The organism is Micromonospora sp. MW-13 (assembly GCF_003434305.1).
In the GTDB taxonomy this organism is placed as follows: Bacteria; Actinomycetota; Actinomycetes; order Mycobacteriales; family Micromonosporaceae; genus Micromonospora.
In genome coordinates, this window is sequence record NZ_QKKX01000062.1 from 56584 (window position 1) to 103249 (window position 46666).

Annotated in this window: 37 protein-coding genes and 1 pseudogene (1 of these 38 cut by a window edge); 8 read left to right on the forward strand and 30 right to left on the reverse strand. The window is 74.3% G+C overall.

Annotated elements, in window-relative coordinates:
* The 6 genes in view from C5N14_RS26635 to C5N14_RS26660 are tightly spaced (at most 45 nt apart) and all read right to left on the reverse strand, a layout consistent with a single transcriptional unit that may run on beyond the window.
* Nucleotides 1-993, reverse strand: partial view of a hypothetical protein gene (locus tag C5N14_RS26635; protein WP_117671867.1) — the 5' portion only. Its footprint begins 588 nt before the window's first position; the window shows 993 of its 1581 coding nt (coding positions 1-993); the start codon lies at nt 991-993; the stop codon falls past the left edge of the window.
* Nucleotides 993-1292, reverse strand: a complete 300-nt coding sequence (locus C5N14_RS26640) for a YciI family protein (protein ID WP_117671869.1) — start codon at nt 1290-1292, stop codon at nt 993-995. Before C5N14_RS26640 ends, C5N14_RS26635 begins: the two co-directional genes overlap by 1 nt.
* A gap of 43 nt (nt 1293-1335) precedes the next feature.
* Nucleotides 1336-2658 (reverse strand): hypothetical protein, encoded by a 1323-nt coding sequence (locus tag C5N14_RS26645; protein WP_117671871.1) that lies wholly within the window; start codon nt 2656-2658, stop codon nt 1336-1338.
* A gap of 45 nt (nt 2659-2703) precedes the next feature.
* Nucleotides 2704-3498, reverse strand: coding sequence for an SDR family NAD(P)-dependent oxidoreductase (locus C5N14_RS26650; protein WP_117671873.1), 795 nt, complete (start codon nt 3496-3498; stop codon nt 2704-2706).
* A complete protein-coding gene (locus tag C5N14_RS26655; RefSeq protein WP_117671875.1) occupies nt 3495-4475 on the reverse strand; it encodes an alpha-ketoacid dehydrogenase subunit beta in 981 nt (326 codons plus the stop codon). Before C5N14_RS26655 ends, C5N14_RS26650 begins: the two co-directional genes overlap by 4 nt.
* Complete coding sequence (locus C5N14_RS26660) at nt 4468-5403, reverse strand: thiamine pyrophosphate-dependent dehydrogenase E1 component subunit alpha (protein ID WP_117671877.1); 936 nt, start codon at nt 5401-5403, stop codon at nt 4468-4470. Before C5N14_RS26660 ends, C5N14_RS26655 begins: the two co-directional genes overlap by 8 nt.
* Before the next feature lie 130 nt (nt 5404-5533).
* On the opposite strand from C5N14_RS26660, the gene C5N14_RS26665 reads away from it, so the two are divergent.
* On the forward strand, nt 5534-6664 hold the full coding sequence (locus C5N14_RS26665) for a mandelate racemase/muconate lactonizing enzyme family protein (RefSeq protein WP_117671879.1): 1131 nt from the start codon (nt 5534-5536) through the stop codon (nt 6662-6664).
* 65 nt (nt 6665-6729) lie between these two features.
* On the opposite strand, the gene C5N14_RS26670 is transcribed toward C5N14_RS26665, so the two are convergent.
* From C5N14_RS26670 to C5N14_RS26695, 6 genes are all read right to left on the reverse strand, one after another.
* A complete protein-coding gene (locus C5N14_RS26670; protein ID WP_207892877.1) occupies nt 6730-7080 on the reverse strand; it encodes an L-rhamnose mutarotase in 351 nt (116 codons plus the stop codon).
* A 90-nt stretch (nt 7081-7170) separates the two neighbouring features.
* Nucleotides 7171-8004, reverse strand: coding sequence for a carbohydrate ABC transporter permease (locus tag C5N14_RS26675; protein WP_117671881.1), 834 nt, complete (start codon nt 8002-8004; stop codon nt 7171-7173).
* On the reverse strand, nt 8001-8960 hold the full coding sequence (locus C5N14_RS26680) for a carbohydrate ABC transporter permease (protein WP_117671883.1): 960 nt from the start codon (nt 8958-8960) through the stop codon (nt 8001-8003). Before C5N14_RS26680 ends, C5N14_RS26675 begins: the two co-directional genes overlap by 4 nt.
* Before the next feature lie 59 nt (nt 8961-9019).
* Entirely contained in the window at nt 9020-10315 is a 1296-nt protein-coding gene (locus C5N14_RS26685; protein ID WP_243640056.1) for an ABC transporter substrate-binding protein, read from the reverse strand.
* Between the two features lie 13 nt (nt 10316-10328).
* Complete coding sequence (locus tag C5N14_RS26690; protein WP_117671885.1) at nt 10329-11330, reverse strand: Gfo/Idh/MocA family protein; 1002 nt, start codon at nt 11328-11330, stop codon at nt 10329-10331.
* Nucleotides 11327-12541, reverse strand: a complete 1215-nt coding sequence (locus tag C5N14_RS26695) for a M20 family metallopeptidase (RefSeq protein ID WP_165878229.1) — start codon at nt 12539-12541, stop codon at nt 11327-11329. The genes C5N14_RS26690 and C5N14_RS26695 overlap by 4 nt, the downstream gene beginning before the upstream one ends.
* Before the next feature lie 110 nt (nt 12542-12651).
* On the opposite strand from C5N14_RS26695, the gene C5N14_RS26700 reads away from it, so the two are divergent.
* Both C5N14_RS26700 and C5N14_RS26705 read left to right on the forward strand, forming a co-directional pair.
* Entirely contained in the window at nt 12652-13479 is an 828-nt protein-coding gene (locus C5N14_RS26700; RefSeq protein ID WP_117671889.1) for an amidohydrolase, read from the forward strand.
* Nucleotides 13480-13519: 40 nt separating this feature from the next.
* Nucleotides 13520-14449 (forward strand): diacylglycerol kinase family protein, encoded by a 930-nt coding sequence (locus C5N14_RS26705; protein ID WP_117671891.1) that lies wholly within the window; start codon nt 13520-13522, stop codon nt 14447-14449.
* A 158-nt stretch (nt 14450-14607) separates the two neighbouring features.
* On the opposite strand, the gene C5N14_RS26710 is transcribed toward C5N14_RS26705, so the two are convergent.
* Nucleotides 14608-15174 carry a snapalysin family zinc-dependent metalloprotease gene (locus tag C5N14_RS26710; protein ID WP_117671893.1) on the reverse strand — a complete coding sequence of 189 codons (567 nt, stop codon included), beginning with the start codon at nt 15172-15174 and terminating at the stop codon, nt 14608-14610.
* A 135-nt stretch (nt 15175-15309) separates the two neighbouring features.
* On the opposite strand from C5N14_RS26710, the gene C5N14_RS26715 reads away from it, so the two are divergent.
* The gene (locus tag C5N14_RS26715; RefSeq protein WP_117671895.1) at nt 15310-16665 is read left to right on the forward strand and encodes a carbohydrate-binding protein; all 1356 of its coding nucleotides are present in this window, start codon (nt 15310-15312) and stop codon (nt 16663-16665) included.
* A 61-nt stretch (nt 16666-16726) separates the two neighbouring features.
* On the opposite strand, the gene C5N14_RS26720 is transcribed toward C5N14_RS26715, so the two are convergent.
* Nucleotides 16727-18370: an amidase gene (locus tag C5N14_RS26720; protein ID WP_243640058.1), complete on the reverse strand. Its 1644-nt coding sequence runs from the start codon at nt 18368-18370 to the stop codon at nt 16727-16729.
* Nucleotides 18370-18672, reverse strand: coding sequence for a hypothetical protein (locus tag C5N14_RS26725; RefSeq protein ID WP_117671899.1), 303 nt, complete (start codon nt 18670-18672; stop codon nt 18370-18372). Before C5N14_RS26725 ends, C5N14_RS26720 begins: the two co-directional genes overlap by 1 nt.
* Nucleotides 18673-19053: 381 nt before the next feature.
* Between C5N14_RS26725 and C5N14_RS26730 the strand changes: the two genes are divergently transcribed.
* Nucleotides 19054-20052 carry a DUF1996 domain-containing protein gene (locus C5N14_RS26730; RefSeq protein ID WP_117671901.1) on the forward strand — a complete coding sequence of 333 codons (999 nt, stop codon included), beginning with the start codon at nt 19054-19056 and terminating at the stop codon, nt 20050-20052.
* A gap of 262 nt (nt 20053-20314) precedes the next feature.
* Here the strand turns inward: C5N14_RS26730 and C5N14_RS26735 are convergent, their stop codons facing one another.
* The 4 genes from C5N14_RS26735 to araB form a co-directional block, all read right to left on the reverse strand.
* Entirely contained in the window at nt 20315-21070 is a 756-nt protein-coding gene (locus C5N14_RS26735) for a dienelactone hydrolase family protein (protein ID WP_117671954.1), read from the reverse strand.
* Between the two features lie 87 nt (nt 21071-21157).
* A complete protein-coding gene (locus C5N14_RS26740; RefSeq protein ID WP_117671903.1) occupies nt 21158-22093 on the reverse strand; it encodes an ion transporter in 936 nt (311 codons plus the stop codon).
* A 143-nt stretch (nt 22094-22236) separates the two neighbouring features.
* Complete coding sequence (locus C5N14_RS26745; protein ID WP_207892878.1) at nt 22237-22872, reverse strand: RICIN domain-containing protein; 636 nt, start codon at nt 22870-22872, stop codon at nt 22237-22239.
* A gap of 216 nt (nt 22873-23088) precedes the next feature.
* Nucleotides 23089-24756, reverse strand: coding sequence for a ribulokinase (araB, locus tag C5N14_RS26755; protein WP_117671907.1), 1668 nt, complete (start codon nt 24754-24756; stop codon nt 23089-23091).
* Between the two features lie 381 nt (nt 24757-25137).
* Between araB and C5N14_RS26760 the strand changes: the two genes are divergently transcribed.
* Nucleotides 25138-26151, forward strand: coding sequence for a LacI family DNA-binding transcriptional regulator (locus C5N14_RS26760; protein WP_117671909.1), 1014 nt, complete (start codon nt 25138-25140; stop codon nt 26149-26151).
* 232 nt (nt 26152-26383) lie between these two features.
* Here C5N14_RS26760 and C5N14_RS26765 read toward each other — a convergent pair whose 3' ends face one another.
* From C5N14_RS26765 to C5N14_RS26805, 9 genes and pseudogenes are all read right to left on the reverse strand, one after another.
* Nucleotides 26384-27523, reverse strand: coding sequence for a DUF3103 family protein (locus C5N14_RS26765; RefSeq protein ID WP_117671911.1), 1140 nt, complete (start codon nt 27521-27523; stop codon nt 26384-26386).
* A 150-nt stretch (nt 27524-27673) separates the two neighbouring features.
* The gene (locus tag C5N14_RS26770; RefSeq protein ID WP_117671913.1) at nt 27674-28708 is read right to left on the reverse strand and encodes an ABC transporter ATP-binding protein; all 1035 of its coding nucleotides are present in this window, start codon (nt 28706-28708) and stop codon (nt 27674-27676) included.
* Entirely contained in the window at nt 28705-29745 is a 1041-nt protein-coding gene (locus C5N14_RS26775; protein ID WP_243640060.1) for an ABC transporter ATP-binding protein, read from the reverse strand. Before C5N14_RS26775 ends, C5N14_RS26770 begins: the two co-directional genes overlap by 4 nt.
* Entirely contained in the window at nt 29742-30623 is an 882-nt protein-coding gene (locus tag C5N14_RS26780; RefSeq protein WP_117671915.1) for an ABC transporter permease, read from the reverse strand. Before C5N14_RS26780 ends, C5N14_RS26775 begins: the two co-directional genes overlap by 4 nt.
* Nucleotides 30620-31564, reverse strand: coding sequence for an ABC transporter permease (locus tag C5N14_RS26785; protein ID WP_117671917.1), 945 nt, complete (start codon nt 31562-31564; stop codon nt 30620-30622). Before C5N14_RS26785 ends, C5N14_RS26780 begins: the two co-directional genes overlap by 4 nt.
* Nucleotides 31565-31581: 17 nt before the next feature.
* A complete protein-coding gene (locus C5N14_RS26790; protein WP_117671919.1) occupies nt 31582-33123 on the reverse strand; it encodes an ABC transporter substrate-binding protein in 1542 nt (513 codons plus the stop codon).
* Between the two features lie 64 nt (nt 33124-33187).
* A pseudogene (locus C5N14_RS26795) lies at nt 33188-34117 on the reverse strand (sulfite exporter TauE/SafE family protein); the annotation flags it as partial.
* On the reverse strand, nt 34114-34713 hold the full coding sequence (locus tag C5N14_RS26800) for a rhodanese-like domain-containing protein (RefSeq protein WP_117671921.1): 600 nt from the start codon (nt 34711-34713) through the stop codon (nt 34114-34116). The pseudogene C5N14_RS26795 and the gene C5N14_RS26800, both read right to left, overlap by 4 nt.
* Nucleotides 34714-34877: 164 nt before the next feature.
* A complete protein-coding gene (locus C5N14_RS26805) occupies nt 34878-36278 on the reverse strand; it encodes an MBL fold metallo-hydrolase (protein ID WP_117671923.1) in 1401 nt (466 codons plus the stop codon).
* Between the two features lie 505 nt (nt 36279-36783).
* Here C5N14_RS26805 and C5N14_RS26810 point away from each other — a divergent pair.
* Nucleotides 36784-37350 carry an STAS domain-containing protein gene (locus tag C5N14_RS26810; RefSeq protein WP_117671925.1) on the forward strand — a complete coding sequence of 189 codons (567 nt, stop codon included), beginning with the start codon at nt 36784-36786 and terminating at the stop codon, nt 37348-37350.
* A 115-nt stretch (nt 37351-37465) separates the two neighbouring features.
* Here C5N14_RS26810 and nhaA read toward each other — a convergent pair whose 3' ends face one another.
* Nucleotides 37466-38821 carry a Na+/H+ antiporter NhaA gene (gene nhaA / locus C5N14_RS26815; protein WP_243640061.1) on the reverse strand — a complete coding sequence of 452 codons (1356 nt, stop codon included), beginning with the start codon at nt 38819-38821 and terminating at the stop codon, nt 37466-37468.
* Between the two features lie 873 nt (nt 38822-39694).
* Complete coding sequence (locus C5N14_RS26820) at nt 39695-40624, reverse strand: sulfite exporter TauE/SafE family protein (RefSeq protein ID WP_117671929.1); 930 nt, start codon at nt 40622-40624, stop codon at nt 39695-39697.
* Nucleotides 40625-41460: 836 nt separating this feature from the next.
* Between C5N14_RS26820 and C5N14_RS26825 the strand changes: the two genes are divergently transcribed.
* A partial coding sequence (locus C5N14_RS26825) for a type I polyketide synthase (RefSeq protein WP_117671960.1) occupies nt 41461-46666 on the forward strand: 5206 nt, incomplete at its 3' end.

Sequence of the window (46666 nt, forward strand, 5' to 3'; positions counted from 1 at the left end):
CACCTCGACGAGGTGGCGCAGCGGCACCCCGGCCGGGCCGGTGCGGCGGGCGGTCTCCAGCAGGGTCGGGTAGACCGACCGCATCGCCTCGTAGGACCAGGAGGTGCGCTCGCCGCCGGCCCGGGCGGCGCACCGGGCGCAGGCGCAGCTTCCGTAGTCGCCGGTCTCGAAGTTGATCCCGCCGACGGGCAGGGTGTCCAGCAGCCAGTCGATGGCGTCGCGGTGCCAGGCCAGGTTGTCCGGCTGGGACGGGCAGGCGGCCATCATGTACTCGCTGGCCGGGAAGTGCAGGTCGCCGAACTCGTCGATGTCGAAGCCGACCTTCTTCGGCAGCTCGGCGGCGAGGTCGGGACGCCGGCGCAGCCAGGTGGCCAGGTTGTACCGGTGCCGGCCGTCGAAGTAGATGCCGCCGTAGGCGTTGATACCGACCCCGGCGATGATCCGCACGCCGCGGGCGTTGGCGTACTCGCACAGGTCGCGGGCCGCCTCGACGCCGCCGTGGGCGTCGCGCAGCAGCCCGTACACGACGATCCCGCCGATCCGCTCGCGGCTGCAGAAGTCGACCAGCCGGCGGTAGTCGGCGCCGAACGCGTCGGCGGACTTCGCGTACGGGTTGAGCGCGCCGATCTCCTGCTGGCCGAGTTGCCGGGTGTCCCAGTTCGTGGAGTGGTCCCAGGTCCACAGGGTGCGCAGCGGCAGCCCGGGGGCGGCGGCGGACGCGCCGACGGGCAGGCCAGCCGGGGTGGCCGCGGCGACCAGGGCGCGGGCGGCGTACACCAGGCCGGCGAACGGGTCGCCGGTGAGCCGGATCTCGCCCCGCTCGGGCACGTCGGTCCGGTGGCCGCCCTCGGGCAGCGTCGGGTCGACGGCGAGGCGGACCGGCACGGCGTCCGGCCCGCCGTCGCCCCACGCCTCGCGCAGCAGCCCGGCGGCGAAGGGCGCGTGCTCGGCCCCGAGCACCCGCACGCCGGAGACCTGGCGGTACGACGACATCATGTCCTCCCGATGGGGTGGGCGGTGGCGGCGAGATAGTCGACCACGTCGATCGCGGTCCACACCCCGTGCCGCCAGTAGGGGTCCTGTTCGACGAGGGCGCGGGCGGCGGGCGCGTCGGCGGCCCGCAGCACCAGCACGGAGGCGCTCAGGTCGGCGCGCGCCCCGGCGATCAGGGCGGTGCCGTCGGCGAGCAGGGCGCGCACGTGCGCCAGGTGCGCGGCCCGGTGGGGTTCGCGCCGGACCACGACGTCGGCGGCGAAGGTGGCGGTGACCAGGTAGGTCGGTTCGAATCTCACGGGTGGACTCCCCCTGCGGTGGCGGCCCGCGCGGTCCCGGCCGTCACGCCTCGGCCCCGATGGCGCCGAGCAGTCGCCGCATGGCGACCCGGTAGACGGTCTGCGGGCGGCCCGCTCCGGTGCTGACGTGCAACCCGACCTCCTCGGCGAAGCCGGCCGCGCGCAGCGCCTTGAGCAGCCGGCGGGCCGAGCGCGCCTCCACCCCGTACGCGTCGGCCAGCCCCCGGGCGGTGACCTCGTCGGGGTCCATCTGGTGCAGTGCCTCCAGCAGCCGCCGGGTGGACAGCGGCCCGATCCGGAGCTGCTCGGAGACCCGCAGCACGCCCGGGGCGGTCTCCCGCAGCCGGGGCCGCACGGCGGTCTCCCGGCTGGAGTAGACCTCCCCGTCGGGGAACACCACGTGGGTGTCGCCGCTGTGCCGGCCCAGTGCGAGGGCCTTGCGGGCGTTGTCCTCGGCGGCGGCGATGGTGGTGCCGGCGCCGAAGCCGACGGCGTGCTCGACGTCGACCCCGCGCAGGGTGAGCAGGGAGGCGTGCCCGTCCCGGTGCCGGGCGATGGCGCTCTCCACGGTGCCCCGGGTGGTGGTGATCAGCAGCGTCCGGTCGTCGACGGTGGCCAGCCGGCCGCGCATCCGCTCGGCATGCTCCAGCAGCGCCTCGCGCACCCGCAGCCGCTGCCGTTCCGCCTGGTACGGGTCCTGCGCCCGGGTGGTCGGCACACCCAGGTCGACCATCATCACGGCGATCTGGGTGGCCCGGGACTGGCGCACCTCGGCGGCGAGCCAGGCCCGGCGCAGCGCGTCGCGCACCGAGGCGCGGGTGTGCTCGACGCGCCACACCGGGACCCCGCTGTCGGCGAGGTCCCGGTGCACCGCGCCGAGGCAGGTCAGGCACGCCTCGACCGCGCCGGAGGCGTACCGCTCCCGGTGGTACGCGGTGATCTCGTCGAGGCCGGTGAAGAGCAGCCCGGAGGAGTCGGCGATCGGCAGGATCTCCGTGGGCGGGGCGACCTCGATGTCGTGGTACGTCTCGCGGACGGTCTCCGCGTCGATGGTGTCCACGCTGACCCGGGGCAGCTTCCCGCCGGTGGCCAGCAGCATCCGCGACAGCGTCCGGTACAGGTCGATGCCGGCGTGCGGAACGTAGTCGATCTCCGCCCGCAGCTCGCCGGCCGCGCTGGCGAACGCGTACGGGATGCGCCCGGTGAACAGCAGCACCTGGCACACCTCGTCCAGCTCGCGGGCCAGCTCGGGGGCCTGCTCGGGGCGGGTGTACACGCGCGTGCTCACCGCCTCCGCGCGGCCCTCCCCGGCCGCCACCTCCTGCACGAGCCGGATCGAGTCCTCCGGGCCGATGATCCCGATCACGATGCTGCCTCCACGTGGTGTCCCGCTGGCCTAGAGGGTGGGTGCTCAGCCCGTGCAGACCGTGCCGGCCAGGCCGGCGCTGGCCGGCGACGCCAGCAGCACCAGCACCGAGGCGACGTCCTCGGGGCGGCCCAGCGCTGCCTCGATCGCGGCGACCCGCCCGCCGTCGGTGCCGTTGGCCCGCGCCTCGTCCAGCGACCGTCGCATCAGCGGCGTGTCGATGTCTCCCGGGCAGAGCGCGTGCACGCGGATCCCCTGTGGACCGAGCTGTCGGGCCAGCGTGAGCGCCAGACCGTGCAACCCTCCCTTACTCGCGCCGTAGGGTACCGAGCCGGAGCCGGTCTGGACGCCCGCCTTCGACCCGACCAGCACGAGCACCCCGTCGCCGGGGCTCAGGTGCCGGGCGGCGTGCTTGGCGACCAGGAACGGGCCGGTGAGGTTGACGGCGATGACCCGCGTCCACAGCTCGACCGGCACGTCCCGCACGTCCAGGCCCTGGCCGCCCATGATCCCGGCGACGTGCAGCACGGCGTCGACCCCTCCCAGTTCGGCGGCGACGGCGTCGAGCGCCCCGGCGACCTCGGCCTCGACGGTGACGTCGACGCCCCGGGCGCAGGCGTTCGCCCCGGCGGACCGGACCTCGGCGGCGGCCTCGGCCGCGCCGGCGACGTCGGCGTCCAGCACGGCGACGGCCGCGCCGGCCGCGGCGGCGGCCCGCACGGTGGCCCGGCCGATGCCGGACGCCCCGCCGACGACGACCACCCGCCGCCCGGCCAGCAGGCCGACCGGGCGGGTTCGGCCGCCCGCGGCCGGACCGGGCGGCAGGGTGCCGCCGCTCACGCGCGGACCGTCCGGCGCACCGCGTCGGCCACGGTCGCCGCCTCGGGCACCACGACCGCCTGGAGGGCGGGCGCGGCGGGCATCGGCACGTCCGGGGCGGCCACCCGGGCGACCGGGGCGCGCAGGTCGGCGAAGCACTCGGCGGCGGCCCGGGCGGCGATCTCCGCGCCGAAGCCGCCGGTCAGATTGGCCTCGTGGGCGACGACCAGCCGGCCGGTGCGGGCCACCGACGCGGCGACCGTGTCGAAGTCCAGCGGGTTGAGCCAGCGCAGGTCGACCACCTCGACGTCGACGCCCTCCTCGGCGAGGGTCGCGGCGGCGTCCAGGGCCGCCGACACCATCCGCGACCAGGCGACGACGGTGACGTCGGCGCCGGGCCGGACCACCCGGGCCCCGCCGATGTCCTCGACCGGGGCGTCGGTGCGCACCGGGCCCCGGGTCGGGTAGAGCATCCGGGCTTCGGCGACCACCACCGGGTCGTCGCTGACGACCGCGGTGCGCAGCATCTGGTACGCGTCGTCCGGGGTGGCCGGCAGCGCCACCCGCAGCCCGGGGGTGTGCGCGAAGTACGCCTCCGGCGAGTGCGAGTGCTGGGCGCATGCCCCGGGCGAGTAGCCCTGCTGCATCCGGATCACCAGCGGGGCCTTCCACCGGCCCGCGCTGGAGTAGTGGATGGTGGCGATCTGGTTGACGATCTGGTCCATCGCCACGAACGAGAAGTCGGCGTACATGATCTCGGCGATCGGCCGCAGCCCGGTCATCGCCGCGCCGAGGGCCATGCCGAGGAAGCCGGTCTCGGAGATCGGGGTGTCGAAGATGCGGTCGGAGCCGAACCGCTTGTGCAGCCCCTTGGTGGCGCCGAACGGCCCGCCGGGCAGCGCGACGTCCTCGCCGAAGTAGACGGTGTCGGTCCGGCTGTCCAGGGCCCAGGTGAGCGCCGCGTTGACGGCCTGGATGTAGCGCAGCGACTCAGACATAGACGTGCTCCTTGGCGGTCGCCGGGTCCGGGTACGACACGGCGCGGGCGGCGGTGACGGCGGCCTCGATCTCGTCGGCGACCTCGGCGTCGATGGCGTCGAGCCGGGCGGCCAGCCCGGCGTCGGCGGCCCGGCGGATGCGGGCCAGCGGTTCGCGCTCGCGGGCGGCGGCGATCTCGCCGGCCGGGCGGTAGTGCTGCGCGTCGCCGCTGTAGTGGCCGACGAGGCGCTCGGTCATCGCCTCCACGATGGACGGCCCGGAGCCCTCGCGGGCCCGGTCCACGGCCTCGGCCACCGCCTCGGCGACGGCGTCGGGGTCGTTGCCGTCGACCACCCGGCCGGGCAGGCCGTAACCGGCGGCCCGCTCGGCGAGCTGCCGGACCCGCACCATGTCCTCGATCCGGGACATCTCGGAGTAGACGTTGTTCTCCACCACCAGCACCAGCGGCAGGTCGAGCACGGCGGCGAGGTTGAGCGCCTCGTGCACGTTGCCCTGGTTCATCGCGCCGTCGCCGATGCTGACCACCGACACCGCCCCGCTGCCGGTGCGCTGGGCGGTGAGCGCCGCGCCGGTCGCGATCGGCACCCCGGCGCCCACGATGGAGTTCTCGCCGACGAACCAGCGGCCCGGATCCGACAGGTACGGCGAGGCAGCGCGTCCGCCGCACAGGGCCGAGTCGCGGCCCATCATCTCGGCGAACAGGCCGGTGAGGTCGACGCCCCGGGCGATCGCCCAGCCGTGCCCCCGGTAGGTCGCCGTGACGTGGTCCCCGTCGCGCAGCGCCCGGCAGGCGCCGACCGGGACGGCCTCCTGGCCGTTGCACAGGTGGATCGATCCCGGGATCTCGCCGGCGTCCTTGAGGGCGGCCAGCCGCTCCTCGAACCGGCGGATCCGGGCCATCAGCCGATAGTCCTCGGGCAGCCCCATCACACCCCCTGAGATAATTGAGCCTTATTCCGGCTCGTTGGTTGAGGAGCCTAGACCAGCAGTCCAAGGCTATGGAAGAGTGCACAAGCAAGTTTGTGGCCGTTATTGGTCTCTAATTTGGGGAGCGGGCATGGAGATCGCCGAGGTGGAGTCCGTCGTACGCGGCGACGCGCACTTCGTCCAGTTGCGCACGTCGGACGGGCTGACCGGGGCCGGCCAGTCCGCCTGCTGGGGGTACCCGACGGCGGTGCACGCCGTGGTGGAGACGTTCCGGCCGTACCTGCTCGGGGCGGACCCCAACCGGATCGAGCACCACTGGCACCACCTCTACCGGATGGGGCCGTTCCGCGGCTCGGTGCTCACCGCCGCCGTCTCCGCCGTCGACCTGGCCCTGTGGGACCTGCTGGGCAAGCGGCTCGGCGTGCCGGTGTGGCAGCTGCTCGGCGGCCGGGTGCGCGACCGGATCCGGCTGCACCTGCTGCTGGGCGGCACCGGGGCGCAGGCCCTCGCGGCCCAGGCCGCCACAGCCGTCGCCGACGGCTTCACCGCCGTGAAGTTCGACCCGCTGCCGGCCGACTACGGCGACGTGTCGCTGGCCCGCCTCGTCGCCGAGACCGAGGCCACCACGGCGGCGGTGCGCGACACCGTCGGCCCGGACGTCGACCTGCTCGTCGAGCTGCACCGCAAGCTCACCCCGTTGCAGGCCACGGCCGTCGTGCCGGCGCTGGCCCGGCACCACCCGCTGCTGGTGGAGGACCCGATCCAGATCGACAGCGTGAGCAGCCAGGCCGAGGTGGCCCGCCGGGCGCTCGGCGTGCCGATGGCCAACGGGGAACGGCTGCACACCATCTGGGAGTTCAAGGAGTTGCTCGCCCAGGGCGGCGCCCAGTACGTCCGGCCCGACGTCGGGCTGGCCGGCGGGCTCAGCCACGGCCGGAAGATCGCCGCGCTGGCCGAGGCGCACCACGCGGCCGTGGTCAGCCACAACTGCCTCGGCCCGCTGCTGACCATGGCCTCGGTGCAGCTCGACACGGTCATCCCGAACTTCGTCACCCAGGAGTACTCGCCGCTGGACGACCGGCTCGCCGACGGGCCGGCGCGGGCCTGCGTCCGCCGCGAGGGCGGGTTCCTGCCGGTGCCGCAGGACCCGGGGCTGGGCGTGACGCTCGACCTGACCGACGAGACCCCGCTGGACCTGACCGGCCGGCCGCTGACCCGGATCCCGCTGCGCGCGGACGGCTCGGTCGCGTACGCGGTCTGACGGCGGGCACCGCGACGGCCCGGCGGGAAGGTTCCCGCCGGGCCGTCGCGGTGCGTTCGCGCCCGTCACGGCGGCGGGTGCCCCGGGTGGTGGAACACCGGGTACGCCCACAGCGGCTCGCCGTCGGCGTCGGCGATCTCGGCGAACAGCCCGGCCAGCGACGCCGTCCACCGGGCCTGCACGTCGGAGGAGCCGGTGACCGCGCCGGCGTGGGCGTGGCCCCACCGGGTGCGCAGCACGCAGATCAGCAGCAGGTCGCGCCGGTAGATGTGGTAGTCGTAGATCCCCGCCTCGTCGAGCAACGCGGACAGCTCCGGCCACACCCGGGCGTGCCGGCGCTCGTACTCGGCCTCCGCGCCGGGGCGCAGCCGGTACAGGTGGCACACCTGCTCCCCCGGCCCGGCGCCCCCGCTCACCGGGCCCTCCGCCCGGCCGCGCAGATCGCGACGCCGCCGGGCCGAGGGTCGATCCCGGTCACCGGCCGACCCCGGTCACTGCCGGCCCGGTCACTTGCCGGAGCCGGCGAGCGCGCCCGAGACGAGCTGCCGCTGGAAGACGAGGTAGATGACCAGCACCGGCAGCAGGGCGACGATCAGGCCGGCGCTGACCAACGGCACCGACACGTCGTACTGGCCGCTGAGCAGGGAGACGCCGACCATCAGCGTCTTGCTGTCCGAGCCGCCCATGATGACCAGGGGCAGCAGCAGGTCGTTCCACATCCAGACGAAGTTGAAGATGGCCAGCGCCGCGAGGGCCGGGGTGGCGATCGGGGCGAGCAGCCGGAACAGGATGGTCAGGTGCCCCGCGCCGTCGACCCGGGCCGCCTCGATCAGCTCGTCGGGCACCTGCTGGAAGTAGCCGGCGAGCTGGTACGTGCCCAGCGGCAGCCCGAACGCGGCGTACGCCAGGATCAGGCCCTGGTACTGGCCGGACATGCCCAGGTCCAGCACCGTCTGGTAGAGCGGGTAGATGATCGCCTGGCTGGGGATGGTCAGCGTCACGATGATCAGCAGGAAGACGATCTTCCCGCCGCGGAACCGCAGTTTCGTCACCGCGTACGCGACCAGCAGCGCGGCGAGCACCGACAGCACCAGCCCGCCGAGCGTGGTGATCAGCGAGTTGAGCAGCAGCCGGGGCATGTTCATCCGGCGGAACGCCTCGAGGTAGTTCTCCAGGGTGATCCCGGCCGGCAGGCCCAGCGGGTCGTGGGCGAAGCCGGCCTGCGTCTTCAGCGAGCTGACCACGGTGAACAGCAGCGGGTAGACGGCCGCGACGGCGACGACGACCAGCGCGAAGGTCAACAGGTAGCGCCCGATCCGGGCGGAGTGGCGCGGGTTCATCGCGGCTTGCGGGTCCCCTCTGTGAACATGTGCCGCACGCTGAAGATCGACAGCACGGCGACGAAGACGAACAGGGCGATGCCGATGGCCGAGCCGTAGCCGCGGTCCAGGAACTGGAAGGTGGTGAGGAAGACCAGGTACTCGGGGAGCATGGTGGCGTCGCCCGGCCCGCCCTGGGTCAACGCGTAGATCAGTGGGAACAGCCAGATCAGCACGCCGGAGGCGCAGAGCACGCTCCAGTACGCGACGGTCGGGCGCAGCATCGGCACGACCACCGACCACAACCGCCGGAAGAACCCGGCGCCGTCGAGGTACGCCGCCTCCAGCGTCTCCTCGGGGATGGTGGCCAGGCCGGCGAGATAGGTCATCACGCCGAGCCCGAAGAAGCTCCACAGGGCGACCGCGACCAGCGAGAACAGCGCGCTGTACCGGCCGTTGAGCCACTCGATCGCCAGCGGCTGAAGGCCGACCGAGCGCAGCAGGGCGTTCAGCGGCCCGTCGGGGGCGAGGATCTGCCGGAACATGATGCCGACGACGATGGGCGCGATGGTGTACGGCACGAAGTAGACGGCCCGGAAGAACTTCCACCCCGGCGAGCGCTGGTGGATCAGCAGCGCCAGCACCAGCGGGAGCACGATCCACACCGGCAGGGTGGCCACCACCAGCAGGGCGTTGCGGAAGCTGGTGAGGACCATCGGGTCGTCGAACATCCGGGTGTAGTTGTCCGCCCCGGCGAACTCGCTGCCGCCGAACCCGCTGGACGACTCGGTGCTGGTGACCACCCCCCGCACCAGGGGCACCAGCTTGAACAGCACGGCCAGCACGAGGGCGGGCAGCACCAGCGCGGCACCGAGCCACCACTCCCGGGCCCGCCCGGGTCGTGGCGGGCGGCGGGCCGGCGCGGGCGGGGTGTCGGCTGCCACCGGCTCCGACACCGGCGCGGTGGAGATCGTCATCAGGGTCCTCCCCCGGTCGCGCCGGGCGGGGCGACACGCTGTCGCCCCGCCCGGGGTGGCTACTTGGTCTGCTTCTTCGTGGGGCTGCGCTCCAGTGCCTGCTGCATCGCCTCGGCCCACTTGTCGACGGTGAGCTGGCCGAGGGTGACCTGCTGCCAGCCGCGCGCCAGGGCGTCGGCCTCGGGGCCGGAGAGCATCACCCCGGCGTGCAGGGTCGGCTGGGCGACCAGTTCCTGGATCTTCTGGAAGGCCGGCGACGAGGGCAGCAGCGCCTTGTCGACGTTCTTGTTCAGCGGCTGGCCCTTGGCGTGCTTCACCCACAGCTCGCCGTTCTCCTTGCCGGCGAGCCAGGTGATGAACTCCAGGCCGGCCGCCTTCTTCTGGCTCCACTGGGTGACCCCGTAGACGGCGCCCTCGATGCCGGAGAACTTCTGCGCCAGCGGCGCGGCCGGGTCGACCGCCGGCCACCGGGTGACGCCGAGCTTGTCGTCGCCGAGTGCCTTGCCGAACGCGTCCCAGTTCACCGCGTCGGAGATGATGGTGCCGGCGAACGCGGCGTCGCCGCGCTGGAAGATGTCCGCCCCGTCGGGGAGCATGGTGATCGACGGGGCGTTCTTGTTGGCCCAGCCCTTGGTGGTGATCTCGGCGAGCTTCTCCAGCACCGCGACGAGCTTGGGGTCCTTCCAGGACAGCTTGCCGGCCAGCAGGGCGCGGACGTCGTCCTCGGTGAGGTAGTTGCGGGCGATCTCGGGGAAGTCCCAGTACGCCGGGAAGGTGCCGGACAGGCCGAGGGCCAGGCAGGTCTTGCCGGCCTTCTTCACCGCCTCGCAGGCGGCGCCGAACTCGTCCCAGGTCGCCGGCGGCTGCTCCGGGTCGAGCCCGGCGGCGGTCAGGACGGCCTTGTTGTAGTAGAGGACATTGCCCTGGTACGAGAACGGCACGCCGTAGCACGGCTTGGCGGTGTCGAAGCCCTCGCAGGCGCCGCTGTAGGTGACCAGGTCCTTGGTGATCTCGGCGGCCTTGTCGCCCAGCGGGACGTACGCGCCGCGCCGGTCGAACAGCTCCAGCCCGGCGTTGTTGGCCATCACGTCCGGCCCGGACTGCGAGGTGATGTACGGGCCCTGCACCTCGGGGTACTTGTCGAACGGGACGGACTGCATCTCCAGCTTGATGTCCGGGTGGCCCGCCTCGAAGCTGGTCTTGACCTGCTTCCAGTACTCGGTGCCGCCCGGTTCCCAGGTCAGCACCTTGAGGGTGACCGGGCCGTCGGCGGCGTCGCCGCCGCCGCATCCGGTCAGCAGCGCGGCGGCGGCCATGCCGGCGGCGAGGGCGCCGGCCAATCTCCGTCGAAACATCGGGTAGCTCCTGTCACAAGTGGGGGCTCGGGGGGATCCGGCGGACCGCGCCGCCGGCGGTGGCGCTGTCGGCCACGGCCTCGGCGACCCGCACGACGTGCAGGCCGTCGGCGAGCGGGACGACCGCCGTCGGTGCGGTGCCGTCGACCTGGCCGAGGAAGTGCCGCAGCTCGGCGGCGAGCGCTCCGCCGCCGTCGACCGGGGAGAGGAGCCAGTCCGGTGCCTCGGTCGGCTCGCCCTGGACGAGCAACGTGGGGTGGCCGAGGTCGACGTGCGCGACCCCGTCGGTGCCGTACACCTCGACCAGGTCCGAGGTGTGGTTCGGGGTGTGTTCGGGGAGCAGGTAACTGTTGCGGATCGACGACACGACGTCGTTGGCGTGCCGCAGCTCCGCCCACACCAGGACCGGGGTGGCCGATCCGGGGCGGGTCCGGGCCGCCGCGCGGACCTCGACCACGGGCGCCCCGGCGTACCAGAGGGCCAGGTCGATGTCGTGCACGGCGGTGAGCAGCGCGGGGTGTTCGCGGGGGAAGAGCCGGCTCAGTGTCCGGGGCCGGTCGCGGCGGGACGAGACGGCGAGCACCTGGCCGAGCCGGCCGGCGCGGACCGCGTCGTGCAGGGCGCGGTGCGGGGCGCTGTACCGCAGGATGTGCCCCGGCTGGCAGAGCACGCCGGTGCGCTCGGCGACGGCCACGATGGCGGCGGCGTCGGTGACGGTCGCAGCCAGCGGCTTCTCCACCAGCACCGGCACCCCGGCGGTGAGCAGGTCCACGGCCACCGGGCGGTGCGCCGGGCCGGGCACGCACACCGAGGCCGCGTCGGGCGGGGCGGCGGCGAGCAGGTCGGCCACGCAGGCGTACGTCTGCGGCACCCCGTACTCGACGGCGACCCGCTGCCGGGTCGCCGCGTCCGGCTCGACCAGGGCCCGCACCGGCACGCCGAGCGACCGGTACGCGGCCAGGTGCCGGACGCCGAACGCCCCCGCGCCGACCACGGCGACCGACGGACGGCTCATGCCCCGACCGCCTCGACGGCCGAGGCGCAGGGGGCCGCGTCGACAGTGGCCAGCCGGCCGTTGAGGACGGCCCGGGTGAGGCGTTCCAGGGCGGCCACGCCCACCCCGAGGCACCGTTCGTCGACGTCGAAGGCGCCGGAGTGCAGCGGCGCGCCGCCGCGCTCGCCGGTGACCCCGAGCTTGACGTACAGGCTGGGGCCGAGCGCGCCGAGCAGGGCGAAGTCGTCGGTGGTCAGCGGGGGCGCGGTCAGGTCGGCGACCTCGACCAGGCCGGCCAGCTCGGCGTGCGCGAGGGCCACCAGCGACGCGGCGTTGCGCACCGGGGGCATCTCGTTGGCCCAGGTGAAGCGCAGGCCCAGGTCGAGCGCGGCGGCCTGCTGACGGGCGATGCGCTCGATGACCTCCTTGAGCCGCCCGCGGGTGGCCTCGTCGTGGGTACGCAGCGTGCCGGTCGCCTCCGCGCGCTCGGCGACCTGGCTCTGGCTGGCCCCGCCGGAGATCGTGCCGATGTTGAAGGCGACCAGCTCGTGGGGGTTGCGGGAGCGGGCCACCCCGGCGTGCAGCAGGTTGACGATGCCGGCCAGGCCGAGGATGGCGTCGCGGCCCAGCGCCGGGGTGGCGGCGTGCGCGGCCCGGCCGAGCACCTCGACCCGGAAGGCGTCCTTGGCCGCCATCGCGGTCACCCGGTCCACGCCGACCGCCCCGACCGGCAGGTCGGGCCAGCAGTGCAGGCCGAGGACGGCGTCGAAGCGCCGGCCGCGCAGGGCCTCGTCGGCGAGCACCGCGGCGGCGCCGGAGTCCTCGCCGAACGGGATCTCCTCGGCCGGCTGGAACAGCACGGTCACCGAGCCCCGGGCGGGCGGGTCGGCCGCGAGCCGGGCCGCGACGCCGTGCACGACGGTCATGTGCACGTCGTGCCCGCAGGCGTGGCAGACCCCGGCGTTGCCCGACGCCCAGGGCACCTCCTTGGCATCCTGGACCGGATAGGCGTCCATATCGGCCCGAAGCAGAACCGAGGGTCCCGGTGCACGTCCTTCGATCTCGGCGACGAGGCCGGTGCCGGCGACTCCGGAGCAGACCCGGGCGATCGGCGCGAGCCGGCCGGCGAGAGTCGCCGCGGTCTGCCGCTCCGTGAACCGCAGCTCCGGGTACTGGTGAAGCTGCCGACGCAGCCGTACCAGATCGTCAACATCCTCGTGCGCCTGCACCACGCGGTCCACCCCTCGCCTGCGGCCGATAATCCGGACCTAATTGAGACAAGAACCTAAAGGAGGGGTCCTCCCACGTCAATGGGCCGGCCGGAATCGGTTAGGGTCCGGCCATGCCACGCGCCGACGCACACCTGCACCTGTTCGCCGACGGTTACCCGGGCCGCTACGGACGGTCCCCGGCCGGGGGCGACGAATTCGCCGTCTACCAGACGTTGCGCCGCGAACACGGCATCGACCGGGCGCTCGTGGTCGGCTACGAGGGAGAACCTGGGTTCGCCGGCAACAACGCCCACCTCGCGCGGCTCGCGGCCGAGCACGACTGGATCGCGCCGCTGGCGTACCTGCCGGCCACCGGCACGGACCGCAACGGCCTGGACCGGCTGCGGACGGCGGGCTTCGTGGGCGTCGCCGCGTACCTGCCGGACCCGGCCTCGGCCGACGCGTTCGCCGACTGGGCCGCCGGTGACGCCGGCCCGCTCAACGCCGCCGCGACGGTGGTCAGCCTCAACGCCGGGCCCGAGGCGATCGGCCGGCTCGGCCCGGCGCTGGCCGCCCTCGACGGGTGCGTGGTGCTGTTCAGCCACCTCGGCCTGCCCGGCCGGCAGCCGGCGGCGCCCACCCCGGCGGCGGCCGGGGCCCGGCTCGCCCCGCTGACCGAGCTGGCCGCGCTGCCCCACGTCGGGGTCAAGGTCTCCGGCCTGTACGCCGTCAGCGACCCCGCCCACGACCACCCGCACGCCGCCGCCCGGCCGTTCGTCGACCTGCTGCTCGACCGGTTCGGCACGCGGCGGCTGTACTGGGGCTCGGACTTCTCCCCCAGCCTGGACCACGTGTCCTTCGCGCAGACCCTGCACCCGGTCGGGCTCGACCAGCTCTCCGCCGCCGAGGCCGCCGACGTCTTCGGCGGCAACCTCCGCCGCGCCCTGGACCGCCGCTGACCGGACGGCTGCGGGGCCGACGGAGATAGGGTCGGCACCCATGCGGACGAAGCAGGAGCTGGGCGCGGCCATCCGGCGACAGCGACGGGCGGCGCTGGTGGTCAACGCCCGCTCGCGCCGGGGCCACCGGTTCTACGAACACGCCCGGACCCGGCTGACGGAGGCCGGTTTCACCCTGCTCGGCTGCTATCCGGCCGACCGGCCCGGCGAGCTGGAGCGCAGCCTGGACGACGCCCTCGCCCTCGGGCCGGACCTGCTCGTCGCGGGCGGGGGCGACGGCACGCAGAGCGCCGCCGCCCGCCTGCTCGCCCACCGCGACGTCGCGCTGGGCCTGCTGCCGCTGGGAACCACCAACAACTTCGCCCGCACCCTCGGCCTCCCGCTCGACCTCGACGCCGCCGTGGCCGTCCTGGCCGAGGGCAAGGTGATCGACGTCGACCTGGGGCTGGCCGGGGACGTGCCGTTCGCCAACCACGTCGGCGTGGGGCTGTCGGCCGACATCATGCTGCGCACGCCACCCGCGCTCAAGCGGGTCACCGGGCGGTTGGCGTACCCGGCCACCGCGCTGGCGCTGCTCGCCCGGCACCGGGCGCTGCGGGCCACCGTCCGCGCCGGGGGCGGCACCCACGAGTTCCACACCCACCAGCTCTACGTGGCCAACGGCGGCTTCCACGCCGGCCGGCCGATCACCGCCGACACCGACGCCGACGACCGGCTGCTGGTGGCGTACCCGGTCGGCGGGCCGACCCGGCGCGGGCTGCTGCGCGACACGGCCCGCAACGCCACCACCGGCCACCGGCGCACCCTCGCCGAGACGCCGTTCCTCGCCGTGGGCGAACTCTGGCTGGAGACCGACCGACCGGTGCGCGTCGAGGTCGACGGCGAGCTGTGCGGGCAGACCCCGATCCGGATCGGCCTGGCCGCCAACGCGCTACGGGTGATGGCCCCCACCGACACCAACGACCGGTAACCCACCCCACCCCAGCGCGGTGATCAAGAGGGTTGCGTCAGGTCTGCGCCCCGAGTCCGGCGTAAACCTCTCGATCACCGCGCAAGGTGCGGCCCGGCCGGGGTCGGCGGACACGCCGACCCCGGCCGGGCCGTGGGAGCGGGCAGGCCGCCCGGGCGTCAGCCCTGGGCGCCGACCGTCGCGGGGGCCGGCCAGCTACCGGTGAAGACCCCGGCGCCCGTGGCGGTGCGGGCGGCGAAGCCGAAGTACGAGTCGACCGCGGCGGCCTCGGCGGTGCTCGGGTACGGGTTGGTGCAGGAGGTGCCGGCGCTGCCGCCGGACATCAGGATGGCGCAGTTGCCGTTGTAGTTGTCCGGCAGGCCGAGGATGTGCCCGATCTCGTGGGTCATGATCCGCAGCGGGCTGTACTGCTGGGCCTGGTAGTAGTCGATAACCACGCGGCCGTTGCCGAGGCTCGTGCGCTGGGCGTACGAGCCGCCGCCGTAGGTGTAGTAGATCATCAGGTTCGAGCCGCACTGGGCCATGTTGATGTTGTTGGTGTAGTTGTTCCAGATCGTGGCGGCCTGGTTGGCGTAGCTGGCGAAGGGGCCGGCCTGACTGGTGTTGTAGCAGACGTTGCGGACGGCGGCGGATGCCGGCGCTGCCTGCACGGCGGTGAGGCCGAGCGCCGCCGTCGCGGCGGCGGCGAGGGTGGCGATGATCCGGGACACCTTGGACAGACGCATGGGTCACGCTCCACTGGGTGACGGGGTGAGCGGGGACCGGGCCAGCCTATTCATCGACATAGATCGATTGCAACGCCTCTTTTTATTTAACAATCTTTACTGATACGCTCCCGGCCATCGACGGGAGGAGATGCCATGAAACTTCGACGCGGGGCCACTGCCCTGCTGGCGGGGACGGCGCTGGTCGTCGCCACCGGGGGCCTCACCGCCACGGGCGGTCTCGCGGCGGTGGCCACCGGCCCGGCGACGGCCGCCGCCGTGGCCTGCTCCGCCCCGGGGTGGGCCGAGGGCACCAGCTATCCGGCCGGCACCCAGGTCAGCTACGCCGGCCGGCTCTACCAGGCCCTCGTGACGCACACCCCGCCGGCCGGCGCGGGTTGGAACCCCGCGGCCACGCCCTCACTGTGGAAGGACCTCGGGGCCTGCGACGGCACCCCCTCCCCCACGCCCACCGCGACCTCGTCGCCCTCCCCCACCGCCTCGCCGACCGTGCCGCCGACGCCGACGCCGACCACGACGCCCCCGCCGGGCACCGAGACCTGCGCGCTCAAGCCGAGGCCGGCCGGCAAGGTGCTCCAGGGCTACTGGGAGAACTGGGACGGCGCGGCCAACGGCGTGCACCCGCCGCTGGGCTGGATCCCGATCACCGACTCCCGGATCACCGCCCACGGGTACAACGTGGTCACCGCCGCGTTCCCGGTGATCCGCTCCGACGGCACCGTGCTGTGGGAGGACGGCATGGACGCCACCGTGAAGGTGCCCACCCCGGCGGAGATGTGCCGGGCCAAGGCGGCCGGCCTCACCGTCCTGCTGTCCATCGGAGGCGCCACCGCCGGCATCGACCTCAACTCGGCGACCGTCGCCGACCGGTTCGTCGCCACCGTCGTGCCGATCCTCAAGCGGTACAACTTCGACGGCATCGACATCGACATCGAGACCGGCCTGACCGGCAGCGGCGACATCAACCGGCTCTCGGCGTCGCAGGCCAACCTGGTCCGCATCATCGACGGCGTGCTCGCCCAGATGCCCGCCGGCTTCGGCCTCACCATGGCGCCGGAGACCGCGTACGTCACCGGCGGCAGCGTCACCTACGGCTCGATCTGGGGCGCGTACCTGCCGATCGTCAAGAAGTACGCCGACAACGGCCGGCTGTGGTGGCTGAACATGCAGTACTACAACGGCAGCATGTACGGCTGCCACGGCGACTCGTACGCCGCCGGCACCGTGCAGGGCTTCACGGTCCAGACCGACTGCCTCAACACCGGCCTGGTCGTGCAGGGCACCACGATCCGGGTCCCGTACGACAAGCAGGTCCCCGGCCTGCCCGCCCAGCCCGGCGCCGGCGGCGGCCACCTCGCGCCGGCGGCGGTGGCGCAGGCGTGGAACACCTACGGCGGTGGCCTCAAGGGACTGATGACCTGGTCCCTGAACTGGGACGGGTCGAAGGGCTGGACGTTCGGCGACAACGTCCGGGCCCTCCAGTCCCGCTGACGCGCCCCCTAGGTGTCCGGCCCGGCGCGGGCCAGGCCGGACACCTAGGACGGGGTGCGCGTCACTGGGCCAGCTCGGCGACCTCCTCGGCGGTGAGCCGCAGGCCGGCGGGCGCCGCGCCGCGCGCCGCCGCCGGGGCGGGCACCGGGTCCGGTGGCCGGCGCCAGTGCCAGTCGGTGACCGCCTGGTACGCGGCCACGACCGACAGCAGCCGGTCCTCGCCGTACGGCAGGCCGCCGAGGACGGTGCCGATCGGCACACCCCTGGTGGTGAACCCGATCGGGAAGGCGATCTCCGGCAGGCCGAGGATGTCGAACGGCACCGGACTGGTCTGCACCACCACGTCGCAGGCCTCAAAGAGCTGGTCCAGGACGCGTTCGAGCAGCAGCAGCTTGGCCCGCTGGCCGGTGATGAACTCGTTGCCGCCCAGCAGCGCCCCCTGCAACCAGCCGGTCACCGACACCCCGAAGCCGCGCAGGTCGGTGCGCAGGTACGGCATGAACGGCTCGCTGCGCTCCGGCAGCCGGACGTTGTTGAACGCGCCGCCGGTGAGCAGCTCCCAGTCGTCGGGCAGCGGCACGTCGACCACCGTGGCGCCGGGGATCGCGGCGAGCTTCGCCAGGTACGCCTGCCGGGCCGCCGTGGTCTCCGAGGTGCCGGCGGTGAAGCCGGGCAGCACGCCGATGCGGGTCTTCCAGCGCAGCTTCAGCCGGCCGCCCTGGTACGCCGGGGTGGCCGCGTCGATCAGGTTCGGCACCTCGGGCAGGCCCTGCGTGCGCGGGTCGGCCGGGTCCTCGCCGGCCATCGCGGTGAGCATGATGGCCGCGTCCTTGGCGTCGCGGGCCAGCGGGCCGGGGTGGTCGCGGGTGTAGCTGAGCGGGATGATGCCGTGCAGCGAGACCCGGCCCATCGTCGGCTTGAGGCCGGTGAGGTTCTGCGCGTTGGACGGCGCGGTGATCGAGCCGCCGGTCTGGGTGCCGGTGCCGGCGACGGCGAGTCGCCCGGCGACGGCCGTGGCGGTGCCGGTGGACGAGCCGCCCGGATCGGTGCGGATGTCGGCCGGGGTCCACGCGTTGACCGTGGTGACCACCCCGTTCGGGGTGGTCGCCCGGGTGGTGGCCAGCGGCCCCATCTGGGTCTTGCCGAGCACGATCGCCCCGCCGGCCAGCAGCTTCGCCACCGCCGTGGCGTCGAACGGCGGCCGGAAGTCGGCGAACAGGTAGGAGTTGGCGGTGGTGGGCACCCCGGCGGTGTAGTAGTTGTCCTTCACGGCCAGCGGGATGCCGTGCAGCGCGCCCCGCCGCGGCTTCTTCGCCAGGGCGGTGGCCGCCTCGACCGCCGCCTCGGCGAGCACCAGGTTGAACGCCTGGTACGTGCCCTCATGGGTCGAGACGCGGGCCAGGTACGCCTCGACCAGCTTGGCCGGGGTCAGCTTGCCGGCGCGGATCAGCCAGGCCGCCTCGGCGACGGTGAGCTCGGTCGGGTCGGCCACCGCCTCCGGGCGGGGCTCGACGTAGGCGCGGGGCACGTCCAGCGCCGGGTTCCACCTCGCCGCCGGCAGGCGGGGTGTTCGGGCCGGGCCGGCCGCCGACGCCACGGCGGGCAGCGCGACCGCGCCGCCGACGGCCGAGGCGGCGGCCAGGGCGGCGGTGCGGGCCAGGAAGGCGCGGCGGTCGACGCCGCGGTCGACGGGGGCTGCGCTCATCACTTCCGCCATTCCGTGCTGACCGAGGGGTAGAGCATCGGCGCGGGCTGCTGGGACAGGGCCTGCGCGACGGCGGGGTCGGCGGTGCCGGCCGGCGCGGGCAGCTGGTACGCGGCGAGGGCGCCCACCGTACCGCGCACGAAGGAGCGCAGGGAGGCCAGCACGGAGTCGCGGCCCGGCGAGCCGGTCTCCGGGTCGGCGGTGGTGCCGGGTGGAAGCTGGTCGAGGTCGATGCCGAGGGACGCGAGCCGGGCGCGGATGAAGACGTTCAGCTCGGCGTCGGTCGGTGGGGTGGGTGCCAAGGGGTGCTCCTCCTGGGTCGGAGACGATGCGCCCACTGTCGGGCTGCCACGTATCACTGGCGTAACGAGTTGATCTCGGCGCGGTGAAGCAACGCAGGTCAATGCCCTCCTGACCGGTGAAGGTACGGCCCCGACCACCCCCTTCGGACACCCTTGAGGACCGACGGGGCGGCGGGGCCGGCCGTCGGGGCGGGGTCGGGCGGCCGGCCGGCGTCCGGGCTCACCTGTCCGCAGTGGAGCGGGATCCCACCGTCACACAGATTGACAATTGTCGTTCACTTCGGTTCTCCTGAGAGGTGAGAGCGCTCTCACCCCCCATCCGTCCCGTTGACGGCCCGGCGATCCCGGGCCGGTGCCCGGTGCGCCGGGCGAGGAGGAAGCATGCGGTTCACCCGAGGGCGCGGCGGCGCCGATCCGACCGGACACCCGTACCTGCGCCGGGCCGGCGCGCTGACCGTCGCCCTGCTGACCCTGGTGGCCAGCGGGGTGCTGGCCGGCCGCGACGCCGTCGACGCGCAGGCGGCGCCCGGCGGCCACGCCGACCACGCGTACGTGCTCAGCCCGGAGCAGGAGCGGGCCGCCCTGGAGCTCCAGCTCGCCCCGGTGCGCGGCTCGGAGTTCCGGGCCGACTGCCCGAGCAAGGGACGCGCCAACGACGACCCGATCGTCCGGCCGGGCCAGCCGGGCGCCTCGCACATGCACGAGTTCTTCGGCAACACCTCGACGAACGCGTACTCCACCCTCACCTCGCTGCGGGCCGGCGGAACGACCTGCAACCCGGTGGCCGACAGGTCCGCGTACTGGGTGCCGACGCTCTACCAGAACGGCACGGCGGTCGCGCCGCAGAGCGTCCGGATCTACTACCAGGGGATCACCGACCGGGCGAACGTCCGGCCGTACCCCCAGGGCCTGCGGATCGTGGTCGGCAACGCCCTCGCGACCAGCCCCGACCAGAACCCGGCGGCCCGGTGGAACTGCGTCGGTATCCCCCAGGCCAGCCGCGACCTACCGGTCTGCCCGGCCGGCTCCAAGCTGGAGACGTACCTCGACTTCCCGACCTGCTGGGACGGGAGGAACCTGGACAGCGCCGACCACAAGAGCCACATGGCGTTCGGCCTGGGCGGCGTCGGCGGCACCTGCCCGGCCAGCCACCCGGTGCCCGTGCCCCGGCTGGAGTTCCTCATCACGTACGACGTGCGCGGGACCGGGCTCACCCTGGGCGGCACCCGCGACGGGGCCAACGTCACCACGGCCCCCGGCTACACCTTCCACGGCGACTTCTTCAACGCCTGGGACGAGCAGGCCCTGGCCGACCGGGTGCAGCAGTGCGTCGTCGACGGCTACATCTGCGGCAACGACGGCAAGCCCATCCAGCAGTGACCCGGCACGGCGGCGCGCGCCGACCGCGAGGCCGACGCGCACCGCCGTGTCATCCGTCAAGCGGGGACTCCCCACCGGGTCCCGCCGCCGTCGGTGTCGGCGCCCCGGGCCCCGCCCCATGATCGGCACCGGATCGACGACAACGGGGCATCCCGATCGACCCGGACCGCGATGTCACTGACCTGAAGTCGATCAAGGCGGACGGGGCGGGCAGCCGGACGGGGGCGGGGAAGCGGGCGGGGCGACTGAGCCCCGGTCGCGCTCAGCCGCGGAAGGTGCGGTCCAGCAGGTCGAACAGGGCGACCCAGTGCCGCTCGGCGGCCCGCTCGTCGTAGGCGGCGGTGTCGGCCATGGTGAACCCGTGGGTGGCGCCGGTGTACCGCTCGGACCGGTACCGGACCCCCGCCGCGTCGAGCGCCGCCTCCAGCGTCGCGATCTGCTCGGGCGTCATGGACTGGTCCTGGTCGGCGTGGGCGAAGTACAGCTCGCCGGTCACGGAGCCGACGCCCCGGTGGGGGCTGTCCGGCGCGTCGGTGACGACCCGGCCGGCGTGGAAGCTGGCCATCGCCGCGATCCGGCCGGGATGCGCCTCGATGGCGCGCAGGGCGTTCGTACCGCCCATGCAGTAGCCGGTGACGACCACCGGGCCGGGCGCGACGTCGTCCCGGGCGGCCAGGAAGTCCAGGTACGCCGCCGCGTCCCCGGCCACCACCTCCGGGGTCAGCGCGGCGATGAGCGGCATGATCCGCGCGAAGGCCCGGCCGCGCTCCTGCGGGTCGGCCAGGCGGGAGAGGTCGAACAGCGGGGCCCGGCCGGCCCGGTGGAACAGGTTGGGCACCAGCACGACATGCCCCCGGGAGGCGATCCGCTCGGCCATCTCGACGAGCCGGGGCCGCAGGCCGAACGCGTCCATGAAGAACAGCACGGCCGGGAACGGGCCGTCGTCGTCCGGCCGGACCAGGATCGCGTCGGCGACCCCGCCGCCCACCGGCACGTCCACCGTCGTCGTGCGCGCCACGTCATCCTCCGTCGGGTCGCCGTCAGCCCGCACCCTATCCGTCCGGGCGTCGGCCCCCGCGCCGGCCCATCGCCTCCGGCGGCCCGGTCACCCCGGGTCGCGGCGCGGGCGCGGCGGCCGGTCGTCCCGGTCGATGCGCAGCTCCCGCTCCAACTCGGCGATGACGGCCCACAGGTCGTCCAGCCGTTGGGTGAGCGCGATCCGGTCCACCTCGTCGGGCACCCCGTCGCCGTCCTCGTCGTGGCCGGGTGCGAGCCGCTCGGTCATCTCCAGCCGGCGGGCCTCCTCCATCGAGTTGACGATGACCGCGATCAGGATGTTGAGCAGCAGGTTCACGGTGATGATCACGTAGCTGACGTAGTAGACCAGGGTCCACGGGGACAGGGCCATGCCCTGCTCGACGAGGTCCGGCAGCGTCTCCAGGGACAGCAGCACGAACAGGGTCAGCAGCGACCGCCCGATGTCGCCGTACTGCTCCGGCTGGGCCCTGCCGAAGATGAGCCAGCCGGCCATCCCGTACACGTAGAGGGTCACCCCGGCCAGCGCGAGGAAGCCGGCAACGCCTGGCAGGCTGCGCAACAGCGCCGCGACGATGGTGCGCAGCCCGGGCGAGAACCGCACCAGCCGCAGCATCCGGGCGACCCGCACGACGCGCAGCAGCGCGGAGTCGCCGTGCAGGCCGGGCAGGAAGATCGCGGCCGTCACGACGAAGTCGAAGACGTTCCAGCCGTGCCGGAAGAAGTCCTGCGGCCGGCGACCGTAGGCCAGCACCCGGACGGCGATCTCGGCGACGAAGGCGGCCCGGAAGACCCACTCCAACCATTGCAGCACCGGCCCCGCCGGCCCCAGGTCGCGGTACGTCTCGACGCCGAGCACCACCCCGTTGGCCATGATGAGCACGACGATGGCGACCTCGAAGAGCCGCGACCGGACGACCCGTAGGCACCACCCGGCCAGCCCTGGCGGCCCGGCCCGGCGCCCCGGTCGATCCTCGGTCGACGCCGGCCAGGGTACGTCGAGCATGGCCCCACCCTACCGAGGGCACCGACCGGCGACGCCGCGCCGGGACGGGCGTACGCAGGCCGCGTCGAACGATGACCGCCACCGACGGGGTCAGGCCCCGCCACGAGCGCGGAGCCTGACCCACCACAGGAGCACCGTCGGGATCAGCCCCAGGTTCCGGCGTACGCGAGCCGCCAGTGCTGGTTGGTCCCACCCCAACAGTCGCCCTGCACGACCCGGGCGCCGTGGGCGGTGCTGGCGTTCGCCACGTCCAGGCACTTGTCACTGTGCTGCGCCCGGATCTCGTAGAAGCCGTTGGAGAGCAGGACGAGACGCCAGTGCTGGTTCGTCCCGCCCCAGCAGTTGCCCTGCACGACCGGCGTGCCGTGGGCGGTGCTGGCGTTCGCCACGTCCAGGCACTTGTCGCTGTGCTGCGCCCGGATCTCGTAGTAGCCGTTCCCGACCGCGATCCACCGCCAGTGCTGGTTCGTCCCGCCCCAGCAGTTGCCCTGCACGATCGGCGTGCCGTGGGCGATGCTGGCGTTCGCCACGTCCAGGCACTTGTCACTGTGCCGCGCCCGGAACTCGTAGAAGTCGATCGCCTGGGTTCCCGGTGTCGCACTCCCCCGAGCCTGCGGCGTGCCGGCACCGGCCTGGGCTGCTCCGGCGCCGAGCAGCAGCAGGCCGCTGGCCAGGAACACACCGAGCAGCGACTCCAGCGCGACACGCAGGATCCCCCGGCGATCGCGTGACCTGCCGGGCAGGCTTTCCGACTGTGTCTTCCCGCTTGCTTCGATCACTACAGCTCCTCACCTGTTGTGGTAATCGGACGGTGACCAGGTCGATCCAGCATCGCGGGGGCCCGTGCTGTCCGGTGGTTTCCCGGACAGCACCGGGCAGGGTCGACTCGTCGCAGCGCCCCGGCCGGGACCGTCGGCCGCGCGATCCGCGCGGTGGGCCGCGTCGCCTCGGCGCGCAGCTCCGGGCTCATGCCATCCCCCCGAGGGGACCGCCGCCTACCCGGCCGGGTCGTGGTCGGCCGCCCGCCGGGCGGCGTTGCGGATGGCGCGCAGGCGCAACAACACGTCGTCGCCGCCCCGGCCGAAGTGGTCGTGCAGCCGCCGGTACTCGGCGTACAGCGCGTCGTAGGCGCGGGCCCGCTCCGGGTCTGGCCGGTACACGTCGCGGTCGACCCGGCCCATCGCCGCCGAGGCGGCCGGCACGTCCGGGTACGCGCCCGCGGCGACCGCCGCGTGGATCGCCGAGCCCAGCGCCGGGCCCTGCGCGGAGCCGATGACGCCCAGCGGGCGCTTCGTGACGTCGGCGTAGATCTGCATCAGCAGGGTGTTGGCGGTGAGCCCTCCGGCCACGATCAGCTCGTCGACCGGCACGCCCGCCTCGGCGTACGCCTCGATGATCATGCGGGTGCCGTACGCGGTGGACTCCAGCAGGGCACGGTAGACGTCCGGCGGCCGGGTGGCCAGGGTGAGCCCGACGATCAGCCCGCTGAGGTCGTGGTTGACCAACGGGGAGCGGTTGCCGTTCCACCAGTCCAGCGCCACCAGGCCGTGCGCGCCGACGGGCTGGGCGGCGGCGGCAGCGGTCAGCGCCTCGTGCGAGGCGTAGCCGGCGGGGGCGGCGTGCGCCACGTACCAGCCGAAGATGTCGCCGACGGCGCTCTGGCCGGCCTCGTAGCCCCAGGAGCCGGCGCTGATCCCGCCGTCCACGACGCCGCACATGCCGGGCACCTCGGCCAGCTCGGTGGCGTTGACCATGTGGCAGGTGGAGGTTCCCATGATGACGACCAGCCGGCCCGGGTCGAGGGCCCGCGCGGCGGCGGCGGTGACATGGGCGTCGACGTTGCCCACCGCCACGGCGACGCCCTCGGGCAGGCCGGTCCACGCCGCGGCCCGCGCGGTCAGCCCGCCGGCCCGGGTCCCCAGCGGGGCGAGCGGACCATCGATCTTGGCGACGAAATCGGCGAAGCCGGGGTGCAGGGCGGCCAGGTAGTCCCGGGACGGGTACCGGCCGTCCTGGTGGATGCCCTTGTAGCCGGCGGTGCACACGTTGCGGGTCTCGACGCCGCAGAGCTGCCAGACGATCCAGTCGGCGGCCTCGATCCACCGCTCGGCCCGGTGGTAGACCTCCGGGTCCTCCTCCAGCAGTTGCAGGCCCTTGGCGAACTGCCACTCGGCGGAGACCTTCCCGCCGTAGCGGCCGATCCACGGCTCGCCACGGGCGTGGGCCAGGGCGTTGATCCGGTCGGCCTGGGGCTGGGCGGCGTGGTGCTTCCACAGCTTGACCCAGGCGTGTGGGCGGGTGCGCAGCTCGGGCAGCTCGCACAGCGGGGTGCCGTCGGCGAGGGTGGGCAGCACCGTGCAGGCCGTGAAGTCGATGCCGACGCCGACGACGCGCCGCGGGTCGACGCCGCTGGCGGCCAGGGCGGCCGGGACGGCGTGCCGCAGCACGTCGCGGTAGTCCTGCGGGTCCTGCAGGGCCCAGTCCGCCGGCAGCGCCCGCCCGTCGGCGGCGAGCGCCGAGTCCATCACGCCGTGCCGGTACTCGTGCACCGCCGTGCCCAGCTCGGCGCCGTCGCCGACGCGCACCACCAACGCCCGACCAGACAGCGTGCCGTAGTCGACACCGACGACGTACCGGTCCCCCGGCCCTGGGGAAACGCTCATGACATCCTCCGCCCACCCGCCCGCAGAAGCGTTAGCGCTCACATGCACCGCCGTCAAGATGCTGTCCGGCGGGATCTGCGGGCGGCGCCGTTCCGTCGCTTCACTCCTCGGCGCCCATCCCGGACGAAGGCGGGCCGCGCCGGGCGGAGCGACGCCGCCGGTCGATGTGCGCACTCACAAGGCGGCTCGTCGGGCACCCCACGCGCGGCGCGACCTGGCCGGCGGGCCAGGTGCGGGCGGCCGAGGTTTTCGGAGATGTTTCGGCGGCCGGGCTGCGCTGGTGGCGGCTGCCGGGTGACCGGGGCGGCGCGGGTCCACCCGGGCCGGCCGTCGAAAGTTTCGGGATATGCTGCGGCCGGGCCGACCTCGTGAGGGAGATGCATGGAGCAGCAGCGGGCGACGCTGGCGGAGATTGCGCGCGCCGCCGGCGTGTCGATCCCCACCGTCTCGAAGGTGCTCAACGGCCGCCCCGACGTCGCGCCGGGCACCCGCCGGCGGGTGCAGACGCTGCTCGACGAGCGGGGCTACACCGCCCGCGGGACCAGCCGGCCGGCGGCCCGGGCCGGGCTGATCGACCTGGTGCTGCGGGACCTGGGCAGCCCGTGGGCGATGCAGATCATCGACGGGGTGGAGGAGTTCGCCTACCGCGCCGGGTTCGGCGTGGTCGTCTCCGCGGTGCACGGCCGGCACCGCAACCGCCCCGACCGCCGGTGGACCGAGCAGCTCGCCACCCGGCGCTGCGACGGCGTGCTGCTCGTGCTGTCCGACATCTCGACCAGTCAGCGCGGGCAACTCGACGAGCTGGGCATCCCGGTGGTGGTCATCGACCCGGCCGGGCAGCCCCAGGCGGACATCCCCTCCGTCGGCGCCACCAACTGGGCGGGCGGGCGCGCCGCCACCGAGCACCTGCTCGGCCTCGGACACCAGCGGATCGCCGTGATCGGCGGGCCGGCCGCCGTGCCGTGCAGCCGGGCCCGGGTCGACGGGTACCGCGCCGCCATGGACGCCGCCGGGCAACGGATCCCCGCCGGCTACGTCCGCGGCGCGGACTTCACCGCCCCGTCGGGCTATCGGGAGACGAACGCCCTGCTCGACCTGACCCGGCCGCCCACAGCGATCTTCACGTGCTCCGACGAGATGGCCTGGGGGGCGTACGAGGCCCTCTACGAGCGCGGGCTGCGGGTGCCCGACGACATGAGCGTCGTGGGCTTCGACGACCTGGACGCCGCGCGGTGGGCGGTGCCGCCGCTGACCACCGTCCGCCAGCCGCTGACCGAGATGGCGGGGATGGCGGCCCGGATGCTGCTCAACCTGATGGACGGCGAGGAGCTGGGCAGCAACCGCATCGAGCTGGCCACCCCGCTGATCGTCCGGCAGAGCACGCGCGCCCGCTGACCGCACGGCACGGCACCCTCCGGTCGCCGGTCGGGCAGCGGGCTTGCCCGACTTCGATGTATCGACCTGTTGCATGAAGGTTACGAACCCCGTACCACACCCCACCGCCGGGGCGCGCCCCGTCCACCCCGGACGGGGCGCCGCACGCGTTCGGGTCGCCCGCCGACGGCACTCCGGCACCGCCCACACCGGTGGGGTCGCCCGCCACCGGGCGGCCCCACCGGGCGAGCCGTCAGAGCGGCTGCACGAAGTACGGGGAGACGTCGAGCCAACCGTTGCCGGCCGCGCCGCCCAACCGGCCGCTGCTGGCGGTGGACAGGGTGTACCAGGAGTCCACGTAGTCCGGGTCGTCGGTGTACCAGGAGGTCGGGATGGCGTCGAGGATGGCGCTCACCAGCGGCTGGTACGCCCCGCCGTCCACGATCACCAGCAGCGCGCCGACGATCGCCTGGACCAGGGCCTGGTAGTTGGTGTCACCGTCGTCCTCCATCATGACCACGTCGGCCAGGTTGTACTTGTACGCCGAGAAGTGCACCAGGAGCTGGTTCGGGTAGTAGGTCGTGCCGTCGTGGTCGAGGTAGGGCATCTGGACCAGGTCGACCTTGGGCTTGCCGTCGAGGCCGAACCCGGCCACCACGCTGTAGATCTCGGCAGCGCCCTTGATCCAGGGCTCCTTGTCGTCGTTGAGCCGTACCGCGTCGACCCGGGTGGCCCAGTAGCCGGACGCCGCCGTGGTCCGCGCGGTGGTCGCCGCCCGGGCGGCGGCGGTGTCGGTGACGCCCCGGCGGGCCAGTTCCCCGCGCATCAGCGCCAGGCCGGCGGACAGCGCCCGGCCGGTGTCGACCTCCACCAGCAGCACCGGGCGGGCGGGGACCCGGGCGGCGTCCAGCAGCACCGGCCGGGCCCCCCGGTCGTAGGCGGTGACGGTGGTCAGGGCATCGTCGGTGGGGGTCGCCGCCACCAGCGGAACCGCGCCCCGGACCGCCGCGGCGCGCATGTCCGGGGTGGCCCAGCGCAGCCGCAGCAGCGACCCGACCGTTGCCGGCAGGCCCTTGGCCGCGAGCACCCGCCGGTTCGCGGCCCGCGCCTCGCCGGACAGCCCCGACGCGGCGAGCGGGACGGCGAGCAGGTCGGCCTGGCCGTCGGCGGTGGCGGCGAGGACCGCCCGGGTCGCCGCCGGGTCGGCGAGCGCCCCGGCGAGCCGGCGGGCCAGCCCGTCGGTGACCGAGAGGACGGCCCCGGCCGGGGCGGCGGTGGCCGCGGGGGCCCGGTGCTCGGGGCGGGCGTACGCGGGGCTGGCCACCGGGGCGGCCAGGACGGCCGCCGCGAGGCCGGCCGCAAGCGCGGTTCGGCGGAGGGTAGGAGTGTGCACGCGGGCTCCTCTGCTTGGTCCGACCGCCGGCTCGTGGCGACGGTGCAGAGAAGATATACATCCAGACTGTTGCACTTATCAATGAGCTGGATCGAGGTGCGGATCCGGGCCGGGCGGATGGCCCCGGGCGGATGGCCCCGGGCGCGGGCGTCAGCGGCCGGGACCCTCGCCCGCCGTCGGGGCCCGCATCGCCCGGACGGCCTCCCCCGCGTACCGGCAGGCGGCCCGCTGGCCGGCGGCGACCTCGACCAGCGCCGGGTCGACCTCGGCGCAGTCGGGACGGGCCTGCGGGCACCGGGTCCGGAACCGGCAGCCGCTGGGCGGGTCCGCCGGGCTCGGGACGTCACCGCTGAGGATGATCCGCCGGCGGTGCCGCTCCACCCGCGGATCGGCCACCGGGATGGCCGACAGCAGCGCGGCGGTGTACGGGTGGGCGGGCTCGCCGTACAACTGCTCGGGCGTGCCGGTCTCCACGATCCGGCCCAGGTACATCACGGCGACCCGGTCGCTGAGGTGCTCGACGGCGGCCAGGTCGTGCGCGATGAACAGGTAGGTGAGGCCGAGGTCCCGCTGGAGCCCGCGGAGCAGGTTCATGATCTGCGCCTGCACGCTCAGGTCGAGCGAGGCGATCGGCTCGTCGAGGACGATCAGGTCGGGCTCGCCGGCCAGCGCGCGGGCGATGCCGACCCGCTGGCGTTGCCCGCCGGAGAGCTCGTGCGGGTGCCGGTCGGCGAGGTCGGCGCGCAGGCCGACCATCTCCAGCAGCTCGGCGACCCGACGGCGCCGGGCGGCGGCGGTGTCGGCGAGCCGGTGCACCACCAGCGGCTCGGCCACGCTGGCCCCGATGGTACGGCGGGGGTCCAGCGACGCCTGCGGGTCCTGGAACACCATGGCCACCCGCCGGCGCAGGCCGCGCAGCCGGCGGCGGGACCACCGCGTCACGTCCTGGCCGTCGACCCGGACCACGCCGGCCGTCGGATCGACCAGGCGCAGCAGCGCCAGCCCCGTGGTCGACTTGCCGCTGCCCGACTCGCCGACCAGCCCGAGCGTCTCGCCCCGGCGGACGCGCAGCGACACCCCGTCGACGGCCCGGACGGGGGCGCCGCCGGGCACGGGGAACCACACCTTCAGGTCGGCCAGCTCGGCGACGGTCTCCCCCGGCCCGATGGCGGCGTCGGCGGTCATGCGTCCTCCCTGCCCGGGTAGAAGGTGCGCACCCGATGACCGGGGGCCACCGGGACCAGGGGCGGCAGCTCGTGCTCGCAGCGGGCGTCGCCGCGCACCGGGCAGCGGGGCCAGAACGCGCAGCCGGCGGGCAGGTCCAGCGGGCTCGGCGGCGCGCCCTGGATCGCCGGCAGCTCCCGGCCCCGGTGGGCCGGGTCGGGCCGGGCGGCCAGCAACGCCCGGGTGTACGGGTGCGACGGCGCGGCGAACACGGCGTCGACCGGGCCCTGCTCGACGATCCGTCCGCCGTACATCACGGCGACGGTGTCGGCGACCCCGGCGACCACCCCCAGGTCGTGGGTGATCCAGACGACGGCGGTGCCGAGCCGGCGGCGTAGGTCGGCGACCAGCTCGACGATCTGCGCCTGGGTGGTGACGTCGAGCGCGGTGGTCGGCTCGTCGGCGATCAGCAGGTCCGGCTCGCAGGACAGCGCCATCGCGATGACGACCCGCTGGCGCATCCCGCCGGAGAACTGGTGCGGGTACGCGTCCGCGCGCCGCCGCGGCGACGGGATGCCGACCAGGTCGAGCAGCTCCACCGCCCGCTCCCGGGCCTGGCGGCGGGTCATGCCCAGGTGTTCCTCGCACCCCTCGGACACCTGCCGGCCCACGGTCAGCACCGGGTTGAGCGAGGTCATCGGGTCCTGGAAGACGAAGCCGACGTGCCGGCCGCGCAGCCGGCGGCGGCGCGGCTCGGGCAGCACGGTCAGCTCCTCGCCGAGCAGCCGGACCCGGCCGGTGACCCGGGCCGCGCGGGGGGCCAGGCCGGTCGCGGCGAGCACGGTCATGCTCTTGCCGCTGCCGGACTCGCCGACCAGGGCGAGGGTCTGGCCGGCCCGCACCGACCAGTCGACGCCCGCGACCGCCCGGGCCGGGCCCCGGCGGGTGCCGATCGTCACCGTCAGGTCCTCGATAGCCAACACCGGTTCGGCGGGGTCGCGGCGGGCCGGCGCGCCGGCGTGGCCTGGGCGGGTCGGCCGCCCGCTCCGTTCCCTCATGCCCTGCTCCTCCTCGCCTCGCCGACGGTGAGCTGACGCGGGTCCAGCACGTCGCGCAGCGCGTCGCCGACCAGGTTGAAGGCGAGCACGGTGAGGAAGATGGCGGCGCCGGGGAAGACACCGAGCCACCACGCCTCGGTGACGAACCCGCGCCCGTCGTAGAGCATCCGGCCCCACGCCGGATCCGGCGGCTGGATGCCGAGGCCGAGGAAGGACAGGGCCGCCTCGGACAGGATGGCGAAGGCCAGGGAGAGCGACGTCTGCACGATCAGCGGCGCGGCGATGTTGGGCAGCACGTGGCGGCGGACGATCCGCGCGTCGGACGCCCCGATCGACACCGCCGCCCGGACGAAGACCTGCTCCCGCACCGAGAGCACGCCCGCCCGGGTGACCCGGGCGAAGATCGGGGTGTAGACCACCCCGATCGCGACCATCGCGGTGAGCAGGCCCGGCCCCAGCACCGCGACGATCGCGACGGCGAGCAGCAGCACCGGGAACGCGAACAGCACGTCCATGCCGCGCATCAGGACGTTGTCCACCCAGCCCCGGTACCAGCCGGCCAGCAGCCCGACGGTGACCCCGACCAGCAGCGCGATACCGACGCTGACCAGGCCCACCTCCAGCGACACCCGGGCGGCGACGAGCACCCGGCTGAGCACGTCGCGGCCCAGCTCGTCGGTGCCGAACGGATGGTCGGGGCTGGGCGGGCGGAGCATCCCGTCGACGTCGACGTCGTTGACCCCGGCCGGCGCCAGCCACCGGCCGGCCACCCCGACCACGAGCAGCAGGAGCAGCACGACCGTGCCGGCGACGGCCGGCGGATCGTGGCGCAGCGCGGACAGGGCACGGCGCGGCGTGCCGTCCGGATGGCCGCTCACCGGACGCCGATCCGCGGGTCGAGGCGGGCGTAGAGGACGTCCACCAGCAGGTTCATCAGCAGGAACAGGGCGGCCACGAAGAGCACCGCGCCCTGGAGCACCGGGTAGTCGCGGGCCTGGACGGCGTCGTAGGTGAGCCTTCCGACGCCCGGCCAGGCGAACAGCACCTCGATCACGATCACCCCGCCGATCAGGCTGGCGAGCTGCACCGCCACCACGGTGACCACGGGGATCAGCGCGTTGCGCAGCACGTGCCGGACGACCACGATCCGGGAGCGCAGCCCCTTGGCCTCGGCGGTGCGCACGTAGTCCTCGGAGAGCACCTCCAGCACCGAGGAACGGATGAACCGGGTGAGGATCGAGGCGGTGACCAGCCCGACCGCCGCGGCCGGGAGCAGCACGTGCGACGCCCATCCCGCCGGATCCTCGGTCAGCGCCACGTATCCCGACGGCGGCAGCCAGCCGAGCACCCCGGCGAAGAGCAGGATGCCCATAATGCCCATCCAGAAGTCGGGCACCGACACCCCGAACTGGCTGAACACCCGGGCGGCGTGGTCGAGGACCGAGCCGCTGCGCACGGCGGAGAGCACGCCCAGCGGGAAGGCGACCAGCAGGGCGAGCAGCACGGCGGTCACCGCCAGGGACAGCGTGGCCGGCAGCCGCTCCAGCACGATGGTGGTGACGGGCTGGCCGCTGCGGAAGCTGACCCCGAGGTCGCCGGTCAACGCGTGGCCGACGTAGCCGACGTACTGCGCGACGAGCGGCCGGTCGAGGCCGGACCGCTCCCGCAGCGCGTCGTAGGTCTGCTGGTCGAAGCGGGTGCCGAGGGCGACCCGGACGGGGTCGCCCGGCACCAGTTGGAGCAGGAGGAAGACGACGAGCGTCACCCCCAGCAGGACGACGACCGACTGGAGCAGCCGGCGAAGGACGAAGCGCGCCATCCGAGGCTCCCGTCAGCTCACCGGACGAGGCCGACGTCGCGGAACCGGACGGCCCGGTCGGAGCGGACCTGGTACCCGGTCACCTGCTTCGACCAGCCCTGCACCACCTCGGGGTTGTACAGGTACAGGTAGCTGGCGTCGTCGACGATCTGCTTCGCGGCCTGGTCGTACGTGCGCTTGCGGGCCGCCGGGTCGGTCTCGGTCCGGCCGGCGTCGAGGAGCTTGTCGACGGCGGGGTTGCTGTACCCGTGGAAGTTGAACGTCGCGCCGGTGCGGTGCTGGGCGTAGTAGAACTCGTCCGGGTCGATGTTGCCGAGCCAGCCCAGCAGGAACGCGTCGAAGTTGCTCTTGCCCTGCTCGTCGAGCCACTGGGCGAAGTCGAGGGTACGGATCTTGACGGTGATCCCGACGTCCTTGAGCTGGGCGGCGATCACCTGGGCGGCGGCGACCGTCTCCGGGTACTCGTTGGTCACCATCAGGTCCATGGTCAGCCCGCGCACGCCGGCCTGCCCGAGCAGTTGCCGGGCCTGCGCCGGGTCGTGCCGGTACGGCGCGTACTCGTAGTACCAGGAGCTGCCCTCGGGGATCGCGGTCTGGTTGGGTTTCGCCAGGCCGAACTTGGCCGCCTTGGTGATCGCCTCACGATCCAGGGCGAAGGCGATCGCCCGGCGCACGTTCAGGTCGTCGTACGGCTTGCGGCCCTGGTTGAGCGCCAGGTACCAGTAGTCGGTCGAGGACCGCGACTCGACGGTGACGCCGTCGCCCTGCTTCTTCAGCCCGGCGACCTGCTGGGGCGGGAGGTTGTCGGTCCACTGGACCTCGCCCCCACGCAGGTTCTGCAGGGCCACCGTGGGGTCCTTGACGAAGGTGAAGGTGACCCCGTCCAGCTTGGGCCGGCCACCCCAGTACGCGTCGTTGCGGACCAGCTTGACGCTGTCGCCGGAGGTGTAGCCGGCCACCGCGAAGGGCCCGCTGCCGACCGGCTTGGTCTTCACCGCCCCGGACTCGACATTGGACTTCTCGACGATCGCGACGCCCTTGAACCCGCCGAGGTTGGCCAGCAGGTTCGGGGTGGGCTTGCGCAGCGCGACGACCACGGTGGTCGGGTCCGGCGCGGTCACCGACCTCACGGTCTCGAACTTGTACGCCTGGTTCAGCTTCTCGGAGATGATCCGGTTGTACGAGTAGACGACGTCCTGCGAGGTCAGCGGCGAGCCGTCGGAGAACCGCACCCCCTCGCGGAGGGTGAAGGTCCAGGTGAGCTGGTCGTCGCTGGTGGTCCAGCTCGTCGCCAGCGACGGGCCCATGCGCAGGTCCGCCCCCGGCTCGACCAGGGTGTCGTAGACGTTCTCCAGCACCTGGAAGCTGTAATAGGCCGAGGTCCTGTGCGGGTCGAGCTGGTCCGGCTCCCCGCCGATGGCCGCGGCGAGCGTCCCCCCGGCTCCCCCGCCGCCCGGGTCACCGGTACCGCCGACGTCGACGCTCTCGCCGGAGCTGCACCCGGCTGCCGCGGTGAGCCCGAGCGCGAGCACCGCGCCGGCCAACCTGGATCTGGTCATGGACCGGTCCCCCTCCCGTGGTGGACCGGACGGGTTCGGGGGCCCTCGGGGCGCCGCGATCCGTCCCGTCCACCCTCGACGGCTTCCCACCACCATGCCCGTTTCGGACCGACTGCGAAACCTGGGGCGACGAAACCAGGGGGCGACGGAGCCGACGGCGCCCGGCGGTCAGGGCCACGGCGACGGCGACGGCGGCCACCGCCACGGCGGTCCACGGCCGCGGGTCGGTCCACAGCGGCCGAGGAACCTGCTGGGCGAGGACGAGCACGCCCATCACCACCACGAACCAGCCGAACGCCCGGCGCAGCAGGTCGGCGGGGAGCCGGCCGGCGAGCCGGCCACCGAGGACGCTGCCGGCGACGGCGGCGGCGGTCACTGCGGCGGCCAGGCCCCAGTCGACGGTGACGCTGGAGAGGTAGCCGGCCAGGCCGGCGAGGGACTTCATCGCGATGACGACCAGCGAGGTGCCGACGGCGACCGGCATCGGCAGGCCGCCGAGCAGCGTCAGGGCCGGCACCACCAGGAACCCGCCGCCCGCGCCGACGAGCCCGGTGACCAGGCCGACAACCGCCCCGTCGGCGAGCACCCGGGGCAGGGGCAGCGCGGGCGGCGCCGGCCGGTCCCCGGCGGTGCGCCGACCTCGGATCATCGCGACCGCGGTGGCGAGCATCATGCCGGCGAACCCGGTGAGCAGGACGCCGGCCGGGACGTACCCGGCGAGGCGGCCACCGGCGTACGCGCCGGCCATGCCGGCCAGACCGAAGACCAGGCCGGTGCGCCAGCGGACCCGGTGGGCGCGGGCGTGCGGCAGGACGCCCACGACGCTGGTCGCGCCGACGACGAGCAGCGAGGTGGCGATCGCCTCCCTCGCCGGCAGACCGGCGACGTAGACCAGCAGCGGCACGGCGAGGATCGACCCGCCCCCGCCCAGCAGCCCGAGGCTGACGCCGACGAGGACGGCCAGCCCGACGGTCAGCGCGAGGGTCGCCGTCACGGCCGCCGCCCGCCGGCCGCGCGCAGTCCCCGGGCGCCGCCGTCGGCGTCGCAGCGCGCGCCCCGGTTGTAGGGCAACCTGCCGAGCAGCAGGCCCATGGCGCAGGTGTTCGTCACGGCGGCGACGGTCAGCCCGGCGCCGACGAGGCCCGCGACCCACTTGAGCCCGGGCACGAACACCGAGGCGAGGACGCTGACCAGGACGATGGTGCCGGCGACGAGGCGGACCTGCCGCTCCAGGTCCCAGCGCGGACGGCCCTGCGCGACGGGGGCGTGCGCGGCCTGCCAGGCCAGCATGCCGCCGGCCAGGACCCTGAGGTTCCGCAGCCCTACCCCGGCCAGGGCCCGCTCGGCCTGGGCGGCGCGGGCGCCCGAACGACAGATCAGGACGACGTCCCCGTCGAGGTGGGCGCGCAGTTCCGCGCGGTGCTCGCGGAGCCGGTCGAGCGGCACGTTCTCCGCGCCGGGGATGTGCAGGCTCTCGAACTCGCCGGGGGTCCGGACGTCCAGCAGGCGGGGCGACCGGCCGGACTCGATCAGCTCGCGCAGGGTGGCGGCGTCGACGGTGGCGGCGCCATTGTGCTCGGAAACGGTCATCTCTCCTCGTTCGGGCTGGGCCGCCGGACGGCGGCGGGCACGGGACACCCGGCCCGCGCCGGATCGGCGCGGGCCGGGTTGCCGGGTGGTTCACTGCGGACGGGTCCACACCGGGCGGATCGATGCCGGGCGCATCGATCCCGGGCGGATCGATGCCGGGCGGGTCAGTCGGCCGGGGCCAGGACGACGCCCGCCGCCTCGGCCCGGTCGAACCGGTCGTCGACGACGACCACCTCGCGGCCGGCGTTGGCCAACAGCGACGCGGCGACCGTGGCCCGGTAGCCGGAGCCGCAGTGCACCCAGACCGCGCCGCCGGGCACGTCGGCGAGCCGCCCCGGCAGCTCGGGCAGCGGGACGTGCACCGCGCCGTCGACGTGTCCGGCGCGCCACTCGTTGGTCATCCGGACGTCGAGGACCACGTCGGGGTCGGGCAGCCCGGCCGGGGTGCGGCCGGCACGGGCGGCGGCCAGCGCCGGAAAGTCGGCGGTACGCAGCTCGCGGAGCTGGCCCGGGCCGGCGGCCCACTGCTCGGGCTGCCCGGTGGCCTGGGCGGCGGGCCGGTCGATGCCGATGCGCACCAGTTCCCGCTGGGCGTCGGCGACCTGTTCGGGGGTCTCGGCGAGCAGGGTGATCGGGACGCCCCAGTCGATCAGCCAGCCGAGCCAGGTGGACATCGGCCCGTCGAGGCCGAGGCCGACGGTGCCGGCCAGGTGCGAGGCCGCGTACGCCCTGCGGTGGCGCAGGTCGACCACCCACTCGCCGGCGGCGATCCGGTCCCGCAGCCCGGCGGCGTCGGCGCGGGCCACCGGGGTGAGGTCGACCGGCGCGGGCCCGGCGGCGTTGGTGACGCCCATGTGGGCGTAGTAGGCCGGGTACGCGTCGAGGCCGGCGAGGGTCTCGGTGACGAAGTCGTCGGCGGCGAGCCGGAGCACCGGATTGGCCGTCCTCTCCCGGCCGATGGTGGACTCGGGCGCGTCGGCCTGGCTGGCCGAACAGAAGCTGCCGAAGCCGTGGGTGGGCCACACCTGCGCGCCGTCGGGCAACAGGTCGGCCAGCCGCCGGGCCGAGGCGTGCTGGCGGTGGGCCAACTCGTGGGCGTGCCGCTGCCCGAGCAGGTCGGTGCGGCCGGTGGTGCCGAACAGCAGCGAGCCGCCGGTGAAGACGCCGACCGGCCGCCAGTCGCCGCCGGCCGCCTCGTCGAGGACGTACGACAGGTGGTGGAAGGTGTGCCCGGGGGTGGCGACCACGCGCAGCCGCAGGGCGCCGGAGACCGCGACCTCGTCACCGTCGGCCACCGGCGTCCGGTCGAAGCGGACGTCGTCGGCCGCGGCGACCAGGTGGCGCGCGCCGGTGAGCCGGGCCAGCTCCAGGCCGCCGGAGACGTAGTCGTTGTGCAGGTGCGTCTCCACCACGTGCGTGATCCGCACCCCCCGCTCCCCGGCCAGGTACAGGACCCGGTCGATGTCGCGCTGTGGGTCGACCACGATCCCGACCCGCCCGTCGGAGGCCAGGTAGCTGCGGTCGCCGAGCGAGGAGGTGGCGAGCACGGACACCTCAACGGTCACTGCGTTCTCCCTTCTCGAACCGCTATACCCCGGGGGGTATAGCGACGACACACCTCTGCGTCGGTTTCCCGAGGTGCGGTTACCCGCCAGCGCCGCCACTACGCGGCAGCGCCAACCACCCCACCCCGCACCCCACCATACCCCCTGGGGTATCCCCCCGCCACCCCCGCCCACCCCGCCCCACCCCGGCCCCGCCTCGCCCTGGCGATCAAGAGGTTTGCGTCGGAACCGGGGCGCGGCCTGACGCAAACCTCTTGATCACCGTCGCCAGGCGCCGGGGTGGGGACGGCGTGGAGTCCGGCGGCCGGTGGTTTTGTCACACAACTGTCATGCAACTGGGAGATCCCCTCCAAAACCACGTAGCAGGGTTGCGGTTGCCCAGACGCCGCGGCGGCCCCGCACCCTCCGCCAGACGGTGACCGGCGGGTCGGGCCGGCGCCACCCCGAGGCCCGGTCGACGTCCGCCGGGCCCGACCATGGCAGCGGACAACGAGAGGAATCCGGGATGACCGTCGTACCGGACGATCACCTGATGACGCTGATCTGCGACGACTGCGGCGACAGCACCACCGGTCACGCCTGCGTGCTGCCCGACGCCGAGGTGGTCTGGACGCTGGTGTCCGAACACGGCTGGAGCGGCTCGCCCTTCGCCGTCGGCCCGCACCGCTGCCCGCCGTGCAGCATCGCCGGTTCGGAGGGCAGCCCCCAGCATGCCGGGGCACTCGGGACCGGCCAGGCCCTCGGGCTGGACCACGTCGACGACTGCGACCAGGTCACGGGCCGGGACGAGAACGCCCTACGCGCCGCGCTCGACGACACGGTCGAGTTCGACGGGCGGGCCGTCGTGGACCTGCACGGCGTGGAGCAGATCGACTCGACCGGTCTGGGCCTGCTGGTGCGGGCGCACCAGCAGGCCAGGAACCGGGGCGTCGTGCTGTGCCTCGCCGCCCCGTCCCGGTTCGTCCGCACCGTGCTGCACACGATGCGGCTCGACGGAGTGTTCCCGGTCTTCGACACCCAGCACGAGGCCCTGCTGGACCGCCCCCGACCCGCCCGCACCCCGGGGCGCTGAAGCACCTAGCCCCGGGGCGGTGAACGCCGGCCCGCCGCCCCGGCGCCGGGTGGACCGCCCGGTCCGCCGGGCGCCGGGGACCACCAGGCCGGGCGGGCTACGGATCCGGTCCGGCTCAGCGGCCCTCGGGCCGTCCGGACTCCCGCTGGTAGACGTCCGGCACCCCGTCGCGGTCGAGGTCGACGGTCTCGGCCTCGTGCACCCGCCGGTACAACCGGCTGCGGCCCCGCAGGATCACCGTGGCCAGTACGGCGGCGACCAGGGAACCGGTGAGCACCGCCACCTTGACGTGGCCGTCGCGCTCGCTGCCCAGGCCGAAGGCCAGTTCCCCGATCAGCAGCGAGACGGTGAACCCGATCCCGCCCAGCAGCGCCAGGCCGAGAACGTCGAGCCAGTTCAGCCCCTCGTCGAGGTCGGCCCGGGTGAACCGGGACACGAGCCAGGTCGCCAGCATGATGCCGATCGGCTTGCCGAGCACCAGGCCGACGACGATGCCGAGCGCCGCCCGGTCGGTCAGGGCGGTGGCCAGCCCGGCAAGGCCGCCGACGGTGACGCCGGCGGACAGGAACGCGAAGACCGGCACCGCGACGCCGGCCGAGAGTGGACGGAACCGGTGCTCGAAGTGCTCGGCCAGCCCCGGGCCGCCCTCCGGACCGCCGCCGGCCTCGCTGCGCAGCACCGGCACGGTGAAGGCCAGCAGCACGCCGGCGACGGTGGCGTGCACCCCGGACTCGTGCACCAGCGCCCAGGTCACCGCCGCCAATGGCAGCAGCAGCCACCAGGAACGCACCCGGCGCCGCACCAGCAGGCCGAAGACCGCCAGCGGGACCAACGCGCCCAGCAGTGGCCCGACCGCCAGGTCGGAGGTGTAGAACACGGCGATGATGACGATGGCCAGCAGGTCGTCGACCACGGCCAGGGTGAGCAGGAACGTGCGCAGCGCCGAGGGCAGGAACCGGCCGACCACGGCGAGCACGGCCAGGGCGAAGGCGATGTCGGTCGCGGTCGGGATCGCCCAGCCCTTCGCGGCCCCATCGCCGGCGATCATCCAGTAGAGGGCTGCCGGCACGAGCACCCCGCCCACTGCGGCGGCCACCGGCACCGCCGCGCGGCGCGGGTCGCGCAGGTCCCCGGCGACGAACTCGCGCTTGAGCTCCAACCCGGCGACGAAGAAGAAGATCGCCAGCAGGCCGTCGGCGGCCCAGGTGGCGAGGCTGAGGTCCAGGTGCACCGCCGCCGGGCCGAACCGGAGGTCCCGCAGCGCCTGGTACCCGTCGGACCAGGGCGAATTCGACCAGATCAGGGCCAGCAGGGCCCCGGCGAGCAGCAGCGCCCCGCCAACCGTCTCCTTGCGCAGGATCGCCGAGATGCGACTGGTCTCACCCCACGAGCGGCGGGCGAACAGGCTGGTACGGCGCCGGGGGGCGTCGGGCACGGGGGGCTCCTCGTCGGCAGGGGTCGCGTCATCCATCGCCGACCAGACTTCCCGGCACACCAGGAGTCCAACGCTATCCTGCCAGGCCCGGGGACGCGACGGCGGAGGCGGTCACCCCGCCGCCGGCTGCCCGCCGGCACCACGTCGCAGGCTGCCAGACGGGCACGACCTATCCATGCTGATGGATGTACCTGAGCCGGACATGATCGGGCGCCGGGCAGCCTCGATCGGCACCCCCGCCAGTCACGTCCTCCGGAGGAACATGTCCATGAGAACGAAGATCGGACTGCTGTGCGCCGCGCTGGTGGTCGCCGTGGCCCTGCGGGCGCGGCGAAGGCCCACCCGCCACCCGCGTCGCCCGTCCCGGGACCGAGGGCGGTGCGGGACGGCGTGCCCGTGGCTCGCCGGCGGGCGGGCCGTCCCGGCGCCTCGGACGGTCGTCCCGCCCCCGGCCGATCTTGTCGATCCGGACGGCCGACGCCGCCCGGCCCGGCGATCCGCCCCGGCAGCCGAGTGGCATTCGTCTTTCGCCGGTCGGGGCGGGGCCCACCGACGCTTGCGCCGGCACGGCCGGCCGATCGATGTGCCCCGCCGCCCACTACGGCAGCCTTCCTGGCGGGAACACGACTCCCCCTTCCGCGGCGCCCGCCGCCGACCCATCGTGAATGCAGCGACGGGAACGCGGGCCCAGCGGGTGTCCACAGTGGGGTCCGGGTCCCCCGTCCCGACCCCCTCCCCGGGGCCCGGGTTCCCGTCGCGCGGTCCCATCGCGACGGGAACCCGGGCACCGGCCGGAGAGAAACGCGGTGGCCGGAGAGAAACGCGGTGGCCGGCCGCTCCGGACGGGAAGGGCCCGGCGGAGGCCCGGTCCGGGTCTCCGCCGGGTCGCGGTCCGACGGGCGACGCCCGTCAGCTCGACGCGGTGGCGGGCTCCCCGGAGCCGCCCTCGCTGCCGGCGCCGACCGGCTCGACGTGCCGGTCGGCCAGATGCCGGCGCAGCGACCAGGCCACTGCCGCCACCCAGGCCAGCGCGATCGCCAGGTAGCTGGTGTACCGGACGCCGGCCGGGGCGTCGATCCAATCGCTGACCAGCAGGGTACGGACGTTGGTCAGGACGATGACTCCGCCGACGGCGGACCCGAGGACCCGGGGCGGGACCATCCGCACCAGCCAGGCGGCGATCGGCGCGGCGACCATGCCGCCGAGCAGCAGCGTGGCCACCCAGCCGAAGTTGATGTTCTCGGAACCGATCCCGACCAGGAAGCCCAGGCTGGCGGCCACCGCCACCAGGAACTCGCTGGTGTCGATCGAGCCGATCACCCGACGGGGCTCCAGCCGGCCGCTGGCCAGGATCGCGGGGGTACCGACCGGCCCCCAGCCGCCACCGCCGGTGGCGTCGACGAAGCCGGCGACCAGCCCCAGCGGCCCGAGGAAGCGCTTGCGCAGCGGCAGTCCGACGCGTCCCCGGGGCAGCCCGGAGACGGTGAACCGGACCAGCACGTACAGCCCGAGGGAGAGCAGGATCAACGACATGATCGGGGCCGCGGTCGCGGTGGAGAGGCTGGACAGGAAGGTCGCGCCGGCGAAGGCGCCGAGGGCGCCCGGCACGCCGACCCTGCGGACCACCGTCCAGTCGACGTTGCCGAACCTCCAGTGGGCTGCGCCCGAGACGAGGGTGGTGCCGATCTCGGCCAGGTGAACAGTTGCCGAGGCGCTCGCGGCGCCGGTGTTGATGGCCAGCAGCAGCGTCGTGGACGTCACGCCATACGCCATCCCGAGGCTGCCGTCGACCAGTTGCGCACCAAGGCCGACGAGGGCGAGGAGCAGGAGTTTACGCACAATAACCGCCGATCCGAAAGATGAATGGGGAAGGCAGTGCCGACGGGACGGGCCGCCGTAGGCGGTCCCGGGTCCCGGCCGGCCGGGGTCTGTGCAGGGGTGCGGAGCCCGCCGGAGAAGACAGCGCGCCGGTCGTCGAACGGGGGCGCTAAGCATTCCGACAGAGGGTACAAAAACGATCGTTAAGCGAGTCGGCCCGGGTGCCGCCGAGGCCGACGTCTGACCAGAACAGAACGATTGCCGGCGGCGTCGGCCAGGGTTCGCGCTGACCGTCGTCGGTCGCTCCCGACGCCGGCGTCAACTACCGACCAGCAAGTGACGCGGGTCACAGCGAACCATCGCGTCGGAGCCTGTGGCGATCGCCATCGAATCTCACCTCGCCTCCGAATGGCACAGTTAATCGATGGGTAATAACGACTACGACATAGACACGGATCGTTGGCGTCGGCCACGCCTCAGAGCAAGACCCGTTCCACATAGTGGGACACAGTGGGGATGAATCGCCCACCCCGGCCGACCCCACGGGGGCGGAAAACAATTTTGTAATGAAGTCAACAATCGCCGCGCCACCCCGCTCGACGCCACTCGCGGCCAACCCGGACCGAACCTTCGGAAGTATTGCCTGGCCACCCCGACGACATATCCCGCCGCATGAGTAGGAAATCTTCACCTCGTCGGTCGAGTAGGTCAGATTTAACCGGGGCGTAACTGAGCGGGGCTATGTTATGACTCAGCGCGACATTGACTGCCGCGGATTCAGACGTTGATCGCCGGCGTTCGGCCGGCCGGTCCAGCCCGTCGCACCGCGATCTCCTCGCGACCGAAGTGGGAGCCTGATGAGTACTGCACCGCACACGCGCGACCTGATCATGGTTGTCAATCCCGTCGGCGTCCTCGAACCGGGCCCACGAATCACGGCCGCCGCCAGCGCCGGTGGCGGGCGGGGCATCGTCGACCTGGCCGGCGGCGACGACTGGTCGCTGCGCGCGCTCGCCCAGGCCGCGTCCTGGTCCCCCACGCCGATCGGCGTCCGGGTGCCGGCGGGGTGCCGGGCCACCCCGGACGACGTGGACCGCGCCGCGCCCGGCCGGGTGGACCTGGTGCTGGTCGAGCCGGGCAGCCCCTGGCCGCTGGCCGGGCTCACCGGCCGCTACCGGGTGCTGGTGGAGGTGACCAGCCGGGACGAGGCGCGGGCCGCGGCGGCGGCCGGCGCGCACGGGCTGGTCGCCCGTGGCATGGAGGCCGGCGGACGGGTCGGCGACCTCAGCTCGTTCGTCCTGCTCCAGCAGCTCGTCGCGGACGACGCCCTCGACCTGCCGGTCTGGGTGGCCGGCGGGATCGGCCCCCGCACCGCCGGGGCGTGCCTGGTCGGCGGTGCCGCCGGGGTGGTGCTGGACACCCAGCTCGCCCTGATGCCCGAGTCGGAGCTGCCGGCGGACGTCCGGGCCGGGATCCGGCGGATGGACGGCTCGGAGACCGTCCTGCGCGACGGGATGCGGGGAATGCGCCGGGGCGGGCCGCACGAGGAGCACTCCGAGCTGCTGCCCGTCGGTCAGGACGGGTGGCTGGCCGGGGTCTTCGCCGACCGCTGGCCGGACACGGCCGCCGCCGTCCGGGGGATCCGGGCGGCGATGCTCGACGCCGTCGACGGCCCGGACGCCGGTGAGTTGCTGCTGCCGGGCGCCCCCCTCGCGGAGACGCTCGGGGTGCGGGTGCCGGTCGCCCAGGGGCCGATGACCCGGGTCAGCGACGAGGCGTCCTTCGCCGCCGCGGTCGCCGACGACGGCGCGCTGCCGTTCCTCGCGCTCGCCCTGAACTCGGCCGACCAGTGCCGCCGGATGCTCACCGAGACCGCCGGGCTGCTCGGCGACCGCCCGTGGGGTGTCGGGGTGCTCGGCTTCGCCCCCGAGGAGCTGCGCGCCGCGCAACTGGAGGTCATCCGGGAGCTGCGTCCCGCCTGCGCGATCATCGCCGGTGGCCGGCCGCCCCAGGCCCGCGCGCTGGAGGAGCAGGGGATCAGCACCTTCCTGCACGTGCCCTCCCCCGGCCTGCTGCGGCAGTTCCTGCGCTCGGGGGCCCGCAAGTTCATCTTCGAGGGCGCCGAGTGCGGCGGTCACGTCGGACCGCGGGCCAGCTTCCCGCTGTGGGAGGCCCAACTGCTGGTGCTCGACGAGTACCTCGACACCGACCCCGCCGCGGCCGGGCAGGTGCAGGTCTTCTTCGCCGGCGGCGTGCACGACGCCCGGTCGGCGGCGATGGTCGCCACGATGGCCGCGCCGCTGGCCCGCCGGGGCGGCCGGATCGGCGTGCTGATGGGCACCGCGTACCTGTTCACGGCGGAGGCGGTGGAGCACGGCGCGGTCCAGCCGATGTTCCAGCGCGAGGCGCTCACCGCCGAGCGCACGGCGCTGCTGGAGACCGCCCCCGGGCACGCCACCCGGTGCCTGCACACCCCGTTCGTCGACGACTTCCACCAGCTACGCGACCAGTTGCAGAGCGCGGGGGTGCAGAACCGCGAGGTGTGGGAGCAACTGGAGCTGCTCAATGTCGGGCGGCTGCGGATCGCCAGCAAGGGCCTGCGCCGCTCCGGCGAGGTCATCGAGTCCGTCGACGAGGCCGTCCAGGCCGCCGAAGGGCTGTTCATGGCCGGCCAGGTCGCGGTGCTGCGCGCCGCCCCCACCACCGTCGCGGAGCTGCACGAGGCGGTCACCACCGAGGTACGGGGCTTCCACGCCGACCGGCTCGACACGCTGCGCGCCCGGCTCGCGCCGCCGGCCGCCGGGGTCGAGGAGCCGCCCGCCCCGCTGGACATCGCCATCGTCGGCATGGCGTGCATGCTGCCGGGCTCCCCCGACCTGGACAGCTTCTGGCGCACCGTGCTCAACGGCACCGACGCGGTCACCGAGGTCCCGGCCGACCGTTGGGACACCAGCGTCTACTACGCCCCCGAGGTCGGACCGGGTCGGACCGGCCGGATCAGCGTCTCCAAGTGGGGCGGGTTCATCGAGCCGGTGCCCTTCGACGCCATCGGCTACGGCATCCCGCCGTCGGCGCTGAGCAGCATCGACCCGACCCAGCTTCTCGCCCTGGAGGTCTCCCACCGGGCGCTGGTCGACGCCGGGTACGCCTACGACGCCCCGGGCGTGGACCACTCCCGTACCGGCGTGGTCTTCGGCGCCGAGGCGGGCAGCGACATGGGCCACGCGCAGACCCTGCGCACCATGCTCCCGGCCTACCTCGGCGAGGTGCCCGAGGAGATGGAGGAGCTGCTGCCCACGGTCAGCGAGGACAGCTTCCCGGGCGTGCTGGCCAACGTGATCGCCGGCCGGGTGGCCAACCGGCTCGACCTGGGCGGGCCGAACTACACCATCGACGCCGCCTGCGCCTCCTCGCTGGCCGCGATGGACGCCGCCTGCAAGGAGCTGGCCAGCGGCGACAGCGACCTGATGATCTGCGGCGGCGCCGACCTGCACAACGGCGTCAACGACTACCTGATGTTCACCTCGGCGCACGCGCTGTCCCCCACCGGCCGGTCGCGGCCCTTCGACAGCACCGGCGACGGGATCGCCCTCGGCGAGGGGGTGGCCTGCGTCGTGCTCAAGCGGCTGGCCGACGCCGAGCGCGACGGCGACCGGATCTACGGCGTGATCAAGGGGCTCGGCGGGGCCAGCGACGGGCGGGCCCTCGGCCTGACCGCCCCGCGTCCCGAGGGGCAGCGCCGGGCGCTGGACCGGGCCTACCACCGCACCGGCATCTCACCGCGGGACGTGGGGCTGGTGGAGGCGCACGGCACCGGCACCGTGGTCGGCGACCGCACCGAACTGGAGACGCTGACCCGGATGTTCGTCGAGGCCGGCGCCGAACCGGGCGGCTGCGCACTCGGCTCGGTGAAGTCCCAGATCGGGCACACCAAGTGCGCCGCCGGGCTGGCCGGGGTGATCAAGGCGACCCTGGCGCTGTACCACGGGATCCGGCCGCCCACGATCCACCTGGAGCGTCCCAACCCGGCCTGGCACCCGCAGCAGAGCCCGTTCGTGTTCTTCACCGAGGCCCGCCCGTGGCCGGCGCCGGCCGGCGAGCGGATCGCCGGGGTCAGCGCATTCGGTTTCGGCGGCACCAACTTCCACGCGGTGCTCGGCGCGTACGCGGGCGCCCCGGAGCCCCGGCACGCGCGGCGGCTGTGGCCGGCGGAGCTGTTCTGCTTCCGCGGCGCCGACCGGGCCGCGGCCCACCAGCCGGTCCGGCAGCTTCTGGAGAGCCTCGCCGCCGACGCGGGTCGGAACCGGCCGGGCCGGCTGGCCGAGCTGGCCGCCGCGGTGGCCGCGAAGGCCGCCAACCGGTCCGGACCGACCCGGGTGGCGGTGGTGGCCCGAAGCCTGCCCGAGCTGGAGACGCTGCTGCGCCGGGCCCTCGCCGGTGAGCACGACCCGGCCCGGGGCCTGGTCCAGCCAACGGAGACCGACCCGGTGGGGCCCGGCCAGGTGGCCTTCCTCTTCCCCGGGCAGGGCAGCCAGCGCCCGGGGGCCCTCGCGGAACTGTTCGTCGCCTTCCCGGAGCTGCGGCACTACCTCGAACTCGACCGGTCCGCCGCGGAGCTGCTCTTCCCACCGACCGCGTTCGACCACGAGTCCCGGCGCGCGCAGGAGGACCGGGTGCGCGACACCCGGGTCGCCCAGCCGGTGCTGGGCATCGGCGGCCTCGCCGTCGACCACCTGCTGCGCCGCCTCGGCGTCCGGCCGGACATGACCGCCGGGCACAGCTACGGCGAACTGGTCGGCCTGTGCGTCGCCGGGGCCTTCGACGCGACCACCCTGCTGGACCTCAGCCGGGAGCGGGCGGCGGCCATCCTGGGCGCCTGCGGCGAGGACCCGGGCACCATGGCGGCGGTCAACGCCACCGCGGACGAGGTGGCGCAGGCCCTCGCGGGCGCCGGCCTGACCAGCGAGGTGGTACTGGCCAACCGGAACGCCCCGAGGCAGGTGGTGGTCTCCGGTCCGACCGCGAAGGTGCGGGCGGCGGTGGTCGCGCTCAAGGAGTCCGGGCTGTCGGCCAAGGCCATCCCGGTGGCCTGTGCCTTCCACAGCCCGGTGGTGGCCGGCGCGGTGGAGACCTTCGCCGAGGTGCTCGCCGACCGGCGGATCGCCGAGCCGCGCATCCCGGTCTGGTCCAACCTCACCGCCGCGCCGTACGCCGGCGACGCCGACCAGGTACGCCACCACCTCGCCGAGCAGATCGGCGCGCCGGTCCGCTTCGTCGAGCAGATCGAGGCGATGTACGCCGCCGGCGCCCGCCTCTTCGTCGAGGTCGGCCCCGGCCAGGTGCTCACCCGGCTGGTACGGGCGGTGCTCGGCGACCGGCCGCACCGGGCGATCGCCGGTGAGGGTGGCCCGGCCGAGGGGCTGCGCGGATTCCTGATCTCGGTCGCCGAACTCGCCTGCGCCGGCGCGCCGGTACGCCCCGACTGGCTCTTCCAGGGCCGGGTCGCGGGCGACGCCCCCGGCGCCGCACCGACCCGTCGTCCGCTGTGGACGGTCGACGGGCAGCTCGTCCGGGACCAGCACGGCGACTGCCTTCCCGGTGGCATGACCCCTCCCCGACGGATCAAGGAGCTGTCGATGACCTCAGCGAACGGCACCGCCACCGCCACCGGCAGCGGCCCCGGCGCCGACCCCGGTGTCCGGGACATCCGGGGCGAGCTGCTCAGCGAGTACCTGCGCACCACCCGGGACATGATCGCCACCCAACGGGACGTGATGCTCGCCTTCCTCGGCGACTTCGGCGGCGGGGAACGGCCCGTCTGGCAGCCCGCCGAGGCGTACCGGGTCGAGGGGTACGCGCCCGCCGCGCTGCCGCAGGAGTCGGCGCCGTCGCCCGCCCCGGCCGCGGTGCCAGCGATGGTGGCGGCGAACGGCGCAGCGGCGCTGGCCACGGCGCTCGCCCCGGCGATGCCGGTCGCCCCGGCCGTCGTCCCCGTCTCGCCCGCCGTGGGCACCATCGTCCCGACGCCCGCGCCGGCGGCTCCGGCCGGGCCGAGCGTCGCGG

Bases quoted from the DNA above. Each gene is read 5' to 3' on its own strand.
- C5N14_RS26655 (WP_117671875.1), bottom strand. From the start codon at position 4,475: ATGTCTGAGTCGCTGCGCTACATCCAGGCCGTCAACGCGGCGCTCACC.
- C5N14_RS26660 (WP_117671877.1), bottom strand. From the start codon at position 5,403: ATGGGGCTGCCCGAGGACTATCGGCTGATGGCCCGGATCCGCCGGTTC.
- C5N14_RS26665 (WP_117671879.1), top strand. From the start codon at position 5,534: ATGGAGATCGCCGAGGTGGAGTCCGTCGTACGCGGCGACGCGCACTTC.
- C5N14_RS26675 (WP_117671881.1), bottom strand. From the start codon at position 8,004: ATGAACCCGCGCCACTCCGCCCGGATCGGGCGCTACCTGTTGACCTTC.
- C5N14_RS26680 (WP_117671883.1), bottom strand. From the start codon at position 8,960: ATGACGATCTCCACCGCGCCGGTGTCGGAGCCGGTGGCAGCCGACACC.
- C5N14_RS26685 (WP_243640056.1), bottom strand. From the start codon at position 10,315: ATGTTTCGACGGAGATTGGCCGGCGCCCTCGCCGCCGGCATGGCCGCC.
- C5N14_RS26690 (WP_117671885.1), bottom strand. From the start codon at position 11,330: ATGAGCCGTCCGTCGGTCGCCGTGGTCGGCGCGGGGGCGTTCGGCGTC.
- C5N14_RS26700 (WP_117671889.1), top strand. From the start codon at position 12,652: ATGCCACGCGCCGACGCACACCTGCACCTGTTCGCCGACGGTTACCCG.
- C5N14_RS26705 (WP_117671891.1), top strand. From the start codon at position 13,520: ATGCGGACGAAGCAGGAGCTGGGCGCGGCCATCCGGCGACAGCGACGG.
- C5N14_RS26710 (WP_117671893.1), bottom strand. From the start codon at position 15,174: ATGCGTCTGTCCAAGGTGTCCCGGATCATCGCCACCCTCGCCGCCGCC.
- C5N14_RS26715 (WP_117671895.1), top strand. From the start codon at position 15,310: ATGAAACTTCGACGCGGGGCCACTGCCCTGCTGGCGGGGACGGCGCTG.
- C5N14_RS26720 (WP_243640058.1), bottom strand. From the start codon at position 18,370: ATGAGCGCAGCCCCCGTCGACCGCGGCGTCGACCGCCGCGCCTTCCTG.
- C5N14_RS26730 (WP_117671901.1), top strand. From the start codon at position 19,054: ATGCGGTTCACCCGAGGGCGCGGCGGCGCCGATCCGACCGGACACCCG.
- C5N14_RS26740 (WP_117671903.1), bottom strand. From the start codon at position 22,093: ATGCTCGACGTACCCTGGCCGGCGTCGACCGAGGATCGACCGGGGCGC.
- araB (WP_117671907.1), bottom strand. From the start codon at position 24,756: ATGAGCGTTTCCCCAGGGCCGGGGGACCGGTACGTCGTCGGTGTCGAC.
- C5N14_RS26760 (WP_117671909.1), top strand. From the start codon at position 25,138: ATGGAGCAGCAGCGGGCGACGCTGGCGGAGATTGCGCGCGCCGCCGGC.
- C5N14_RS26770 (WP_117671913.1), bottom strand. From the start codon at position 28,708: ATGACCGCCGACGCCGCCATCGGGCCGGGGGAGACCGTCGCCGAGCTG.
- C5N14_RS26775 (WP_243640060.1), bottom strand. From the start codon at position 29,745: ATGAGGGAACGGAGCGGGCGGCCGACCCGCCCAGGCCACGCCGGCGCG.
- C5N14_RS26785 (WP_117671917.1), bottom strand. From the start codon at position 31,564: ATGGCGCGCTTCGTCCTTCGCCGGCTGCTCCAGTCGGTCGTCGTCCTG.
- C5N14_RS26790 (WP_117671919.1), bottom strand. From the start codon at position 33,123: ATGACCAGATCCAGGTTGGCCGGCGCGGTGCTCGCGCTCGGGCTCACC.
- C5N14_RS26800 (WP_117671921.1), bottom strand. From the start codon at position 34,713: ATGACCGTTTCCGAGCACAATGGCGCCGCCACCGTCGACGCCGCCACC.
- C5N14_RS26810 (WP_117671925.1), top strand. From the start codon at position 36,784: ATGACCGTCGTACCGGACGATCACCTGATGACGCTGATCTGCGACGAC.
- nhaA (WP_243640061.1), bottom strand. From the start codon at position 38,821: ATGGATGACGCGACCCCTGCCGACGAGGAGCCCCCCGTGCCCGACGCC.